Origin of the sequence: Herbaspirillum sp. 1130 (assembly GCF_017833835.1) — a bacterium.
GTDB lineage: Bacteria > Pseudomonadota > Gammaproteobacteria > Burkholderiales > Burkholderiaceae_D > Herbaspirillum > Herbaspirillum huttiense.
Window position 1 is genome coordinate 1 of record NZ_JAFICQ010000001.1, and the last position, 56,922, is coordinate 56,922.

49 protein-coding genes, 1 tRNA gene and 5 pseudogenes (1 of these 55 only partly in view) are annotated in these 56,922 nt (G+C 58.2%); 32 read left to right on the top strand and 23 right to left on the bottom strand.

The window, feature by feature from the left end; genetic code table 11:
• Positions 1–139: 139 nt before the first annotated feature.
• Positions 140–463, top strand: a pseudogene (locus JOD78_RS27860) (helix-turn-helix domain-containing protein); the annotation flags it as partial.
• Between the two features lie 283 nt (positions 464–746).
• Here the strand turns inward: JOD78_RS27860 and JOD78_RS00010 are convergent.
• The 3 genes and pseudogenes from JOD78_RS00010 to JOD78_RS00020 form a co-directional block, all read right to left on the bottom strand.
• Positions 747–1,961 carry a hypothetical protein gene (locus JOD78_RS00010; RefSeq protein WP_209569162.1) on the bottom strand — a complete coding sequence of 405 codons (1,215 nt, stop codon included), beginning with the start codon at positions 1,959–1,961 and terminating at the stop codon, positions 747–749.
• Between the two features lie 106 nt (positions 1,962–2,067).
• On the bottom strand, positions 2,068–2,322 hold the full coding sequence (locus JOD78_RS00015) for a hypothetical protein (RefSeq protein ID WP_209569161.1): 255 nt from the start codon (positions 2,320–2,322) through the stop codon (positions 2,068–2,070).
• 637 nt (positions 2,323–2,959) lie between these two features.
• A pseudogene (locus JOD78_RS00020) lies at positions 2,960–3,145 on the bottom strand (arsenical-resistance protein); the annotation flags it as partial.
• 179 nt (positions 3,146–3,324) lie between these two features.
• Between JOD78_RS00020 and JOD78_RS00025 the strand changes: the two are divergent.
• The 6 genes and pseudogenes from JOD78_RS00025 (at position 3,325) to JOD78_RS00050 (ending at position 10,559) form a co-directional block, all read left to right on the top strand.
• Positions 3,325–4,485, top strand: coding sequence for a hypothetical protein (locus JOD78_RS00025; protein WP_209569159.1), 1,161 nt, complete (start codon positions 3,325–3,327; stop codon positions 4,483–4,485).
• A 9-nt stretch (positions 4,486–4,494) separates the two neighbouring features.
• Positions 4,495–6,741: a ThiF family adenylyltransferase gene (locus JOD78_RS00030; protein WP_209569157.1), complete on the top strand. Its 2,247-nt coding sequence runs from the start codon at positions 4,495–4,497 to the stop codon at positions 6,739–6,741.
• 293 nt (positions 6,742–7,034) lie between these two features.
• On the top strand, positions 7,035–8,099 hold the full coding sequence (locus tag JOD78_RS00035) for a hypothetical protein (protein ID WP_209569155.1): 1,065 nt from the start codon (positions 7,035–7,037) through the stop codon (positions 8,097–8,099).
• Positions 8,099–8,881 (top strand): hypothetical protein, encoded by a 783-nt coding sequence (locus JOD78_RS00040; RefSeq protein WP_245201939.1) that lies wholly within the window; start codon positions 8,099–8,101, stop codon positions 8,879–8,881. The genes JOD78_RS00035 and JOD78_RS00040 overlap by 1 nt, the downstream gene beginning before the upstream one ends.
• A gap of 85 nt (positions 8,882–8,966) precedes the next feature.
• A pseudogene (locus JOD78_RS00045) lies at positions 8,967–9,272 on the top strand (ArsB/NhaD family transporter); the annotation flags it as partial.
• Between the two features lie 153 nt (positions 9,273–9,425).
• Positions 9,426–10,559 (top strand): GNAT family N-acetyltransferase, encoded by a 1,134-nt coding sequence (locus JOD78_RS00050; protein ID WP_209569153.1) that lies wholly within the window; start codon positions 9,426–9,428, stop codon positions 10,557–10,559.
• Here JOD78_RS00050 and JOD78_RS00055 read toward each other — a convergent pair.
• From JOD78_RS00055 to JOD78_RS00075, 5 genes and pseudogenes are all read right to left on the bottom strand, one after another.
• Positions 10,549–11,949: a hypothetical protein gene (locus JOD78_RS00055; RefSeq protein WP_209569150.1), complete on the bottom strand. Its 1,401-nt coding sequence runs from the start codon at positions 11,947–11,949 to the stop codon at positions 10,549–10,551. The genes JOD78_RS00050 and JOD78_RS00055 overlap by 11 nt on opposite strands.
• Positions 11,946–12,605, bottom strand: a complete 660-nt coding sequence (locus JOD78_RS00060) for a hypothetical protein (RefSeq protein WP_209569149.1) — start codon at positions 12,603–12,605, stop codon at positions 11,946–11,948. The genes JOD78_RS00055 and JOD78_RS00060 overlap by 4 nt, the downstream gene beginning before the upstream one ends.
• Positions 12,598–14,949, bottom strand: a complete 2,352-nt coding sequence (locus tag JOD78_RS00065; RefSeq protein ID WP_209569147.1) for a hypothetical protein — start codon at positions 14,947–14,949, stop codon at positions 12,598–12,600. The genes JOD78_RS00060 and JOD78_RS00065 overlap by 8 nt, the downstream gene beginning before the upstream one ends.
• Positions 14,946–16,925 carry a site-specific integrase gene (locus JOD78_RS00070; RefSeq protein ID WP_209569145.1) on the bottom strand — a complete coding sequence of 660 codons (1,980 nt, stop codon included), beginning with the start codon at positions 16,923–16,925 and terminating at the stop codon, positions 14,946–14,948. Before JOD78_RS00070 ends, JOD78_RS00065 begins: the two co-directional genes overlap by 4 nt.
• A gap of 56 nt (positions 16,926–16,981) precedes the next feature.
• Positions 16,982–17,242, bottom strand: a pseudogene (locus JOD78_RS00075) (peptidogalycan biosysnthesis protein); the annotation flags it as partial.
• A 120-nt stretch (positions 17,243–17,362) separates the two neighbouring features.
• Between JOD78_RS00075 and JOD78_RS00080 the strand changes: the two are divergent.
• The 4 genes from JOD78_RS00080 to JOD78_RS00095 all read left to right on the top strand — a co-directional run bounded on the left by JOD78_RS00080 (position 17,363) and on the right by JOD78_RS00095 (position 22,216).
• Positions 17,363–19,420 carry an NAD(+) synthase gene (locus tag JOD78_RS00080; protein ID WP_209569143.1) on the top strand — a complete coding sequence of 686 codons (2,058 nt, stop codon included), beginning with the start codon at positions 17,363–17,365 and terminating at the stop codon, positions 19,418–19,420.
• Between the two features lie 180 nt (positions 19,421–19,600).
• Positions 19,601–19,939: a P-II family nitrogen regulator gene (locus tag JOD78_RS00085; RefSeq protein ID WP_006463535.1), complete on the top strand. Its 339-nt coding sequence runs from the start codon at positions 19,601–19,603 to the stop codon at positions 19,937–19,939.
• Between the two features lie 263 nt (positions 19,940–20,202).
• A complete protein-coding gene (adh, locus tag JOD78_RS00090) occupies positions 20,203–21,723 on the top strand; it encodes an aldehyde dehydrogenase (RefSeq protein WP_121039464.1) in 1,521 nt (506 codons plus the stop codon).
• A 112-nt stretch (positions 21,724–21,835) separates the two neighbouring features.
• Positions 21,836–22,216 (top strand): DUF779 domain-containing protein, encoded by a 381-nt coding sequence (locus tag JOD78_RS00095; protein ID WP_209569141.1) that lies wholly within the window; start codon positions 21,836–21,838, stop codon positions 22,214–22,216.
• On the opposite strand, the gene JOD78_RS00100 is transcribed toward JOD78_RS00095, so the two are convergent.
• The gene (locus JOD78_RS00100) at positions 22,197–24,221 is read right to left on the bottom strand and encodes a sigma-54-dependent Fis family transcriptional regulator (protein ID WP_209569139.1); all 2,025 of its coding nucleotides are present in this window, start codon (positions 24,219–24,221) and stop codon (positions 22,197–22,199) included. The two genes, JOD78_RS00095 and JOD78_RS00100, sit on opposite strands and share 20 nt — an antisense overlap.
• A gap of 187 nt (positions 24,222–24,408) precedes the next feature.
• Between JOD78_RS00100 and JOD78_RS00105 the strand changes: the two genes are divergently transcribed.
• Positions 24,409–25,671, top strand: coding sequence for a PA0069 family radical SAM protein (locus JOD78_RS00105; RefSeq protein WP_209569137.1), 1,263 nt, complete (start codon positions 24,409–24,411; stop codon positions 25,669–25,671).
• A gap of 58 nt (positions 25,672–25,729) precedes the next feature.
• Complete coding sequence (locus JOD78_RS00110; RefSeq protein WP_209569135.1) at positions 25,730–27,055, top strand: leucine-rich repeat-containing protein kinase family protein; 1,326 nt, start codon at positions 25,730–25,732, stop codon at positions 27,053–27,055.
• A gap of 8 nt (positions 27,056–27,063) precedes the next feature.
• Here the strand turns inward: JOD78_RS00110 and JOD78_RS00115 are convergent.
• The 3 genes and pseudogenes from JOD78_RS00115 to trxB all read right to left on the bottom strand — a co-directional run bounded on the left by JOD78_RS00115 (position 27,064) and on the right by trxB (position 29,224).
• Positions 27,064–27,717: pseudogene (locus JOD78_RS00115) on the bottom strand (Smr/MutS family protein).
• A 67-nt stretch (positions 27,718–27,784) separates the two neighbouring features.
• A complete protein-coding gene (locus tag JOD78_RS00120) occupies positions 27,785–28,126 on the bottom strand; it encodes an I78 family peptidase inhibitor (protein ID WP_209569133.1) in 342 nt (113 codons plus the stop codon).
• Positions 28,127–28,270: 144 nt separating this feature from the next.
• Positions 28,271–29,224 (bottom strand): thioredoxin-disulfide reductase, encoded by a 954-nt coding sequence (gene trxB / locus JOD78_RS00125; RefSeq protein WP_034331799.1) that lies wholly within the window; start codon positions 29,222–29,224, stop codon positions 28,271–28,273.
• 395 nt (positions 29,225–29,619) lie between these two features.
• Between trxB and JOD78_RS00130 the strand changes: the two genes are divergently transcribed.
• Positions 29,620–31,962 carry a DNA translocase FtsK gene (locus JOD78_RS00130; protein WP_134135187.1) on the top strand — a complete coding sequence of 781 codons (2,343 nt, stop codon included), beginning with the start codon at positions 29,620–29,622 and terminating at the stop codon, positions 31,960–31,962.
• A 125-nt stretch (positions 31,963–32,087) separates the two neighbouring features.
• Positions 32,088–32,801: an outer membrane lipoprotein chaperone LolA gene (gene lolA, locus JOD78_RS00135; RefSeq protein ID WP_209569131.1), complete on the top strand. Its 714-nt coding sequence runs from the start codon at positions 32,088–32,090 to the stop codon at positions 32,799–32,801.
• Positions 32,802–32,876: 75 nt separating this feature from the next.
• Here lolA and fdxA read toward each other — a convergent pair whose 3' ends face one another.
• Positions 32,877–33,215, bottom strand: coding sequence for a ferredoxin FdxA (gene fdxA / locus JOD78_RS00140; protein WP_088753639.1), 339 nt, complete (start codon positions 33,213–33,215; stop codon positions 32,877–32,879).
• Between the two features lie 270 nt (positions 33,216–33,485).
• Here fdxA and JOD78_RS00145 point away from each other — a divergent pair, with 270 nt between their 5' ends.
• The gene (locus JOD78_RS00145) at positions 33,486–34,790 is read left to right on the top strand and encodes a replication-associated recombination protein A (RefSeq protein ID WP_134135189.1); all 1,305 of its coding nucleotides are present in this window, start codon (positions 33,486–33,488) and stop codon (positions 34,788–34,790) included.
• 49 nt (positions 34,791–34,839) lie between these two features.
• Here the strand turns inward: JOD78_RS00145 and JOD78_RS00150 are convergent, their stop codons facing one another.
• From JOD78_RS00150 to JOD78_RS00165, 4 genes are all read right to left on the bottom strand, one after another.
• On the bottom strand, positions 34,840–35,169 hold the full coding sequence (locus tag JOD78_RS00150; protein WP_034331785.1) for an H-NS histone family protein: 330 nt from the start codon (positions 35,167–35,169) through the stop codon (positions 34,840–34,842).
• 85 nt (positions 35,170–35,254) lie between these two features.
• Complete coding sequence (locus JOD78_RS00155) at positions 35,255–35,944, bottom strand: hypothetical protein (protein WP_209569129.1); 690 nt, start codon at positions 35,942–35,944, stop codon at positions 35,255–35,257.
• The gene (locus JOD78_RS00160; RefSeq protein WP_204725355.1) at positions 35,908–37,236 is read right to left on the bottom strand and encodes a DUF6402 family protein; all 1,329 of its coding nucleotides are present in this window, start codon (positions 37,234–37,236) and stop codon (positions 35,908–35,910) included. Before JOD78_RS00160 ends, JOD78_RS00155 begins: the two co-directional genes overlap by 37 nt.
• A gap of 165 nt (positions 37,237–37,401) precedes the next feature.
• On the bottom strand, positions 37,402–38,043 hold the full coding sequence (locus JOD78_RS00165) for an alanyl-tRNA editing protein (protein WP_204725356.1): 642 nt from the start codon (positions 38,041–38,043) through the stop codon (positions 37,402–37,404).
• A gap of 97 nt (positions 38,044–38,140) precedes the next feature.
• Here JOD78_RS00165 and JOD78_RS00170 point away from each other — a divergent pair, with 97 nt between their 5' ends.
• Positions 38,141–39,088, top strand: a complete 948-nt coding sequence (locus JOD78_RS00170) for a LysR family transcriptional regulator (protein WP_121039502.1) — start codon at positions 38,141–38,143, stop codon at positions 39,086–39,088.
• A gap of 5 nt (positions 39,089–39,093) precedes the next feature.
• On the opposite strand, the gene JOD78_RS00175 is transcribed toward JOD78_RS00170, so the two are convergent.
• The gene (locus tag JOD78_RS00175) at positions 39,094–39,717 is read right to left on the bottom strand and encodes an anaphase-promoting protein (protein WP_134135195.1); all 624 of its coding nucleotides are present in this window, start codon (positions 39,715–39,717) and stop codon (positions 39,094–39,096) included.
• A gap of 174 nt (positions 39,718–39,891) precedes the next feature.
• Between JOD78_RS00175 and serS the strand changes: the two genes are divergently transcribed.
• On the top strand, positions 39,892–41,193 hold the full coding sequence (serS, locus tag JOD78_RS00180; protein WP_209569127.1) for a serine--tRNA ligase: 1,302 nt from the start codon (positions 39,892–39,894) through the stop codon (positions 41,191–41,193).
• Between the two features lie 101 nt (positions 41,194–41,294).
• Here serS and JOD78_RS00185 read toward each other — a convergent pair whose 3' ends face one another.
• Positions 41,295–43,175, bottom strand: coding sequence for a GGDEF domain-containing protein (locus tag JOD78_RS00185; protein ID WP_134222087.1), 1,881 nt, complete (start codon positions 43,173–43,175; stop codon positions 41,295–41,297).
• A 275-nt stretch (positions 43,176–43,450) separates the two neighbouring features.
• Between JOD78_RS00185 and JOD78_RS00190 the strand changes: the two genes are divergently transcribed.
• Both JOD78_RS00190 and JOD78_RS00195 read left to right on the top strand, forming a co-directional pair.
• Positions 43,451–43,540: transfer RNA gene (locus JOD78_RS00190), tRNA-Ser, on the top strand.
• Positions 43,541–43,862: 322 nt separating this feature from the next.
• Entirely contained in the window at positions 43,863–45,608 is a 1,746-nt protein-coding gene (locus JOD78_RS00195) for a GGDEF domain-containing protein (RefSeq protein ID WP_121039508.1), read from the top strand.
• Here JOD78_RS00195 and JOD78_RS00200 read toward each other — a convergent pair whose 3' ends face one another.
• Entirely contained in the window at positions 45,609–46,631 is a 1,023-nt protein-coding gene (locus JOD78_RS00200; protein ID WP_121039511.1) for a LacI family DNA-binding transcriptional regulator, read from the bottom strand.
• 101 nt (positions 46,632–46,732) lie between these two features.
• Positions 46,733–47,158 carry a MarR family transcriptional regulator gene (locus JOD78_RS00205; RefSeq protein ID WP_209569125.1) on the bottom strand — a complete coding sequence of 142 codons (426 nt, stop codon included), beginning with the start codon at positions 47,156–47,158 and terminating at the stop codon, positions 46,733–46,735.
• A gap of 138 nt (positions 47,159–47,296) precedes the next feature.
• Here JOD78_RS00205 and JOD78_RS00210 point away from each other — a divergent pair, with 138 nt between their 5' ends.
• The 3 genes from JOD78_RS00210 to JOD78_RS00215 all read left to right on the top strand — a co-directional run bounded on the left by JOD78_RS00210 (position 47,297) and on the right by JOD78_RS00215 (position 49,311).
• Complete coding sequence (locus JOD78_RS00210; protein WP_199725017.1) at positions 47,297–48,511, top strand: HPP family protein; 1,215 nt, start codon at positions 47,297–47,299, stop codon at positions 48,509–48,511.
• 72 nt (positions 48,512–48,583) lie between these two features.
• A complete protein-coding gene (locus JOD78_RS28170) occupies positions 48,584–48,712 on the top strand; it encodes a hypothetical protein (protein ID WP_256497641.1) in 129 nt (42 codons plus the stop codon).
• A 380-nt stretch (positions 48,713–49,092) separates the two neighbouring features.
• On the top strand, positions 49,093–49,311 hold the full coding sequence (locus tag JOD78_RS00215; protein WP_034331679.1) for a DUF1289 domain-containing protein: 219 nt from the start codon (positions 49,093–49,095) through the stop codon (positions 49,309–49,311).
• On the opposite strand, the gene JOD78_RS00220 is transcribed toward JOD78_RS00215, so the two are convergent.
• Positions 49,305–49,943: a Maf-like protein gene (locus tag JOD78_RS00220; protein WP_121040349.1), complete on the bottom strand. Its 639-nt coding sequence runs from the start codon at positions 49,941–49,943 to the stop codon at positions 49,305–49,307. The two genes, JOD78_RS00215 and JOD78_RS00220, sit on opposite strands and share 7 nt — an antisense overlap.
• A gap of 157 nt (positions 49,944–50,100) precedes the next feature.
• Between JOD78_RS00220 and JOD78_RS00225 the strand changes: the two genes are divergently transcribed.
• Both JOD78_RS00225 and rpmF read left to right on the top strand, forming a co-directional pair.
• Positions 50,101–50,631, top strand: a complete 531-nt coding sequence (locus tag JOD78_RS00225; RefSeq protein WP_121039520.1) for a YceD family protein — start codon at positions 50,101–50,103, stop codon at positions 50,629–50,631.
• 113 nt (positions 50,632–50,744) lie between these two features.
• Positions 50,745–50,927 (top strand): 50S ribosomal protein L32, encoded by a 183-nt coding sequence (rpmF, locus tag JOD78_RS00230; protein ID WP_006463510.1) that lies wholly within the window; start codon positions 50,745–50,747, stop codon positions 50,925–50,927.
• Positions 50,928–50,933: 6 nt separating this feature from the next.
• Here the strand turns inward: rpmF and JOD78_RS00235 are convergent, their stop codons facing one another.
• The gene (locus JOD78_RS00235) at positions 50,934–51,176 is read right to left on the bottom strand and encodes a hypothetical protein (protein WP_157845740.1); all 243 of its coding nucleotides are present in this window, start codon (positions 51,174–51,176) and stop codon (positions 50,934–50,936) included.
• Between JOD78_RS00235 and plsX the strand changes: the two genes are divergently transcribed.
• From plsX to JOD78_RS00270, 7 genes are all read left to right on the top strand, one after another.
• A complete protein-coding gene (plsX, locus tag JOD78_RS00240; protein ID WP_034331681.1) occupies positions 51,148–52,245 on the top strand; it encodes a phosphate acyltransferase PlsX in 1,098 nt (365 codons plus the stop codon). The two genes, JOD78_RS00235 and plsX, sit on opposite strands and share 29 nt — an antisense overlap.
• A gap of 17 nt (positions 52,246–52,262) precedes the next feature.
• Positions 52,263–53,249, top strand: coding sequence for a beta-ketoacyl-ACP synthase III (locus JOD78_RS00245; protein WP_121039523.1), 987 nt, complete (start codon positions 52,263–52,265; stop codon positions 53,247–53,249).
• A gap of 87 nt (positions 53,250–53,336) precedes the next feature.
• Positions 53,337–54,269, top strand: a complete 933-nt coding sequence (gene fabD / locus JOD78_RS00250; RefSeq protein ID WP_121039526.1) for an ACP S-malonyltransferase — start codon at positions 53,337–53,339, stop codon at positions 54,267–54,269.
• Positions 54,266–55,021 (top strand): 3-oxoacyl-ACP reductase FabG, encoded by a 756-nt coding sequence (gene fabG / locus JOD78_RS00255; protein WP_121039529.1) that lies wholly within the window; start codon positions 54,266–54,268, stop codon positions 55,019–55,021. The genes fabD and fabG overlap by 4 nt, the downstream gene beginning before the upstream one ends.
• Before the next feature lie 163 nt (positions 55,022–55,184).
• Positions 55,185–55,424, top strand: a complete 240-nt coding sequence (gene acpP / locus JOD78_RS00260; protein WP_006463505.1) for an acyl carrier protein — start codon at positions 55,185–55,187, stop codon at positions 55,422–55,424.
• Between the two features lie 33 nt (positions 55,425–55,457).
• Positions 55,458–56,699 (top strand): beta-ketoacyl-ACP synthase II, encoded by a 1,242-nt coding sequence (gene fabF / locus JOD78_RS00265; protein WP_039786392.1) that lies wholly within the window; start codon positions 55,458–55,460, stop codon positions 56,697–56,699.
• 88 nt (positions 56,700–56,787) lie between these two features.
• On the top strand, positions 56,788–56,922 hold the 5' end (the start) of the coding sequence (locus tag JOD78_RS00270) for a protein YgfX (RefSeq protein WP_134135360.1). 363 nt of this gene lie beyond the right edge of the window; only the first 135 of its 498 coding nucleotides appear in the window; it begins with the start codon at positions 56,788–56,790; the stop codon falls past the right edge of the window.

Sequence of the window (56,922 nt, forward strand, 5' to 3'; positions counted from 1 at the left end):
GGCTATCAATCACCTAACCAGTTCGAAGCACAACTTGCTCGGAAAGCGGCTTAGTTTCTCGACCAACCTTGGTCCAGCCCGAGGGGTTCACTCCAGTTTAGACCACAATCCTGCTCAAGACAGCGAGCGGGAGAACGGAGTGATAAACGTGGCCCTACTTGGAATTATTCGGCGCTGGTACATCAGAGACCGCGTTTCGATCAGGGAAATAGCCCGTAGGCTAGACATTTCCCGAAACACTGTTTGTCGCTATATTCGGTCCGAGGCGATCGAACCGTCCTATCCCACCAGGCAATCACAGAGCTCGCTCGATGAATTCGCGCCTAGACTTTCCGCCTGGCTGAGCGCTGAGGCAGTCAAATCACGGAAGCAAAGAAGAACCCTGAAACAGATGTTCCTGGACCTGAAAGAGCTGGGATATGAGGGGTCGTATGACCGCGTAGCTGCCTTCGGAAGGCAGTGGAAAGTGGGTCAGATGGCGAGGGTCAATTCAGCGAGCAAATCAACAACCCAACCTCAGTGTGATATGCCATCTACTTCGATAGTAGGTCGAGTCGGCGTGGCTTTCAAATCGCATATGGGCAGCACTTAGGCTCACTGGTATTGCAAACGAACCATGCAACTCGGGATTTGGAACTTTATCCTTTTGGTAACTGTGGTGTGTAATGGTCCAACTGCGCTAATTCTTGGCTGTGAGATCTGGCGTGCCGATGAGGTCATGTTGGTGAGTGGGAATAGCAGGGGGATTAGAATCGACCGCCTCTGCCAGGTGATGGTGAATCGCGTTCTGGGCCATTTTTGTTCTGCGTTGGCCGAGTCAACGCATACCTGTAGTGGCCGCTAATTCGATTAACTAGGACTTGTGCATCCCAGGGATTACGTGAGGCATCCAAGTGCTTGGTTGCGGCGACCAGATACAGAGGGCGATTTTCGGCGACTGACTGGAGGAAGCGAACGATAGCTCCTGCATCTGAGAAACTTCCCGTTCTTGACGACGCTTTAAGAGCGCTGTGCGCCATGACGAGCTCTGGGAGTCGCGCGCCTTTTTCGCCCAGGTTCACTTTCAGGTCTCCGATAGGATTATATGTGGTTAGGGAGAAAGACGGGATGAAGGAAAGTTTGGGTGTGTAGTTGATATAGGCTCCGAACGAACCAAGGTTCGGTTGGTGCACGCGCCTGAGTCTATTGAGCTGTAGTTCCGCCGTGTTCTCATAACTGCAGTCTATCGTGTAAGGACTTGCGCCATCTGGAGCTTTCTTTGCTTGAATCCAGAAGATGCGGGCGCCGCCGCCTTGAATGAGATTGTCTCCCGCCACGACAAGCAGAATATCTGCACCGACGTCTTCCTCTTTCAATCCCGGTCGAGCTTGTTCGTAGATTTTGCTATAGGCCATCTGCAAAGATGGCGTGCCGTTATCTAGCATCGAAGACAGGTTTTTGGCGTGTTCTGTTAGCGCCTCCAGGAAATCACCTGAAATGCCATTTTCGATTTTAATTCGCGTGGAGGCGTTGGCTGTTCGAGAAGCATGAGCCAGGCACCAATATAGCTCCCACAGACCTTTGGATTTGAATTGTGAGCGTGATCGCAAATCGTACATTCGCGCGTTTCGATCGGAGAGCGCTAATCTCGCATAGCCCAGCGTATTTTGGTGAAAATTTGTGGGGGTGCTAATAGGGAGTTCGAGCAGGCGAGTATCGCACCAAGCTTCTCGTTGCGCACTTCGGTCAAACTCCTGTTGCTGTACTTCGAGTTTGGTTTTTATTTGAGCGCGCTGGAGATCCAAGGTTTTGGCGGAAGAAGTAGCATGCTCCTTCTCTCGTAAGGCATGCGCCAATTGAGTTTCAAGCTTTTTCTTGTCTTTGATTGCTTGTATCAAGTAACCGCGTAATGTAATGACGACATCGATGATGGTGGAGATAATTGCAACTGCCGCAATAGCGACGAGTGCGAGCTTGAACATAGTATTGTTGACGCGCGAAATTATTTTCCTGGTCCGAGCATTGGGGACGTCCCGATGCTACTGATCGCAACGCTGGTGTGTAGGTCTGCCCTGGGGCAGGGCAGGTCTACTGATATTTCTTTGCCTCGTCCTTCATTCTCTGTTGATACGTGCGGTACCTTCTGTCGGCGTCGTTGTCTGGAGAGGGCATAGCTTTCTCCACTTCCTTGGAGCGCCGGGCGTCGTCGCTTCCGTCTTTGTATTTCTCCGCTTCTGCTTTCATCTTCTTTTGATAGTCCGTATAGCGGTCGCTGGCCAGCGCCGGGGAAGCTACGCAGATGTGCAGTACCGCGGTCCAAAGCCATGTGAGTCTTATTTTCATATTTATTGGAGAAAGATCGTGATCGAGGTAGGCCAGATGTACCGAAAATTGGCGGTGCGAGGCCGGCCAAGAGATCCAGTTGAGCCATTCTCTGGCTTATCGACGGCCGTGGTTGAAATTTGCGCAAGCTTCCAAAACAAGGGCTCCTGGTATTTTATTGCATTTGGGAAATTTGGTGCATTGCGGCCGTCTTTTCGATTGGACCAGAACTGCATCGATTAAATCTCGCTCGTTAAGGCGAGCCTGAATGCAGCGGTTCATAGCGCGGAGAGAGCTGGGGGCGGGGGAGGGGGCGTATGTCCAAGTGGTGGCCTTCGGCCTGCAATGGAAGTTACGTAAATGGAGGGGGAGCCAATCCATGGTTAATTCAACAGACGCAATGCATCAAGATGGGAAATGGCATGTACTAATATTCCTCTCGACCCGTAATATTTTGGAATTGCAAAATTAAGGGCTTGGCAATCCAATCGGGAACACTATTCCAGATCTAAACATCAATTCTGCGGTAAAGCCTTGAAGGTAAGTTATTGATTTTAATAAGCGCATTTTCCAGTTCCAATTGCTCCATACACCTCAACAATTATGGGCAACATCCAGAGATATTTTCATTTGGGGATAAATATAGAAGGTAGTCTCTCTAGTGAGCGTGGTGGGGCGGTGCCGATTCGTACCAGTGTTTCGAATCGTTGACGATCTTCACCACCAGAAGCATGACCGGTACTTCGATCAATACACCGACAACGGTTGCCAGCGCGGCGCCAGACTGGAAGCCGAACAGGCTGATTGCTCCAGCCACAGCCAGTTCGAAGAAGTTGGAAGCGCCGGTTGGCAAAGCTTGAAGCGCTTCAGGTAGCGATCGACTTGAAAATGTCAATTTATTAATAAAAATTAAAGCTCAACTACTATATTTAGTATATTGACTCAACATTTTACTCCGTATATAGTTTTAGCACTCTCGGCGGCAGAGTGCTAAAAAGGCTGCCATCTATCCTAGGAGGAGTTATGGCAGACTTGCATAAGGTACTGTTTTACCCGGTGGGTAATGGCGACACCAGTCAGATCATCTTGTCAGGTGGTCGTCGCGTTCTCTTCGATTTTTGCCATCGCGGCAAAGCAGAAGATGCTGACACCCCAGAGATCGACCTCAAAGCACGGCTAAAAAACGAATTAAAAGAGGCTGGCTACGATTACTTTGACGTCGTTGCGTTTACTCACGCAGATCTCGACCATATTCAAGGCAGTACAGAGTTCTTCGAGCTTCAGCATGCGAAGAAATATCACGGCGAAGGCCGCATCAAGATTCGGGAACTGTGGGTGCCTGCAGCCATGTTGCTGGAAGAGGCAGACAACGAACATCAGCAAGAAGAGTTTGTATTGCTGCGCCAAGAAGCACGTCACCGGTTGCTTGAAGGTAAAGGCATTCTTGTTTTTTCTAAACCCCAGGCGTTGGCTAATTGGCTGGAGCCACGCTTGAAAGAGCGCGGCGAAGCTGCTTCGGCTCGCGATCATCTTTTTATTGACGCTGGCACGCTTGTTCCAGGCTTTTCACTTGCGAACGACGGTGTCGAGTTTTTCTGCCATTCCCCTTTCATTAAACACTACGACGACGGCGACATCATTCGTAACCGTGCATCTCTCGTCTTTAATGTTCGCTTTAGAGCTGACGGGGCTCATTACGATTACTTGGAAGTCGGCGATGCTACTTGGGAAGAAATAGAGGACATCGTACGTACCACGAAGTACCACAAAAACGATGACCGCCTTGCCTGGAATCTCTACAACATTCCACACCACTGCAGTTATCTGGCGCTCAACGAAGAGGGGCAAAAAGGCGACAAAGAGACAGAACCAAAACCATTGGTCAAAGAGCTGTTGCTAATGGGGAAGCCCGACGCCTATATCGTCAGCTGTAGCAAACCCGTTACAGACGTGAACGACTCTTACGAACAAACCCAGCCACCGCACATTCAAGCACGTAATGCTTATGCACGCTATCTGAAAACGGTGGGTGGACGTAAGTTTCTGGTGACGATGGAAGAACCAAATGCCAACAAGCCCGAACCCATTGTCTTCGAGATCGCAAGAGGCGGCGTGACGTGGAAACGTTCAACGTCAATTGGGGCTGCGGCCATTATCACATCGACGCCGCCTCGAGCTGGCTAAATCTCGATAATGACGGACGCATATCACCAACTGGCAAACGTTGTAGAAGTGCGGGACGCCAGCGAACTTAAGATTCTACGCGCCAAGACGTTGCTTAATGCGATTGAGCGTCACCGTGACTATTCGCTCATAGGGATCCTCCGACACGGCGATGTAGCTGGTCCTTCGGTCGAGTGTCTCGTTGTCGACGTTGAATGTGATGATGTACCACCAGAGAACTCTGCCGGTATTCAGTATCGTGAGCGCTTAGCGTTATGCGTTCCTAGTGATGACGAAGAACTGGTGGAGGTCCTTGCGTTACGTAAAAGCTTTCCGATTCTGATGCACCTAAACCAGGGTGGAGCAAATTCGATAGCAAACCTGTGTCTGTATTTTGAAGCTTCTTCGGCGGTTAGAAGAACATGGACGCCACAAGCATTTCTACGTCGAATCCAGTGGTGGTTAGAAAAAAGTGCAAGAGGCGAGCTGCACCCCGCCGACCAGCCAGTGGAGCATCTGTTTTTCGCCAGTAAATATGAACTGGTATTGCCCTGGAATCTTGCCGAGCTACGAAAAGATGCTACCCGTCGCTTTGTCGTCCTTCGGCAGAAGGAACGTGTCGACGGCGGTTTCACTTGTCTACTGCTATCCGTTGTGCCGGGTATGCCGCAAGATAAAACCGTCAAACACATCGAGCTCCTGTTACCGCCAATCGTTCATGGTTCGGTGGAGCGTAACCCCAGTACCCTTGGGGAATTAGCCGACCTTTTGTCAAAGCGCAACACTGACCTGATAGGTCCTCTGAGTACGGCGTTGAAGGAAGGTATAGGTTCAGGTGGTGTAATGCCTACGAAGAACGATAACGGCACAGTGATTCTGCTGTACATACCGGTGCGTCGAACCGCTACAAGCGAGCCTGACACCGTAATACGCCGAGCGTTCTTCATCCCCATCAGTACACTGGATCTGGGTGTCGCTTGTGGCGCATTGATGGTGTACGAAGGACGATACTTCCAAGATAGTTTGAATCCGCAACCATCCGCTGCGTGGCGCGAACAGCAAGTTATGACGATGGACGTGCGAAGCCAGAATGACGCTGCTGCTGCACGTAGACAATCAGGAATCACCGACGCTGGTCCGCCCGGACTCTTAATCGGTGCGGGGTCCTTGGGCAGCGCATTGCTGAACTTATGGGGGCGTAGTGGCTGGGGCACGTGGACTGTGATCGATAAGGATCATATTAAGCCGCATAACCTCTCAAGGCATGCCGCTTATTCAGCAAATATTGGCGAAGCGAAGGCCGAGGTAGTGGCTGAACTACACGCGGGTGTAATGGATGGAGCAAGCATTGTCACGCCTATAGTGGCCGATGCGTGCGATTTGAATCAAGACAGCGTTATACAAGCTCTAGGTCACGCAGCAGTAGTCATCGATGCATCTACTACGCTTGAATATCCAAGACTCGTCAGTGGCAACGACACGCTGCCGCGACATTTCTCGGTCTTTATCACGCCAAATGGCAACGCCGCTGTTCTACTCGCTGAAGATGCAAAGCGCGCACATTGCCTTCGCACGCTCGAAGCACAGTATTACCGAGCACTCATTCAACAAGAATGGGGAAAAATACATCTGCAAGGGCATACCGGTACATTTTGGAGTGGTGCCAGCTGCCGTGATATTTCCTTGGTGTTACCTTATTCGCGCATTCTGGGGCACGCCTCCACGCTAGCGGAACAAATACAACAAGCAACAGCATCGGACAATGCACGGATTCGCATCTGGCAGCGAAATCCCGAACTTGGTAACGTCGACGTACATGACATCGACGTCATGGTTGAGCAGCAATTTGATCTGGGCGAACTGAACCTTTACATCGACGCCGGTGCGATACAACGGTTGCGTGACCTCCGTCAGCAAGCATTTCCTCACGAAACCGGTGGCGCACTCCTTGGGTACTATGACTTCAATATTCAGGCCGTAGTAGTGGTGGCCGGGTTGCCCGCACCTCCTGACAGCAAAGCCAGTCCGTCTTCTTTCGAACGTGGCACCGAGGGATTGTTCGAGGCGATTGCTGAAGCATCGAAGCGTACTGGCGGTATGGTTCGGTACATAGGAGAATGGCATAGTCATCCTCCGGGACAGTCCGCCTCACCTAGTCGTGATGATGTGATCCAACTCGTACATTTAGCTCTTGGCATGGCTGACGACGGATTGCCGGCCGTTCAACTCATTGTGGGCGAAACAGATGTTCAAGTGCTGCAAGGGGCAGCCGGCTAGTTGCGGGCAAGAAGGTCTGGCTGAACCACGATTGCGCATAGCGGCAAAAGCGTGAAATGCGATGACAGCTTGCCATACAGAGACAGCTCTTTACATATCCCATGTATATGGGATAGCGGCCTGACTTGGCTTCACCAATACTTTGCCGGCTTCTATAAGCGCGGCATCACATGAACAACAATGGTCATAGCAGCCTGATACGAAGTCTGCGTGTGCTTTATTGACACTTTACAGTTGCGAATGCGGTGCCCCCAGCAACTAAAGATTATTCGCAATCCAGGGAGATAACAACAATGAAATACGAAGTCGACTTCTTGCCTATCGGCGAAGGTTCCGGGGACGCAATCGTTATCCACTACGGTGACGATGTCGGTGGCTATTACCTCCACGTAGTCGATGGAGGCCGGGCTGGAACTGCGGAAACCATCATTAACCACATCAACAAGTACTACCAAGGTGAATACATCAGCCACATGGTGCTCTCGCATGCTGACGACGATCACGCTACCGGGCTTATTGGTGTGATGGAGAAGATCGAGGTTAAGAATCTGTGGATGAACAGGCCATGGCTATATGCAGAACAGATTCTTCCACACTTTCACGGCAACTACACGCTCCAAGGCCTGATCGATACCATCAAGAAGGAGCATCCCTATCTAGTAGAACTTGAACGGCTCGCCAATCAAAAAGGGATTCCGATCCATGAGGTGTTTCAAGGAGCGAAGATTGGTGAGTTCACCGTTCTCGCTCCAGATAAAAACCGGTACATCGATTCAATTCCCGATTTTTCGAAGACGCCGGATAGGTATAGGATAGAAGCTACGAAATCGGAAGGACTCGGTCTACTCCGGCTCATCGCCGAGGCTGCTAAGAAGTACTTGGAAGAAAAGTGGGATGTTGAAACGCTCTCAGAAAATACTGAGACGTCGGCGTCCAATGAAAGCTGCGTCGTGCAGTATGGTGTACTGAATGGTAGGGGCGTTTTGCTTACTGCGGATGTGGGTCCTATTGGGTTGCTAGAAGCAGGCAACTACGCTGCAGGGCTTAGATTGAAGAGGCCCAAGTTCGTGCAAGTGCCACATCATGGAAGCAGGCACAACGTGACTCCCGCTGTGCTCGATATGTGGTTAGGGGAGAAGCAACCGCAAGGCACTGAAGTCGGTGTGGCTTTCTGCTCAGTCGGTTCGAACAAGAATGACTATCCCCGCGGGCAAGTTAAGAACGCGTTCATGCGTAGAGGCTTTAAGGTTTACTCTACCCGTACAAAATGGATATCGGACTACGGTGGCGGCGGTGGGCATCCAGGTACAGTTCCGGCAGTTCCGGAACAGTTTGCTGACAAGGTGGAAGGAATCTGATGGACATATTGAAGTTTTTCGATACCTATTCGATACGCGCAAGGCTTTTTCCAGCCATCATTGCAGCAGCACCGGCGTTCGCTGCGTTGGCGCTGCTCATTTCGTGGAAATCGTTGGGTCTGTCGAATCTCATAGCGACGTTAGGCATACTCGTGCTGTTGTTCGCCATATCGGACCTATCACGTGCACGTGGGCGCGCGATAGAGAAAAAGCTTTACGCCGAACATGGAGGTATGCCGTCAATTACTATGTTCCGCCGAAACGACGAAACCATCGATGCAGGTTCAAAAGACCGATATCGCGCTTTTCTCGCAAACCAGCTGGCCGTTAATGTCCCGAGTCCGGCCGACGAAATGGCAAATCAAGCCGCCGCTGACGCTTTCTATATTCAGTGCGGCAACTGGCTGCGTCAAAACACTCGCGATACAAAGAAGTTTTCACTTCTGTTTGCAGAAAACATCACGTATGGCTTTCGTCGAAATCTTCTTGGGGTAAAAGCGTTGGCACTATGTTTGAACGTGATCGTCGTTTCGGTCTGCACGTTCGCCCTATGGCGCCTGTCCTGGAATACTGACACTTCACAAGGAAGCCGAATTATAGTGGTCTTAGTTGTGGCGGTGGCTCATGCCGCTTACATGCTTTTGGCGGTCAATCGTTCCGCCGTGTGGGATGCCTCTAGAGCGTACGGTCGGGAGCTGATTCTTAGCTGCGAATCATTTTTAGCGCAATCGAAGAGTCCGGCGAGGAAAACACCGACGCGCAAGAGCGCGTCAAAAAACTGAGGTCTGGCTCGCAGCTTTGTGGTCGCCAGTGTAGTAGCGCCATCCGTAGGGCGAAGAAGCCGCCTTCAAAGGCGGCGGAGCAAGGATGCTTGTGGCGTTTTTCATCTTCCTGGTTACCTTGGTACTCGTCATCTGGCAGCCCATGGGCCTGGGCATCGGTTGGAGCGCCAGTGGGGGCGCGGCGGTGGCGTTGGCCTTGGGTGTGCTCCATGGGGCCGATATTCCAACAATGTGGCACATCGTCTGGAATGCCACTGCGCCCTTCATTGCCGTCATCATCAGCCTGCTGCTGGACGGAGCCGGCTTCTTTGAATGGGCGGCGTTTCATGTGGCCCGCTGGGGAGAAGGTAACGGCCCCCAGTTGTTCATATTGCTGGTGCTATTGGGAGCGTTGTGTAGGCCGTGTCTAAGGCCAATTTTCCCACATTGAAGAAAGATTTGGTTATGCATCCCAGCTGAATGCCATTGTCCGCCGATGGGCTGGAGAGCTCGCCTGAGCGAAGCTGAAGCGTGATAACATCTTTGGATGATTCTATATTCAAGCATGAATGAGCCTTCTCGTTACGACTTAAAGGTCGCTGATTCGCTTGGCAATGTTCCAAGCGAAGCCTGGCAGCGATTGACGCAAGGCAATCCATTCGTAGGCTATGGTTTCTTGGATGGACTCCAGCGAACTGGATGCGCACATCCTTCCACTGGATGGTATCCTAAGTTTCTCCTCCTGTATCGCGACGGCTTTCTCGTCGGCGGGGCACCATGCTATTTCAAAAATCACTCTCGAGGAGAATTCGTCTTCGATCACGGTTGGGCTGATGCTTTCCAGCGCCATAGCCTTGAGTATTATCCGAAGCTTATCGTTGCTTCGCCATTCACGCCTGTTCAAGGACCGCGGCTGTTGGCGGCCGACGGCGAGGCGAGGGCGATGCTGGCTCAGGGCATCATTGCGTTAGCCAGATCAGGGGCTGCGTCCTCTGCGCACGTGCTGTTCGTCGAAGAAAAAGATAAGCAGGCTCTGCTGGAAGCAGGATTTGTGGTGCGTGAGGCCTTCCAGTTTCATTGGACCAATGCCGGTTACCGGACGATGGATGATTTCTTCGCCAATTTGAACCAAGAGAAGCGAAAGAAGATTCGTCAGGATAGTCGGTACGTGGCCGAGGCGAATATCCAATTCAAGTGGCTGGAGGGAGATTCGCTGACTAGGCAGGATATTGAGTTCTTCTATGATTGCTACTGCAATACATACAAGGAGCATTGGTCGTCTCCGTATCTAAGTCTAGATTTTTTCCTAGAGATGCATAAGACGCGTTCGCTGCATTTTGTGTTGGTGTTGGCGGAGAGGGACGGGACGCGAGTCGCATGTGCGCTCAATGTCCGGGGAGGTAACGCTCTTTACGGTCGCTATTGGGGAACGACGGAGTTCTGCAAGGGGTTGCACTTCGAAACTTGCTATGTGCAGGCAATCGCCTACTGCATCAGGAACGGCATTCCGGCGTTCGAAGGTGGAGCCCAAGGCGAGCACAAGATGGCTCGTGGGCTCTTACCAACAAAGACATATTCAGCGCACTGGATTGCAAATAAAAGTTTCGCTGCGGCTATCGAAAACTTTCTTGATCAAGAGACCGAGGCGATAGACAGATTTGTCGACCAACTTGAGGATAGCTCCCCCTTCAGGAAGTAGTGCTCTGGTCTTTCTTCTTTCGTGGGGCCTTAGGTGCTTGCCTCAATTGTGCTTGTTCGGCCACAACCGCTAATGCGGCATTTTTTTCACGCTCGTCCTTAAGTGCAGCAAGTGCGCTAGCAAGCTCAGCGTGAAGTTCATGGTTTTCGACTCTTACCTTTGCGAGCTGCTTATTTAGGCGTTCACTTAAGGAGCCTTTGGCAATTCGGGTTGTGGCGCGCAGATATGATTGCTGAGCCTCCTTGGTGGAGTGCCCAGCTTTTTCCATTACAGCCGCTGCAACATCTTCGAGCGAGACTGGCAGCTTTGCGGACTGGCGATATTCAATTTCGGCGACAAATATATCGTCTAAAAATTTTCGCCGAATTGCATGAGAGCCCGCGCCTTTTGGCGCACCGGTGGCCTTGAATGCTTTCGAAAAGATATCGACCCATGATCGGGTCAGCAAAGGGCTACCTTTCGTCAAACTCAAAAAAACTGCGTGCTTGGCAACCGATTCGTCCACACCGGTGATCCGAAGAATTGCCTTTCGACCCGAAACATCATCATCGCAATATGCACGAATAGCGTGGGCAAGCTCCCAAGGTATTGGGAAGGGAAAGTCTAGACCGCCTTTTTGCACTGGCGGGACAATGATGTACTCGTCAGCATTTTCTCGTTCGACGAGCGCTTTCGCCGAGAACTGGTCAACCATAAGCGAGTTGGAGCTACTGATTCTGAAGCCGACCGTTTCCATAAGCGTTAGCATCAATGAGTTTCTAGTCGACGAAATCATGCTCTTGATCGCCCAAAATTGCTTGTCTATTGCTAGGATTTCGTCATCTGTAGCCCAATGTTGAAGCGCTCGTGTCTTCCCAGCTGCCTTGCGCTTGTAACGAAGCGGGTATTTGTTTTTGGGTTTATTGTCGTAATCGGTTCCTCCATTCTCCAGGCGAGGGCGAGTGCTCGCCACTGAGGCGATGTTGGCATTGCCAATAGTGTGAACGGGAAGTAGGCCGTTGGTCTGCCCCCAGTTGAGGCATTCGTAAATAATGACGAGCTGTCGATTGACGGTCTGGTACCAACTTGCCGACTGATTTCTATTTCTAGGATTATTTTTGACTACTTCAAGCTGGGCATCTCGGAATTTTTCGAGCAATTCATCGTTAATTTCAGCTAGTGACAACTTCATCTTACGCAGAAATTGAAACAGAGCGCTCAAGGTGTAAACAGTTGGCTCTATCTCGGATTTCGAGGAGGATTTTGTCTTCCTCTCTCTAAAATGGAGTTCGGCTAGGTGGTCAATATAGTCGTTGATTACCGGAATAGTGTAGCCACTCTGATCACGAATCGTGGCGGTGTCATAGCCCTGGTATTTTCCCCAGTGAATAGTAAAGAGTGGCGAGCTCATTCCTTGTCCGTGTTTACGCTTTTTAGTGGCGTTACTTTTGCCAAGATCTTTTTGAGCGCGATATTCTCTTCCAATAAAGCAGAATGGTCTTTGCGCAACTGTTCTTCATTGCTCTCGTATTGCCGCTTTGCTTTATTCATCTGCTTGTTAAGCTGAACCACGGATATCCGTACTTCCCTTATTTCATCCTCTTGGGCAGCATTGATCTGCTCTAGACGCTTTAGTTTTTCCAGCAGTTTGGCAATCCTATTCGTTTTGTTCGTTTCCGCTAATTGAAACTCCGCTCTTTCCTTCAAATTTTCAATCGTCGCTAAACAGGAGTCGCGCTTAGCTATATGAATTTTACTATTTTGTGTAGAGCGACTCAGCCCGGTTAATTCAGAGAGACTGCAAGATCTATCGGCAAATAGAAATTTCTTACTAGCTAGTAGTGGGCTGTACTTTCCTGTCGCTGCCGTCCATTCTGCTAATTCTTTTATTCCAGTGGGGAAATACGCCAAAACTAACTCTCCCGCAGCGTCTCTTTTTACCTCTCCGTCGTCTGTTGTGAGCCAAGGAATACCATCCCTGAGCCAGGCTCTAAGAATGGTTTCACGGATTGACATCTGATTAGCAGCCTCATCCCGAAGGGGATTCGCTCTTGTTTTTTCAATCATCTACTCCCAGCTCCATATTGAAATGCTGTAAGTACGATTCCATCAGATTTCGGTTTTCTTCCGAGATTGCGCAATCCTTCTCGTAGAGTTGTAGATACTCGTCCGCTTCGCGCTCAAGGCCTAATGCCACAGCAGATGGAGTTGTTGGTAAAGCCGCCTCTGCACGCATATTCTCAGCCTCTTCCAGAATATTCCGTTGATAGTTTTCAGTTGTCCAAGACTGAGGACAGCCCGAACAGACAGACGGTGAAGAATTCTGTCTCTGCAGAGCTCCGTTCTTTGCGCATTTAGCTGACGCCGAGGCATGTTTAGCGGTGCCGGCAGTACATGCCACATGCGGCATCGGAGAAACAGCATATCCTTGTTTTGTCAGACGTTCAGCCAATACATCAGATTTTTCCTTCACTGACAGCACGGAAAAATTTGCAACAGAAGATAAACGTTGAGCCAATTTGATGACTCTCTTTGGGAATATCCCTCCAGTGCGATTTCCCCTGAAAAGTTTCTGAATTAGCTCAGAGAGGTAGGTTGCTCCTTCCTCTTGAATGGATTTCAAGAGATCTCGAGAATCCGCATCCAAATTGCGAGAGTGAATCTCGATGACTGACTCGCCCGCTGCTCTCGCATGTTTGTCTGAGGCGTAATGGAGTAATTGTGGATAGCCTTGATGCCCTAGCTGCCGAGCCGCAGCTGGCAACTCAGGCATATCGTAGCGGCGCAGACTAAGCTGCACATACATTCGTCGGAACGGCGAAGCCGAACCTTTCCATTTGGCCAGGTCTACCCCCGCGCGAACGAACAGATGTTTTGTGGACCCCGAATGGTCTATTAATGTCTTCTCGTCCGAGAGAAGGCCTGAGCTAGTAAGGTAGCGACGAGTGAATAACTTCATCTCACGAAGCACTCTTCTGTCGCTTGTTACGGGAATCTCTTCGTCTTTCTTTCTAAATACCCAGTAAAAATCCTCAAGTAAGGCTACCGCATCAGCGACCAGTCCATTGGCAGGGAAATTTCTCCACGCCTTTTCTCCTTTGGACACCCAGAATTCAGATGTAAAGCTTTTTGTGACAGCGTCGATCGGTTGGACGCAACCATAGTAAGTTCCATATGAAATTCGATAACCACCATAGATCTCCTTGGCTCTGCGCGCGTGATTGACTCCAATGACGTTGCCGCAGGCAGTCATTGTCATCTCGACATATGTGATGTAGTCATCAGCCTTTAGGCCATTTCCATCGCCCGGCAGTTCGCCGCGGTTAATTAGAGTCTGAATACGATCTCTAATGGTAAAGCGTATCTTTGCGTCCCTATACTGAGTAGCGAATGACTCAAACTCGCCTTTATCGATCAATAGTCGCACCTCTGTAAGGGCACTGGCTACCTTAGGGCCGTAATCAAAAAGCCATGCTAGTTGCTCTTTAATTAGCTTGATAGAGTCACTTGGGTCGATATTGGGAGTCTGTTTTGCGTTCTCATTCTTTTTGCGATCATTGGTTGCTTTGTGGGCACTCGGGAAAGGGATGAACTGAAATCCATCAATTTCTCCTCTCAGATTCTCGAGAATGTTAATCGCTAAAGCAGCGACTCTAACTGCTCCAAAAGTGGGTTTTACTTCGTATTTTTTTTGTGCAATCTCTCGAGTATTTCCTACTAGTGCAGATAGTTCTTCTATAAACCAGCGGGGAACGGCACGATGGTCAAAAGGATGGCCCACCGCAGCTTCCAGCTTTGCTCTAGAAATTGTGAATGTTGGAGCGTTACTATTATTTGTAAATTCATGTGCGAGCACAGGATTTTCCTTTAGTCGCGACATCAAATTTTGGAGTTTCTCATCCAATTTGGTGACTCCAGCCCAAGTGGATTGAGCGACCTCGTCAAGGAGCTGCTCCAAGTCCGAAATTTCGGCTTCTCGCAGCCAATAAATCCCTCTACTTACTAACCAAGAGAAAACGTTTTGAATGATGCGTACATTTCCAGGAGCGTTAACGGATAGAGCTCCTTCATTATGCTTGAGGCACATGAGGTTTATAGCGCGCTTCATCGCTTCAACCAGATTTGGGAAATGTGTAAGGGGAACGATGCCATCGTAGATTCCCCCTGATCTTCTGTCGCAGCTAAGAGTCATCTTGTCGATGTCAAATGTTTGGAAATATTTTCCGAGCTCGGTGGATGCGCTAGTGTCAATGGTCACTTGGTTTGAGTCCCAAGGGGAAATGTAGCGAACATGGCGATTTACCTCTCGCGGAAAGTCATTGGCGAGAGTCTGAGGATGGGGCTCGACATTCGCTAAGATTTTTGGTTCCTGGCGAACTTCAACCGGTAGAATTTTTCCCTTTGGACTCATTTGAGTTGCCTTTCATATTCTTTAATCAGTCGCGCGTGGGGGCTTGCTAAGATTACTTTTCTTAAGGCACTGCTGAATACTAGCCGCGGGAAATGCACCTTATAAAAGCGCACCGGATTTTCTTCCACGAGTTTGCGAAAGTGTTTCTGATAGAAATGGAACTGATAGGCGCAGTGTTGAAGTTCGGCGACCCCGACTTTGAACTCCGTCATAGCTCCTCGTATCCATTCATCCGCGACCGAACTGGCGCTGGATGATGGCGAGGCAGGGAAAAGGAGTGGTTGAATATCTTTACCCGACAAGCCTCGTTCAGCTAGCTTGTCACCGCGGCCGCATACGAATAGTTCCGTTGCTTCCATTTTTCTCATGCAGCGTCGAGTATTTGCCTCGAGTAATATCGGGAAGAGGGAGCTATCCAAGTAAATCTTTGTGGTTTCGGGATCCGCGTGACCCAATAAAGCCTGCGTGGTGAAGATGTCTCCACCTTGGGACAAGTAATCAATATGTGCACCGAGCTTTCGTAGTGCTCCCAATTGAAATGGCTCGTAAGGGAATTTCTTAAAAAAGGCCGCCATCGCAGGGATAACGGGAAATCTTTTGATAGTCATCGGCCCAGTGTTGTGTCTATCAATCGTAACAAAAAGCCGGCTATCTGAAATTCCGAGCCATTGCGATATCGCAGATTCATTAGAGAGAAGAAGTTTGATTGCGGTAATGGCTGTTTTTTCAGTGATCTCACTATCAGGGTGGACGGAGTTTTCATCGCCCTTCTTTGCATCTTCAATCTCGCTCGTTTGTAGAGAATTTACTTTCCCTTTGACGCCCACGATGAAATATTTATTGCCGCGAACGACGATGTCCTTTGACGTCAGGCTAAGTGCGGTCTCAGGATTCCACGAGGTTTCAGCAATGATTGCGAATAGGCATGCAAGCACTACTACTGTCGGGAGGTAGTGTGTGGATACAAGGATTTCGAACATACACGACATGCTGTCTGCTGACGCATTCGTGCGAAGCAACGGAATGCCTGTGACATCAATGAACTTATGTTTTACAAACGCAAAACCATTTACTCGACTAAAGGTCGCGAAAGTTCTCAGTTGCTCATCGGGAGTAAGTGCTCGTAACTTGTGTCTGAACCTTAAGAAAGTGGAAGCTTTCGGCTTTCGACGCACCATTTTTTGTAGTGCTGGATCTTCAAGGTCGGGCATGCCCAAGTCTGCAGCGGCATTAATTGCTTCTTTTGTGCGTTCGTAGTCCTCAAAAATCCTATCGCATAGTGCAAACAAGTCATCCCTTGTACTAACCAGACTCTTCAGGAATTTGTCATTTCGTTCCTCAAATGAGTTGAAGTCCTCCAGGAATGGCTTATCTAGAAGAGCCATCTTGGTTTTTTCGACCAGCTTCATCGACCGCCTGGAGGTGTCAGGTTTGTCATTCGGAAAGCGGCTTTTAAAACTGGTCACGCCCATGGGCGAGCCATCGGCGTAGGTTGCCTGTGTATCTTTGAGAATTCCTCGGGTCTGGGCAGAAAGGGTAGATTTGTATTCAACCTCTCGAGTAGAAATGTGATCCTCGATAAGCATCATGAGCCTCGGGAGCTCCCAGCGTTTGCAGTTGCCTACGGACGTGCGGATGATTTCCCTGACTTCTGCGTGTTGCTTATGCAAATATAGGAATGTCCTAAGCCTAACAGCCTGGTCGTATCTAGTCGGGCAGGGCAGGCCCCTGAATATATGAAGCAAAAGGGAGTCTTCCTGAAGGTCAAATTCATCGAGCTCAAAATGAACTGCACCCAGACGTTCCTGACTATAAGTGGTTTTAATTGTCATTAAGACAACACTCGTACGTGTGCAAATGTTATTCTTAAATTGTTTGAGTAAATTTTGACGCTGGTTTGCCCCTTCTGCTCTTTTAGGTCTAGCCTTAGATAGCCTTAAAACCGCCTCTATTTGCATTTTTTGGTCAGCTGTCATGGTGTTTAAGGATCATTGATATTAACTCGTACATTTATTGATAGCATACATAAAACGATGTATTCGCCATACGAGTGAAACTTGCGGTACAGGGGCAGGGCGGCCACCAGTTGCTCTTGTTGGCCCTCACCCTGCCACAGCGTCAGGTAATGCGGCTCCCAGCCGGACTCGGGACTGGCGCTGCCGCTCTCATGCAGCGCATGCAGGAAGGCGTACGAAAGGAAGGGATTGCCCTCGGCCTGGGCGGCGACCAGCGCGTCCCAGCGGGCCGGGCCGATCTCGGCCAGAGAAGAAACGATTCGCGTGCGATAATCCATGGACTGCGAGTGACCTGCGAAAGTTGGCGCGGCCCTCGGCCCCGCTGGAACAGGCATTCTACGCAAAATGAACAGAACGCGTCGCCGCCATGGCGAAGTGCACGGAGTCCAACACACGCTATGCCTAGCCCCTTCTTCAATCTCTACAACCACGGTTTCGCACGCATCGCCGTAGCGGTGCCGGACTGCAAGGTGGCCGATCCCGCCTTCAACGCCGAGCGCACCATCGCCTTGGCCGAACAGGCCGCCGCCCGTGGCGCGGCCCTGGTTTCCTTCCCCGAACTGGGCCTGTCGGCCTACAGCTGCGAAGACCTGTTCCAGCAACGTGCCTTGCTGGAGGCTTCCCTGCAGGCATTGCAATCGGTGCTGCAAGCTTCCCTGCGCATCGCCCCGGCACTCATCGTCGGCCTGCCGCTGAAGGTCGATCACCAGCTCTACAACTGCGCGGTGGTCGTGCATGCCGGCCGCATCCTGGGCGTGGTGCCCAAGAGCTACCTGCCCAACTACAGCGAATTCTACGAAGCGCGCCAGTTCAGCAGCGCCGATTGCGCCGTCACCCGCCGCACCCGCCTGCTGGGCCAGGACGTGGACTTCGGCAGCCATCTGCTGTTCGAGATCGGCAATATCCCCGACTTCCGTTTCCATATCGAGATCTGCGAAGACGTCTGGGTACCGATCCCGCCGTCCTCCTTCGCCGCGCTGGCCGGTGCCACCGTGCTGGTGAACCTGTCGGCCTCCAACATCGTGGTCGGCAAGTCGGGTTACCGCCATCAGCTGGTGTCGCAGCAATCGGCGCGCTGCCTGGCGGCCTATCTGTATTCGTCGGCGGGCAATGGCGAGTCCACCACCGACCTGGCCTGGGATGGCCAGGCCCTGATCTGCGAGAACGGTGAACTGCTGGCCGAGTCCGAGCGCTTCGCCGAAGGCGGTCACGTGATCTATGCCGACATCGACCTGGAACGCCTCTCGCGCGAGCGCTTCCACCAGACCACGTTTGGCCAGTCGGTGCGCCGCCATGCGGAAGAAGTGCGCCGCTTTGAAGTGGTGCGCTTCGACGTGCAGGTGCCGCTGGACCAGGATTTGCCGCTGCAGCGCCGGGTCGCGCGCTTCCCCTATGTGCCGGCCAACGCCGAACAGCGCGAACTGCGCTGCCGCGAGGTCTACAACATCCAGGTGCAGGCCCTGGTGCAGCGCCTGTCTTCCTCGAATATCAAGAAGGTCGTCATCGGTGTCTCCGGCGGCCTCGATTCGACCCATGCGCTGCTGGTCTGCGCCAAGGCCATGGACAAGCTGGGCCTGCCGCGCGCCAACATCCTGGCCTATACCATGCCGGGCTTCGCCACCAGCAGCCGCACGCTGGTGCAGGCGCATCAGCTGATGGCGCAAGTGGGGTGTTCGGCGCAGGAGATCGATATCCGCCCCAGCTGCGAACAGATGCTGAAGGACCTGGATCACCCGTATTCACGCGGCGAGCCGGTCTATGACATCACCTTCGAGAACGTGCAGGCCGGCGAGCGCACCAATCACCTGTTCCGCCTGGCCAATCATCACGGTGCCATCGTCATCGGGACCGGCGACCTGTCCGAACTGGCGCTGGGCTGGTGCACCTATGGCGTGGGCGACCACATGTCGCACTACAACGTCAACGCCAGCGTACCCAAGACCCTCATCACCCACCTGGTGCGCTGGGTGGCGGAATCCGGTTCGCTGGAACTGAAGCAGCCGGAAGTGCTGATCCACATCCTCGAAACCGAAATCAGTCCGGAACTGGTGCCGGGCGCCTCCGACGGCGAACCGGGCCAGCGCACGCAGGATTTCATCGGCCCTTACGAGCTGCAGGATTTCAATCTCTACTACATCTTGCGCTATGGCTTCACGCCGGCGAAGGTGGCCTTCCTGGCGCACAGTGCGTGGCAGGACCGCAGCATCGGCCACTGGCCGGATGGCCTGCACGGGGCGCGCAACCAGTACACCTTGCCGCAGATCAAGAAAAACCTGGGCATTTTCGTCTATCGGTTCTTCAAGACCAGCCAGTTCAAGCGCTCCTGCGTGCCCAATGCCCCCAAGGTCGGTTCGGGCGGCTCGCTCTCGCCGCGTGGCGACTGGCGCGCACCCAGCGATGGCGAGGCCACCGTCTGGCTGCAGGATCTGGAGCGCATTCCCGATCTGGAGACCTGAAAAACGGCTTTTTATGGCCCGGCTGGCTCAAGAAGGTTGAAAGCCGGGCACGCCTGATTGACAATGTGCAAGTGGGCAGGACGCCACGGTCTTGCCAGTAAAATAAGAACAAAGGTTGTATCCGCTATTCAATAGATCGTTGAGATCGTTTCTTTACGACATACCAAGAGAGGAATTGCCATGAAACAAGTGACCGCCATCATCAAACCGTTCAAGCTGGACGAGGTGCGTGAATCCCTCGCCGAAGTCGGCGTCACGGGCCTGACGGTCACCGAAGTGAAGGGCTTCGGACGGCAGAAGGGCCACACCGAACTCTATCGCGGTGCCGAATACGTGGTCGACTTCCTGCCCAAGGTCAAGATCGAGGTCGTGGTGGACGACAAGGTGGTCGAGCAGGCCGTGGACGCCATCATCAAGGCCGCCCGCACCGGCAAGATCGGCGACGGCAAGATCTTCGTGCAGGAAGTGGAGCAGGTGATCCGTATCCGTACCGGCGAAACCGGCCCGGATGCCGTCTGATCCACAGATCTCCGCGCATCGCGAAAGACCGGCCGCTGGCCGGTTTTTTTACGTCCTCAGAAAAGCGCTCAGGGTGTGGCAGGCTGTTGCTGCACGCTGTCCCAGGCTGCGCCAGATTGACACAGCGTGACACTGGCGCTGGCGCAAGAGCCGCTTGCAGAGCGGGTTTGCAGGCTGGCATGCGATTTGCCATCTTGAGGGGTGAACGTCCGCTGCGGCCATGATCGCGGCGGGATTTCAACCATAACCCGAACGGAGACGACATGAACCTGGCAGACATCAGCAAACTCGGCGTACGCGATCCCTTCAAGCAACGTTACGACAACTTCATCGGTGGCAAATTCGTGCCGCCGGTCAAGGGCGAATACTTCGAGAACATCAGCCCGGTGATCGGCCGCGCCTTCTGTGAAGTGGCGCGTTCCAGCGCCGAAGACGTGGAACTGGCGCTGGACGCCGCCCACGCCGCCAAGAAGAGCTGGGGCAAGACTTCCCCCGCCGAGCGCGCCAACGTGCTGCTCAAGATCGCCGACCGCATGGAAGCCAACCTGGAATTGCTGGCCACCGCCGAAACCCTGGACAACGGCAAGCCCATCCGCGAAACCATGGCCGCCGACATCCCGTTGGCCATCGACCACTTCCGCTATTTCGCCGCCGCCGTGCGCACTCAGGAAGGCAGCATCTGCACCATCGACAGCGACACCTACGCCTATCACTTCCATGAACCGCTGGGCGTGGTCGGCCAGATCATCCCGTGGAACTTCCCCATCCTGATGGCGGTGTGGAAGCTCGCTCCGGCGCTGGCCGCCGGCAACTGCGTGGTCCTGAAACCGGCCGAGCAGACGCCGGCTTCCATCATGGTCCTGATCGAACTGATCGCCGACCTGATCCCGCCGGGCGTGGTCAACATCGTGCAGGGCTTCGGTGTGGAAGCCGGCAAGCCGCTGGCCTCCAACAAGCGCATCGCCAAGATCGCCTTCACCGGCGAGACCACTACCGGCCGCCTGATCATGCAGTACGCCTCGCAGAACCTGATCCCGGTGACCCTGGAGCTGGGCGGCAAGTCGCCCAACATCTTCTTCGCCGACGTGCTGGACAAGGACGACGAATTCTTCGACAAGGCCCTGGAAGGCTTCGCCATGTTTGCGCTGAACCAGGGCGAGGTCTGCACCTGCCCCTCGCGCGTGCTGGTGCAGGAATCGATCTATGAGCGCTTCATCGAACGTGCCTTGAAGCGCGTGGCCGCCATCAAACAGGGCAACCCGCTGGACAAGAGCACCATGATCGGCGCGCAGGCCTCGCAGGAGCAGTTGGAAAAAATCCTCTCCTACATCGACATCGGCAAGCAGGAAGGCGCCAAGGTGCTGGCCGGCGGCGGACGTGAAGAACTGGGCGGCGACCTGGCCACCGGTTACTACGTCAAGCCGACCGTCTTCCAGGGCAACAACAAGATGCGCATCTTCCAGGAAGAAATCTTCGGCCCCGTGGTGTCGGTGACCACCTTCAAGGATGAGGAAGAAGCCCTGGCCATCGCCAATGACACCTTGTACGGCCTGGGTGCTGGCCTGTGGACCCGCGATGGCACCCGTGCCTTCCGCATGGGCCGCGAAATCCAGGCCGGCCGCGTGTGGACCAACTGCTATCACCTGTATCCGGCGCATGCGGCCTTCGGTGGCTACAAGCAATCCGGCATCGGCCGCGAGAACCACAAGATGATGCTGGACCACTACCAGCAGACCAAGAACCTGCTGGTCAGCTACAGCCCCAAGGCGCTGGGCTTCTTCTGATCACGTAATTTCGTTTGACTCCTTGCAGCAAGGCAGCTTCGGCACCGGTCCGCAACTCGCGCGGCCGGTGCCGCTTTTATTGGCAGATCCAGACTCAACAGGAGAGCGGCGAATGAATGCATTGCCCAGGGTGACGGCCACCGAGGCCACGGTGGAGTTGCTGCGCCAGTTGAAGGCGCGGCATGGCGAGCTGATCTTTTTTCAATCCGGTGGCTGCTGCGATGGCAGTGCGCCGATGTGCTATCCCGCCGGCGACTTCACGCTGGGCGATACCGACGTGCATCTCGGGGAGATCGATGGCGTGCCGTTCTACATCGGCGCCGACCAGTTCGAATACTGGAAACACACGCAACTCATCATCGACGTAGTCAGCGGCAACGGCGGCATGTTCTCGCTGGAGAACGGCAGCGGCAAGCGCTTCCTGACGCGCTCGCGGCTCTTTACCGATGAGGAATACGACGCGCTTGCCCCGCTCAGTGCCCGCGCGACTTGAAGCGGCGATAGAGCGTATTGCGCGACACCCCCAGCGCCTTGGCGGCGGCGCTGACGTTGCCGTCATGGGTGCGCAGGGCGCGCTCGATGGCGGCCCATTCGCTGTCGTGCATGGAGAGCGGTTTTTCGTCCGTTTCTTCATGCGCTGCCGGGGCCGGCATGCCGCAAGCCGCCTGCAGCGGCGCTGCCTCGTCCAGAAAGTCATCTGGCAGGTGTTCCACCCCTATCCAGGCCTCGCCATCGGCCATGGCCAGGGCGGTGCGGATCAGGTTGGACAGTTGCCGCAGGTTGCCCGGCCAGCGGCTGGATTGCAGCAATGCCAGGGCCTTGGCATCGAAGCGCGGCGCGTGACGGCCGCCTTCCTGCTCCACGATGCGGTCGATCAGGGCGCCCAGGTCGCTGCGCTCGCGCAAGGCGGGCAGTTTTACCTGCAAGCCGTTGATGCGGTAGTACAGGTCTTCACGGAAGGCATGGCGCGCCGCCATCTCGCGCAAGGGCTGGTTGGTGGCGCATACCAGAGCGAAGTCCACCGGAATCACGCGCTGGCTGCCCAGCGGCGTCACAGCGCGTTCCTGCAGCACGCGCAGCAGGCGGCCCTGCAGGGCCAGCGGCATGTCGCCGATTTCATCGAGGAAGAGAGTGCCGCCCTGGGCTTGCGCGATCTTGCCCAGTGCGCCTTTGCGGCGGGCGCCGGTGAAGGCGCCGTCTTCATAACCGAAGAGTTCGGCCTCGATCAGGTTCTCGGGAATGGCCGAGCAATTCACGGCCACGAAGGGCGCGGCGCCGCCCCGGGTTTGCGTGGTGTGGAAGCGCGCGCTTTCGCGGTGGATGGCCTGGGCCAGCCACTCCTTGCCGGTGCCGGTTTCGCCGGTGATGAGGACCGGGATGTCGCGGTCGATCACCTTGCGCAACTTGGCGATGATGGCGCTCATGCGGGCGTCCCCGGTATCGAGGGCTTGCAGTCCGCCGCGCGGCTGGCCCGGATGGGGGCGCACAGGTGGGGCCGGGCGAGCAGATGGGCTGGCGGGCAGTACTTCCGGTGCCTCGATCACGGCTTCCCGCGCATTCTGGAAATGCTGGTCGCGCAGCCGCAGTTCGGCGCGGCCATGGATGCGGATGCCGTTGTGCAGGCACAGCTCCAGCAAGCCCGAGGCGGCCTTGCGATGGTGTTCGAACAGCAGCGACAGCGGCACCCCGAAGAGCGACGCAAAGGTATGCGACTGCAGCGCCGCGAGTGTCAGCCCCAGCTGGAACTGCGCACTGCGGTTGGCCGCCAGGAAACGCCCGCCGGGCGTGAAGCTGACGATGCCTTCGACCAGCGTACCCACGAATTCGGAGCGACTGTGGAAGTGCAGGGTGATGCAATCGGGGAAGCTGCCGGCCAGCAGGTGGTTTTCAATCATCTGCGCCGACATCCGCACCAGGGCCATGGTGTGCTTGTGGAAGCTGCCGCATTCGCCCGAGACATCCAGCACTCCCAGCACTTGGCCGCGATGGTCGAAGATGGGGGCGGCCGAACAGGTCAGGAAGCGGTTGGCATCCAGGTAGTGCTGCTGGGCGTGCACGGTGGTGGGCTTCTGCTCGAAGAGCGCCGTACCGATGGCATTGGTGCCGCGCAATTGTTCGGACCAGCGTCCACCGGGCCCGAGGGACACACGGTCGGCCTTGGCCAGGAAATCGCTGTCGCCCAGCGTATGCAGGATGGTGCCTTCGGCGTCCGAGAGGATGACCATGCTGTGGGTATTGCGGATCTGGTCGTAGAGGGTTTCCATGACCGGGCGGGCATGGCCGGAGAGGGCCTGGTTGGCTTCCAGCGTCTGGGCCAGGTCGGCGCGCGAGAGTGAATCCAGGTCGGGCCGCTGGCCGCGCGTGATGCCGTAGGACGAGCTGCGCTGGTGCGAGCGTTCGATGGCCTGCAGATCCGGCACGCCATCGGCGCTGGCCTGCACCAGGGGCGAAGCGCCCAGCAATGCACCGGCACCGGGCCGGTTTGCCTGGTATTGCATCCTTGTCTCCTTGGGACCTCTGGCGGTCCTTGTTCCCCCTTGTGTCGGCTTTCTTCTCTGATGGGAAGCTGAGGGTGAACAAGCATAACCGATTAATGTGGCAGCCGGACAAATTGAAACAGCATTTGCAGCGCGTGCGAAGTGAAGGCAAAATACTGTATATAAATACAGTATTGATGAGCTTTACGTGGCTTCCTTCCCTAAATTTCCGCAGGGCATTGCCCGGCCTTTTCCAGAGCAGCCGACCAGGTCGGCCGCCTCCGGCGAGGACGACGCGACCCTGACGCCAGAAACCTTCATCCATCGCGATCAGACCGCCCAGAAGGGCCGGGGCGCGGTCACCAACCTGCGCGGCCGCTATGAATCGGTGGCGCGGGAAGAGTTCGATGATGGCTGGCAGTCCGTCCGTTTAGCCGAGGCCCGGCCGCAGGCGGCTGAGAGCCCGGAGGAGGATGAGCCACCCCGCCTGAAGACCATCGTCACCGAGGAAGACGCCCGATCCATCATCACCCGCAACAGCTCGCCGGATTTGCCGTTTTCGCTTTCGCTCAATCCCTACCGGGGCTGCGAGCACGGCTGCATTTACTGCTTCGCGCGGCCTTCTCACAGCTATTTGGGCCTGTCCCCGGGGCTGGATTTCGAAAGCCGGCTGGTGGCCAAGCGCAATGCCCCCGAGGTGCTGCTGCGCGAACTGGCCAAGCCGTCCTATGAACCCGACACCATCACGGTGGGCATCAATACCGACGCCTACCAGCCCATCGAGCGCGAACGCCGGCTGACCCGGCGCATCCTGCAGATCCTGCACGATTGCGAGAACCCGGTGGCGCTCATCACCAAGTCCTCGCTGGTTGAGCGCGATATCGACTTGCTGGCCCCCATGGCGGCCAAGGGGCAGGCCATCGTTGCAGTGACGATCACCACGCTGGATGCGGCCATCGCGCGCACGCTGGAACCACGCGCGGCCAGCCCGGCGCGGCGATTGCGGGTGATCCGCACGCTGGCCGAGGCGGGCATTCCGGTGAGCGTGTCGATTGCGCCGGTGATTCCCTTCGTCACCGAACCGGACCTGGAACGCGTCATGGAAGCGGCCGTGGAGGCCGGGGCGCGCCAGGCGGGCTACATCGTGCTGCGGCTGCCCTGGGAAGTCAGCCCGCTGTTTCGCCAATGGCTGCAGGCGCATTTCCCCGACCGTGCGGCACGGGTGATGAACCGCATCCAGGACATGCGTGGCGGCAAGGATTACGACGCCGATTTCGCCACCCGCATGCGCGGCACCGGCGTCTGGGCCGATTTGCTGCACCAGCGCTTCGAGAAGGCCAGCCGGCGCCTGGGCATCGATCATCGCAATCGGGCTTTTGCCACCCTGGATGCCAGCCGCTTCAAGCGGCCCATGGTGGTGCCGGCGGGGCAGGGGCGCCCGGCGGGCGATGCCCAGCTGGATTTGTTCTGAGGCAGACGGCCGGCGGCTGGTAAGATCCGCGTTTTAGTCCGTTTCTTCACTTCTTTGCATGCACACTCTGGAACAACTGCGCAGCGGCGCGCTGGAAGGCATTACCCGCCTGTCTCTCTCGTGCGGCCTGCGCGAATTCCCGCCAGAAATCTTCACCCTGGCTGAAACCCTTGAGATTCTGGACCTCAGCGGCAACGAACTGACCGCCTTGCCCGACGACCTGCCGCGTTTGCACCGGCTGCGCATCGTCTTCTGTTCCGACAATCCCTTCACCGAATTGCCCGCCGTACTGGGCCGCTGCCCGTCGCTGGAGATGATCGGTTTCAAGGCCAACCGGATCGAGCATGTACCTGCCGAATCGCTGCCACCCACGCTGCGCTGGCTGGTGCTGACCGACAACTGCATCGAACAGCTGCCATCGAGCATCGGGCAGTGCCTGCGCCTGCAGAAGCTGATGCTGGCTGGCAACCGCCTGCGCGCGCTGCCGCCGGAACTGGCGGCCTGCCGCAACCTGGAACTGCTGCGCCTGTCGGCCAATGCGCTGGAGGCGTTTCCGCATTGGCTGCTGACGCTGCCGCGCCTGAGCTGGCTGGCCATGGCGGGCAATCCCTGGTGTGAAGCGGTGGAAGAATCTGCGGATTGCAATGCGCAAGTCGCGGCCATCGACTGGGATGATCTGGCCTTGGGCGAAAAGCTGGGGGAAGGCGCCTCCGGTGTGATCCACGCTGCCCGCTGGACCGTGGAAGACAGGTCGCAGCCTGTGGCGGTGAAGCTCTTCAAGGGCGCGGTCACCAGCGATGGCCTGCCCGAGCGCGAGATGGCGGCCTGCATCATGGCCGGTAGCCATCGCGGTCTCATTCCCGTGCTGGGGCGCTTGCAAGGTCATCCGCAAGCGGTGCAAGGACTGGTGATGCCGCTGATCGATCCCGATTTCAAGGTACTGGCCGGTCCGCCCAGCCTGCAATCCTGTACGCGCGATGTGTATGCGCAAGGCTTCACGCTCGCCTGGCGTCAAGTGATCGCCATCGCACGCGATATCGCCTCGGCAGCCGCCCACATGCATGCGCAGGGCATCGTGCATGGCGACCTCTACGGTCACAACATCCTGCATCGGGATGGCGAAGCCCTGCTCGGCGATTTCGGCGCGGCCTGGTTCTACGATGTCCAACAGCCGCATGCCTGGGGCGTGCAGGCCATGGAAGTGCGGGCCTATGGCTGTCTGCTGGAAGAGTTGCTGGCGCATGCCCAGCCGGAAGATGAATCCGGCAAGAAGCAGCGTGCGGCCCTGGCCGGGGTGCGCCAGGCCTGCCTGAGCGCCGATGCTGCCGCCCGGCCGCATTTCGAGGCCATCGTGGCCATGCTGGACAATCTGACTGCGGACTGAAGCGGCGTTCAGACCCGTTCGCTCGAACGCAGCAGCACCACCAGCGCGCCCGCACCGCCATCGGCTGCGCGCGCCTGGCAGAAGGCCATCACTTCATCCTTCTGCGCCAGCCAGTTGCGGACCTTGTGCTTGAGCACGGGCTCCTTGTTCACCGAACCGAGTCCCTTGCCGTGGATCACCCGCACGCAGCGCAGGCCGCGGCGGCGTGACTGGCGCAAGAATTCACCCAAGGCCTCACGCGCCTGGTCGCGGCGATAGCCGTGCAGGTCCAGCTGGGCCTGGATCACCCAGTTGCCGCGCCGCAGCTTGCTCAAGACATCCATGCCCACGCCGGGGCGGGCGAAACTGAGGTTTTCGTCGCTGTCCATGAGCGTGTCGACGGTGAACTCGTCGGAGAGCGACTCCAGCAGCGCGGCCTGTTCATCGGCCAGGTGCTGGCGGGGAATGGGGAGGGGAGGTTCCGGCAGGTAATGGGCCTTGTCGACCACTTCCGGGCGCAAGGGCGCCACCTGGCCTATGCTGTTGCGGAAGATGTTGGCTTCCTCGCGGGCTGCCGCTTCCTGGCGCTGGCGCTCGGCCAAGGCCAGTGCGCGCGCTTTTTACTGTTCCTGCAGATCGCGGCGCAATCCCTGGAGCGCCGAGAAATCCTTCATTGTCGCCATGACAGCCACCCAACCCTGTAGCGGTTTGTTCCCTAAGTGACTACTTTAGCAGAAGCAGGCGAGCTCTTCAGCCGCAGGCCACCTTGATGATCACCAGGCCCGGATCGACGTGCAGATTGAGGCGGCGCGGGTTGAAGTCCATGGTGGCGGCGTCGTCCGGCTTGAGCACGCGGATGTCGGTGGCACCGGATTCGGCCAGTGCCTGGCGCTCCACGTAGCCGCTGTAGTTTTCGCCGATCAGGTGATCGGCACGCGAGGCATCGCATTGGCCGGCCGTGGCGTCGGCCACCGGGGTTTCGCGGGAAGCACTGCAGGCGACCAGCACGGCACCCAGGCTCATGGTGGCCAGCACGGCCTTGAGCACCGGCGAGCGGCGACCGTCGCGGGAAGGGGATGAGTAATAGGGCACGATGCTTTCCTCGGTCTTGATGATTCTGATATGGGATTGCTCGAGTGAAACAAAAAAGCCGGGACGACAACTCGTCACCGGCTTTTGGAGTGCCCGTTGCGTTGCGAGTTCTCGCAGCGCAGCATTTTACATCTCTTTACCTGCTTATTCGAGGCCTTCCAGATAGCGTTGTGCATCCAGTGCTGCCATGCAACCCGTACCGGCGCTGGTGATGGCCTGGCGGTAGATGTGATCCTGCACGTCGCCGGCGGCGAAGACGCCGTCGATGCTGGTGGCGGTGGCAAAGCCTTCGGTGCCGGTGCGGGTCTTGAGGTAGCCGTTCTGCATCTCCAGCTGGCCGTCGAAGATGCTGGTGTTGGGCTTGTGGCCGATGGCGATGAACAGGCCGTGCACCGGGATCTCGGTGATGGCGCCGTCCTGGGTCGACTTGATCTTGATGCCGGTCACGCCGCTGTCGTCGCCGACCACTTCATCCAGGGTGGAATGCCACTGGATGGCGATCTTGCCTTCGGTGACCTTGTGCAGCAGGCGGTCGATCAGGATGGGCTCGGCGCGGAACTTGTCGCGGCGGTGCACGATGGTGACCTTGCTGGCGATGTTGGAGAGGTACAGCGCTTCTTCCACGGCGGTGTTGCCGCCGCCGACCACGGCCACTTCCTTGCCGCGGTAGAAGAAACCGTCACAGGTGGCGCAAGCCGACACGCCACGGCCCATGAAGGCCTGTTCCGAGGGCAGGCCCAGGTATTGGGCCGAGGCGCCGGTGGCGATGATCAGGGCATCGGCCGTGTACTCGCCGCTGTCGCCGATCAGGCGGAACGGGCGCTCGGAGAGCTTGGTGGTGTGGATGTGATCGAAGATGATCTCGGTATTGAAACGCTCGGCGTGCTGCAGCAGGCGCTGCATCAGTTCCGGGCCTTGCACGCCCAGCGGGTCGCCGGGCCAGTTCTCGACGTCGGTGGTGGTCATCAGCTGGCCGCCTTGCTCCACGCCGGTGATCAGCACCGGGTTCAGGTTGGCGCGCGCGGCATAGACGGCGGCGCTATAGCCGGCGGGGCCGGAGCCGAGAATCAGGACCTTGGCATGTTTGGGCGTGCTCATAAGCTACTCATCAAATGTTGTGGGATCGCTTCTGCAAATGAGGCGACTCCCGGGGATTTCAATTCCCGGCCGGTCAGGCAGTTCAGCCAGACCGGCCGGCACAAGCGGGGCGGTTGCCAGCGCACAAGTTTGCGGTTTGCCGCGCTGCAAAACGGGTAAGATTATAGTCCATGCCCTCAACGGGGCTCATGGAATTACGCTATGCCGGTGATAGCCGCCGGCGTGGCAGACAGTAGCAGCAACGCTGTCGAAAATATGAACAAAATGACAGCACCCCCAGAACGATAGCGGTCAATCAAGGTCAGTGCAGCGGGTTTCCCGCCGCCCAGCGCAAAACCGCGAAGCGCCAAGTCAATGCCGTTACAATGACGGCTAGTTTTTTTTGTACGGAAGTTATGTCCAAGACGAGTCAAGCCCACATCCGCACCAACAAGACGCCGGCACCTCCCATGCCCAACCGTCTGGTACGGCTGTTATCGGAGGCGCGCTGGCTGGCGCTGGCGGCCTTGCTGGCCTATCTGGCGCTGATCCTGCTGAGCTATGCCAAGACCGACCCCGGCTGGTCGGTGGCCAGCTCGGTGCCGCGCGTGGGCAACTGGGGCGGCCGCGTCGGTGCCTGGATGGCCGACTTGCTGCTCTACATATTCGGGCTATCCGCCTGGTGGTGGTGCGTCTTGCTGGGGCGCTCGGTGTGGACCGGCTACCGGCGCCTGTCGAATCGCTTCCTGGTGGCCCAGCCGGTGGAGCCGGAGCATCACCAGGAGCCGCTGATCCGTGCAGTCGGCTTCGTCTTCATGCTGACCGGCAGCATGGGCATCGAATTCACCCGCATGCAGCGCTTTGCGCCCAAGTTGCCGCATTCGTCCGGTGGCGTGCTGGGCGAGATGATCGGTTCGGCCATGCAGCCGACCTTCGGCTTCACGGGCTCCACCTTGTTGCTGCTGCTGCTGTTCGGGCTGGGCTTCTCTCTGCTGTTCCAGGTCTCCTGGCTGGCGGCGGTGGAGCGCATCGGCGGCATGATCGAGGATGGCCTGTTCTGGGTGCGCGACTTCTTCGCCGCCCGGGCCGATCGCCGTGCCGGCCAGGAAGCCGCCGTCAAGCGCGAGGAAACCGTGGTGCAGGAACGCGCCAAGATCGTCGAGGCGCCGCCGATCCGCATCGAGCCCCAAATCGTCGAAGTGCAGAAATCCGACCGCGTCCAGAAGGAGAAGCAGACCAGCCTCTTCGATGACCTCAACAGCGAATTGCCGCCGTTGTCGCTGCTGGATGAAGCACCGCCGGCGCAACAGACGGTCTCGGTGGAAACCCTGGAATTCACCAGCCGCCTGATCGAAAAGAAGCTGGCCGACTTCGGTGTCGAGGTCAAGGTGGTGGCGGCCTATCCCGGCCCGGTGATCACCCGCTATGAAATCGAACCGGCCACGGGCGTCAAGGGCAGCCAGATCGTCAACCTGGCGCGCGACCTGGCGCGCTCGCTGTCGCTGACGTCGATTCGCGTGGTGGAAGTCATCCAGGGCAAGAATTTCATGGGCTTGGAGCTGCCCAATCCCAAGCGCCAGATCGTGCGCCTGACCGAGATCCTCGGCTCCAAGGTCTACAACGACAGCCATTCCAGCCTGACCGTGGCGCTGGGCAAGGACATTGCCGGCAACCCGGTGGTGGCCGACCTGGCCAAGATGCCGCACTTGCTGGTGGCCGGTACCACCGGTTCGGGCAAGTCGGTGGGGATCAACGCCACCATTCTTTCGCTGCTGTACAAATCTTCGCCGCGCCAGGTGCGCCTGATCCTGATCGATCCCAAGATGCTGGAACTGTCGATCTACGAAGGCATTCCGCACCTGCTGGCGCCGGTGGTGACCGACATGCGCCAGGCCGGCCATGCCCTGAACTGGGCGGTGGAAGAGATGGAGCGCCGCTACAAGAAGATGTCCAAGCTGGGCGTGCGCAACCTGGCCGGTTACAACCAGAAGATCATCGATGCCGAGAAGCGCGGCGAGAAGATCCCCAATCCTTTCAGCCTCACCCCGGATGCGCCGGAACCGCTGGAGCAGCTGGAAACCATCGTCATCATCATCGACGAGCTGGCCGACCTGATGATGGTGGTGGGCAAGAAGGTGGAAGAACTGATCGCCCGCATCGCCCAGAAGGCGCGCGCGGCCGGCATCCACCTGATCCTGGCCACGCAGCGCCCGTCGGTGGACGTCATCACCGGCCTGATCAAGGCCAACGTGCCTACGCGCATTGCCTTCCAGGTCTCGTCCAAGATCGACTCCCGCACCATCCTTGACCAGATGGGCGCCGAAGCCCTGCTGGGCATGGGTGACATGCTCTACAACGCCCCGGGTACGGCCTTGCCGGTGCGGGTGCACGGCGCCTTCGTCTCGGATGATGAAGTGCATCGCGTGGTGGAGCACCTGAAAGCCCAGGGGGAACCGAATTACATCGAGGGCATCCTAGAGGGAGGCGTGCTGGAGGACGCTGACGGTGGCGGTGGCAGCGGTGCTGCGGCCGGTGCCGGTGGCGGCGAAGGCGACGAGATGTACGACCAGGCCGTGGCCGTGGTCCTGAAACATCGCCGGGCCTCGATCTCGCTGGTGCAGCGTCACCTGCGCATCGGCTACAACCGCGCGGCGCGCTTGCTGGAGCAGATGGAGCAAAGCGGCCTGGTCTCCACCATGCAATCCAATGGCAACCGTGAAATCCTGGTGCCGGCAGGTGCCGGCGACGCGGCTGAATAAGCCGGGTTCCGATCCAGTTGCGCGCCAGATTGCATCCCGTCATCAACAGCACGCCCTGAAGGCCGGCCACTGTCGCGCCGGCCGCCACCTTGCAGGTGGCATCCGTCAAGAAGGAATCGAATAACATGGACAATTCCAGAAACGCTTTCCGCTCGCGCACTGCGCAAGCCCGCACGTTCAACCTGCGCCGCCTGGTCATGGCGGCCGGTCTGTCGGCACTGGCGGTGGCCGGTGCCATCGCCATCACCGCGCTGACCCCCGGCCGTGCTTCGGCTGCCGCGCTGGACCAGTTCAAGCAGTTCGTCAGCAGCACGCAATCGGCCAAAGGTGCCTTCACCCAGCGCATGGTGCGGGTCGAGAACGGCAGCTCCAAGGTGATCAATACGTCCAGCGGCAGCTTCGTGTTTTCGCGTCCGGGCAAATTCATCTGGACCTACCAGAAGCCCTATGAGCAGGTGATCCAGGCTGATGGAGAAAAACTCTTCATCTACGACAAGGACCTCAACCAGGTCACGACCAAGAAACTGGGCAATGCGCTGGGTTCTTCGCCGGCTGCCATCCTTTTTGGCAGCAATGATCTTGAAAAAAACTTCACCCTGAAGGAAGCCGGCACCAAGGATGGCCTGGAATGGCTGCAAGCCGTGCCCAAGAGCAAGGACACGACCTTCGACAACATCGGCATCGGCCTGAAGAACGGCACGCCGGTGGCCATGGAACTGCATGATTCCTTTGGCCAGGTGTCGGTGCTGAGCTTTGATAGCTTCGAGAAGAATCCGCCGCTCAAGGGCAACAGCTTCAACTTCACGGTGCCTAAGGGTGCGGACGTGTTCGAGAACTGATCGGCTTCCCCTTTACGTCAAACAGCCCCGCAGGCTTGCGCTTGCGGGGCTGTTTTCATGTGAGGGGCATGCGCGTCAGGGTTCGGGCATCTTCAGCAGGGGCAGCTTGCCTGTAACGTCCTTCCACTGCGCGTGATCGGGCAGGGGCGGCTGGGCCTTGGTGATGGGTTTCCAGCCGGGCAGCTTGGCGAGGCGGGCGTTGAGGTCCTCGAAGTGCGACAGGGCGGCGGGCAGGTCGGTGGCGTTGTAGATGGCGCCGACCGGGCATTCCGGCACGCACATGGAGCAGTCGATGCAGCCGTCCGGATCGATGGCCAAAAAATTAGGGCCTTCCACGAAGCAGTCCATGGGGCAGACGCTGACGCAATCGGTGTACTTGCACTGGATACAGGAATCGGTGACGACGAAGGGCATGGAAAGCAGGGGAAAGGGCAGGTAAAAGGGCGATGTGAAGTAAAACGCGCAGGCCGCATTTTAACCGCTGCGCCCGATGGCTGCAGGCGCAGCCCGTCATCGCGCCATTGCCCTCGCAGCGGCCTGCTGCGTTAGACTACGGCCTTTGGTGAACGCGCCTTGCAATCCGGCGCTGCGCCCGCATCCTGATGACTATGAACTTTATTTCCCTGGCCGCCCTGTGGCCGTCTTCTTTGCCTGTTGATTCCCGCTGCCTGCAGGAGGCTGCCCATGGCTGACCTGTTTGCGCAAGAGCCGGCCGCGCCGCTGGCGGAGGCCCTGCGGCCGAAGACGCTGGACGAGGTGATCGGGCAGTCGCACCTGCTGGGCGAAGGCAAGCCGCTGCGCCTGGCCTTCCAGTCCGGCAAGCCGCATTCGATGATCTTCTGGGGCCCGCCGGGCGTGGGCAAGACCACGCTGGCGCGGCTCACGGCCACCGCCTTCGACTGCGAATTCATCGCGCTGTCGGCAGTGTTCTCGGGCGTGAAGGATATCCGCGCGGCCATGGAGCAGGCCGAGCAGAATCTGGCGCTGGGCAAGCACACCATCCTGTTCGTCGATGAAATCCATCGCTTCAACAAGTCGCAGCAGGATGCGCTGCTGCCCTATGCAGAAAGCGGGCTGGTGACCTTCATCGGCGCCACTACCGAGAATCCTTCCTTCGAGGTCAATTCGGCGCTGCTGTCGCGTGCGCAGGTCTACGTGCTGAAGTCGCTCACCGATGAGGAGCTCAAGCAGCTGCTCAAGCGTGCGCAGGACAAGGCGCTGGGCGACCTGCAGTTCGACGACCAGGCCACGGAGACCATCATCGGATACGCCGATGGCGATGCGCGGCGTTTCCTGAACCTGCTGGAGCAGACCCAGACTGCTGCGCACACGACCGGCACCCAGGTGGTCACGGCGGAATTCCTGCAGAACGCGTTGACGCTCAACAGCCGCCGTTTCGACAAGGGCGGTGACAATTTCTACGATCAGATTTCAGCGCTGCACAAGTCGGTGCGCGGTTCGCATCCGGATGCTGCGTTGTACTGGTTGACGCGCATGCTCGACGGCGGTGCCGATCCGCGCTACCTGTCGCGGCGCATCGTGCGCATGGCGTGGGAAGACATCGGCCTGGCCGACCCGCGCGCCATGCAGATCGCCAACGATGCTGCGCTGACCTATGAGCGGCTGGGCAGCCCCGAGGGTGAACTGGCGCTGGGGCAGGCGGTGATCTACCTGGCGGTGGCGGCCAAGAGCAATGCCGGCTATAACGCCTACAACGCCGCGCGCGCTTTCGTGAAGCAGGACAAGAGCCGCGAAGTGCCGGTGCATCTGCGCAATGCGCCGACCAAGCTGATGAAGGAATTGGGGTATGGGCATGAATATCGGTATGCCCATGATGAGCCCAATGCTTATGCGGCGGGGGAGACTTATCTGCCGGACGGTATTGCCGAGCCGGGGTGGTATCAGCCTGTGCCGCGGGGGTTGGAAATCAAGATTGGTGAGAAGCTGACCCTGCTGAAGAAGTGGGATGAAGAGGCGGGGCAGAATTAAGAAAAAAAGCACCTGATCAGGTGCTTTTTCAACAAAGCGCGGCCGCTTTTCATCGATGAGATTTTCCCTTCACGCGATATTTCTCGATATCGCCGCCCGCATCCATGATCTCCTTGACCCAGCCCGGCTTGCGGCCACGGGCAGCGCCTGACCAGGTGAGATCGCCATTTCGGTACATCACCACCGCCGTTTTGGCGGCAGCTTTCTTGACGGTTTTCTTTCTGGCAGGCGCCAATCCAAGCTGTTCCGCTGTCAGGCCGTATTCAGCGATTTGCTGCTTGATGCCGGCGATAACGCTTTCCAGTTCTTTTGCCTTCTGCTTTTCAGCTTGGTCTTGCAGCTTCTTGATTTGCGCTTGGAGATCTGCGTAACTTGTCATTTTTTTCCTTTAATGAAGGAGTGGATCGGGTTGAAATTCACTACGCATCATTGATAGCTCTTTTTTGAGCCAAGTTGCTTAACTTTTAAAATAAATATTTGGCTTTCAATCTATCAATGAGGGATGGCGGCATCGCAATTACGTGGTCCTCCTGCTCTTCATCGTCCTGATAGGTGATGTGGTCATTTCCGATTGCCAGTGGCTCATGTCCGGGTTTGCCATCCCATACGATGACATAACGCCTTTTTACTAGTAGCTCTCCCTGTTCATTTGTAATCGTCAGTTCAACCAGGTCCGGTGCATCATCAGAAAGAATTCCTCCGTGACTTGTCCCGCTTCCACAAATCTTGATCGCGTACCTTTGATTCTGAAATTCCTTGATGCCGCCATTTAATTCATTGGTGTAGTCATACCTGCTGCAATCGAATTTTCTGCTGTTTGCAGCAAGGTAGTTAGTAATTAAAAATATAAAAACAAGAGAAAATGCCAGCCAGAAAATGATGGCCGGTATCATTTTTGGAAATTCTTTTCTTAAGTCATTTCCTTTTGCATTGAGGCCAAAAGCTTTGTTTCCAAAGAAAATCAGAATCAAAAATATGATACCAAGGGCGGTATATTCTTTGAAATACAAAAGAAGGAATAATATTTTTCCTGCTAGTTGGAATTTGCCAATTTGCGAAAGTGCCAATAATCCCGAAGTCACGATAAAAATAAAAATCAGGATGATGGCGATATTCTTTATTGACCAGATAAAGTATTTTCGTATGGACGGCATATTGTTCCAAGACGGAGCGTGATGGGTTTGTTGAGTGCGTAAAGCTCAGGCTGGCTGTAGATCATGAAATCCTGACCACGCTCCTTCTTTTTTCTCCATTCGTTAAACGAACTATTGTAGACGGGCCAGTACACATCCTTCTTCAGAAGCTTTTTCCAGAAACTGGTTCTTGTATCAATTGGATATTTAATTTCATCGCCAAAAGAAAGGTAATCCCAGTCAATATGCAGGCGCTCTTCATTATCAGCCTTGATAGTCGTCTTCCATTGAGAGTTGACAAGGCCGAGGAACTCATTGGCATTCATTAAATAGCTGGTGATCATTCCAGCCTCGTTCCAGTGCCCAAGATATTGGCTTTTGGAGGGGTCTTCATCATTGAATGAGTAATTGTCTTTTAAATAGATGTAAACATGCGTCAGGATTGCCTCTGCGTCCATGCAATATTCATAGGGAGTTTTTTTGTAATTGAAATAGCGTTCTCCTTGGATTTCAAATCTTCCCACTGCGGCATATAAAGCGAAATTTCCTAACGCCGCCGTCACTTCTGTTGGAGTTAGCCAGCTGGATCCATGGAAGGTATTGACCTTTTTTCTCTGGAATTGCCAATCGAGGTGAAATTGCCTTATGTCCGAATTGATAATTCGGGTTGTAAAGCTGGAAGTCGGCCGCGCGCTCCTAGTGCTCCGAAATTCTTCGCTCACTTGTCTGAGAATTTTATTCTTCAGTAGCGCTACAGCCTTGTCCGAATAAATGTCGTCGACAAGCAGATCTCTAAGCTTCGTCTGAACACCTTCGTTTCTGAGAGCCCATTGGAGGGTAACTATTTTGTCGTCCCATGGCTGCTCTGAATCCGGCTTGTTATTGAAGATATGGCTAGGGCCTGCGAACCATTTCCTTGCAAGGTGTGCGGCAACAGGCCAGCCCATTTTGTCCATCGCTTCAGGAACGTCTTGCAGGTCAAATTCGGGAATTTTCTCGTGTGTTTCAGCGTCCAGAATCTGCGCCCCCGGCTCTCGTGGTTGAGTTTGAGGAGATTCCTGCTGTTTCCGCTTTTGAGCTTGCTCTGCAAGTTTCAGCTGTCTTGCCGCTTCCAGCTTTTGTTGGCGCGCCTGCTCGCGCGAGGGCTTTGGTGGCTTGATCTTCTCTGGTGGTGCTGCCCCCGGGGCGGGGCGATCAAAGGAAATCTGTTGCGGGGTGTTGATAGCGACTGCGCCAGCATGCTTCTTCCACTGCGCGCCGCCGAACAAGGTTTTTTCAATCGTGTAGTAAGGAAGCCGTCTTGCCTTTGCCATCGTCACCCCTGAGCATGGTCAAAAAGCTCAGACGGTACGTGCGTGGACTTGCGTTAGAAATCGTCCATAGGTGCGGCATTGGACTCGACGGAGAGAAATGCCCGATTTATTTTCAGTCATTCCAAAACGAATTTGACTCCATATTCGGTCGAGTCAGATTTGCACTCAGCCGATGACGTCATACCGGACCAACGCCTCCCCCTTCTTGATCCGCACCGATTCAATCCGAACCTGTCCGATCTCCCCCAGCGCCGCCACGTGCGTCCCGCCACAAGGATAGGCGGGCAATTCGCCAAAGCCGATCTGACGCAAGCCATTTTCCATGGCCATCACACAGGGCAGATCCTGCGCCAGCAATTCATTGCAGCGGCGCTCCAGTTCTGCTGGCACCAGTTCCTGCGCCGTGCCATCAGCTGCAGCACCCACGCCCACCACGCGCGCTTCTCCCGGCCAGTGATGGGCTTTGGTCGGCTTCCATCCCAGTTCCGCCATCACTTGCCCGATCACATGGCCTGCCGAATGCAAGCGGGCATGCAACCGGCGCGGCTCGGCGTCGACGGCCGCCACGGCCGGGCCCGCTGCAACAGGGGCTGCGGTGTAATGAACGATGCCTTCACTTTCGCTGACCACGCGCAGCACTTCCACGTCGCCGATGCGGCCGGTATCGCTGGGTTGGCCGCCGCCCTGAGGATGAAAGGGCGTGGCCGACAGGCGCACGGCGTAGCGGCCATCGTCCTGCGGGGTGCAGTTCAGCACGTGGATGTCGGCGCGCAAGGCGCGGTCGGTCAGGTAGAGGCGTTCAGTCATGGCGAGGCTTTCAATGTGGCTTGCTGCGAGTGTCGTGCATTGTAGCGGCCGCACGAAGTTGCGATAATCCGGCATCGACGCAAAGGATCTTTGCATCATGAGCACAAATCAAAGCATTGCCCTCCTGAACGAAATGGCCGTCTTCGCCAAGGTGGTGGAGACCGGCAGTTTCTCCGAAGCCGCACGCCAGCTGGGCGCCACGCCCTCGGCCACCAGCCGCGCCATCGCCCGCCTGGAAAAGGCGCTGGGTACGCAACTCCTCCAGCGGACCACCCGCAAGCTGCGCCTGAGCGCGAGTGGCGAGGAAATCCACGCCCGCTGCCGCGATATGCTCAATGCCGCGCAAGCCGTGCTGGCCGTCTCCGCTGCCTTCGATGCCGAGCCGCAAGGGCAGGTGAGGGTGAGCGTGCCCAAGGCGGTCGGCCATGCGCTGGTGCATCCGCATATGCCGGATTTCCTGGCCGCCCATCCCAAGGTGGACGTGCTGTTGCGGCTGGAGGACCGCTACATGGACCTCATCGACGATCAGGTCGACCTGGCCATCCGTATCACCGACCAGCCGCCGCCAGGCCTGATGGGCCGGCGCCTGATGCGCATCGACCATCTGCTGTGCGCCACGCCGCACTACCTGCAGCAGCACGGGGCACCTGCGCACCCGCAGGCCTTGAAGGAGCACAGCTGCATTTACTTGGGTGAATCACCGGCGGACGCACGCTGGCGCTTTCGCCGGCAGGGCAAGACCGTCAATGTCGAAGTGCGGGGAAGGTATGCGGCCAACCATACCGGGGTGCGACTCGATGCCACGCTGCGGCATCTGGGCATTGCCAGCCTGCCGTATTTCATCGCCAGGCCGGCATTGGAGGAGGGGAGGCTGGTGCAGGTGCTGCCCCAGTGGAGTTTCAAAACGCGTTATTGCGGTGAGCTGTGGGCACTGTATCCGGCTACGCGCCATCTACCGCCGCGCCTGAGCGCCTTTGTGCAGTTTCTTGCGCAGCGGCTGGCGCAGGAGCCGGCCCTGGCACCGGGCGCCAAGCCGGTGCGCTGAAGGGATCAGGCCGCAGGGCGGTGCCAGATGTGGAAGCTGCCTTCCATGGCAGACATGGCGGCGATCACGGTTTCATAGTTCTTGTCATCGTCGTAGCCGGGCAGGCGCGTCTTCATGGCTTCCATCAAGGCTTCCAGACCATCGGCGTCATTCGGGACCAGCACGCCCTTGATGCCCTCGGCGTCCTTGCCGGCCAGGATCCATTGCGGTTGCGGCAGGGCATCGTCGCTGATACGGATGGTGACGTCATCGATTGCACTCCAGGCGATGCCTTCGCGCTTGGCCCCGCGCACCATGGTGCGGATTTCTTCATCATCGAATTCCACGCTGATCTTGCGTGCCTGCTGGGCCGCCACCCGCGTGGGCGACAGCTCGGCAGCGCCCGGTGCCTGCACTTTCCAGTCAGTCTTGCGGACCTTGGGCGGCACCAGGCGGTTCTTGATCTGCTGGCCGAAGGCGAAGGTGGCACCGAAGGAAAGCCCGGCGATCAGCCCGTAGAACAGGCTGGCCTCGTTGGACATGTAGTGGATGCCGGCCCACAAGCCCACGGCCAGGGCGGCGACCAGGCCCAGCAGGGAAAACAGGACGGGGACTTCGCGCGGCGGGCGGGATTCGGGCTGGACGGACATGGGCAAACGGGTCTCATGAGGGATGCAATGGGCCGCATGGTAACCCGCATGGGCGGTGGCGGCTACCGCTGCGGCCGGATTTTATTGCGGGCACGGCGCACGGGAGGCCCGTGGCGGGCGCGCGACTTGGTACAATCGCGGTTTCGAGCATCAACCCTATCGTAATTTCTTCCCATGATCGACATTCAACTCCTCCGTAAAGACATCGAGAACGTCGCAGCCCGCCTGGCGGCCCGCAAGTTCGTCCTGGACGTGGCCGGCTTCAATGCCCTGGAAGCCGAGCGCAAGCAGATCCAGACCCGTACCGAAGAACTGCAGGGCAAGCGCAATTCGCTGTCCAAGCAGATCGGCATGCTCAAGGGCAAAGGTGAAGACGCTTCCGCCGTGATGGCCGAAGTCAACGGCATCGGCGACGAGTTGAAGGCCTCCGCCACCCGCCTGGAAGAAGTGCAGCAGCAGATGACCCTGTTCCTGCAGGCCGTGCCCAACCTGCCGCACGAATCCGTGCCGGCCGGCAATGACGAAAGCGGCAACGTCGAGCTGCGCAAGGTCGGCACGCCCCGCAGCTTCGACTTCGAGATCAAGGATCACGTCGACGTCGGCGCGCCGCTGGGCCTGGACTTCGATACCGCCACCAAGCTGACCGGTTCGCGCTTCGCCGTACTCAAGGGCGGCATCGCCCGCCTGCATCGCGCGCTGGCGCAGTTCATGCTCAACACCCACACCATGGAGCATGGCTACACCGAGTGCTACACCCCCTACATCGTCAACGCCGACAGCCTGCGCGGCACCGGCCAGTTGCCCAAGTTCGAGGCGGACCTGTTCGCGGCCAAGAAGGGCGGCCAAGAAGGTGAAGCCGAAAACGCCGCACTCTATCTGATCCCGACGGCTGAAGTGCCGCTGACCAACTTCGTGCGCGATGAAATCGTCGCCGGCGACGCGCTGCCGATGAAGTTCACGGCGCACTCGCCTTGCTTCCGCTCGGAAGCCGGTTCCTATGGCCGCGACACGCGCGGCATGATCCGCCAGCACCAGTTCGACAAGGTGGAAATGGTGCAGATCGTCCATCCCGAGAAGTCCTACGAAGCCCTGGACGAGATGCTGGGCCATGCCGAGACCATCCTCAAGAAGCTCGGCCTGCCGTATCGCGTCATCACCCTGTGCACCGGCGACATGGGCTTTGGTGCGGCCAAGACCTATGACATCGAAGTCTGGCTGCCGGCGCAGAACACCTATCGCGAGATCTCCTCGGTCTCCAACTGTGAAGCCTTCCAGGCGCGCCGCATGCAGGCCCGCTTCCGCAATGCCCAGGGCAAGCCCGAACTGCTGCATACCCTGAACGGTTCGGGCCTGGCCGTGGGGCGCACCCTGGTAGCCGTGCTGGAAAACTACCAGCAGGCCGATGGCAGCGTGGAAATCCCCGAGGTGCTGCAGCCCTACATGGGCGGCGTGACCAAGCTGGTGCCGGGCGTCTGATTCAGTTTTCCAGAGCGCCAAATGAAGACGGCTGCCTCGCAAGAGGCAGCCGTTTTTTTATCGTCGCACCGGGCGAGAAAACGTTTTCGTGAGGAGCCTTGCTAAGCGTCCTTGAGCGCCCAGGAGAAGGTCGTCGGGATGCGGCGCTCGATGAAGAGGCTGTTGCCCTGGATCTTCTTGGCTTCCTTCTTGGCGCGGGTGGCGGCCGAGGCGATCTGGTGCGGTGAGGAGTATTGCGAGGGTTCGATCTTCACCGAGCCCAGCGACAGCGAGACCAGCGGGTGGAACACCCGGTTGCCCTGGCGATCCTCGGTGTAATAGCCTTTGCGCTGCACGTCTTCGTCGTAGTAGAAGGCGCGGGTTTCGGCTTCGAAGGTATCGAGGATGGTGCGGCAGCGCTTTTCCCAGTCCTCGCTCTGGAACAGGATGAGGAAATCGTCCCCGCCGATGTGGCCGATGAAGTCCAGGTTGGGGTCGCAGGCCTGCTGCAGCACGCGGCCGGTGGCCTGGATCATGTCATCGCCCTTGCGATAGCCGTAGACATCGTTGAAGGGCTTGAACTGATCGAGGTCGCAGTAGCAGATGCAGAATTCCACCCCGCTTTGCAGCAGGTATTCGATGTGATCGTTGATGGGCACGTTGCCCGGCAACTGCGTCAGCGGATTGGCATGGCGGGCAGCGTCGATCTGCATCTGCGTGATCTCGCGCAGCAGGTCGTGGCCGGTACCCAGCCCCACGTACTGGCCGCGGTCGGTGATGATGAAGCCGTTGGAGAGGTGGTGCGACTCGGCATGCACCAGCAGGTTGGAGAGGTCCTGCAGACTGGTGTCCTGCTCGGTCAGGATGGGATTGGGGTCCATGAAGAAGGCGCAGGACTTCTTGCCATACAGTTCGCGGCCGTACAGGCGGGCAAAGCGCTCCACCATGCTGTAGCGGTTGATGAGCCCGATCGGCAAGCCATTGCTGACCACCGGCAGGGCCTGCAGCTGCGGATCGTTGACGAACATGTCGTAGGCCGCATCATTGGTCACTTCCGGGCTGACGTACTGGGTCTCGCGCAGCAGCTTGGCGACGGTGGCGCTGCGCTTGCCGGGGCCATACTTGTTGGCGGCCAGCGGGACCTTGTCGCGCCGCAGGGTTTTGGTGACATCGTCCGAGATCGAGACCGGCGGCTCCGGTAGCGGACGCGAGATGTGATAGCCCTGGCCGCAGGCAATGCCGAGGTCGCGGATAGTCAGCAGTTCGGCCTGGGATTCGATGCCTTCGGCGATGACGATGGAGCCGGACTTTTCGGCAATCTCCTGGATCGAGCGCACGAACTGCAGCTTCATCGGATCATGGTTGATGCCTTGCACGAAGTGCATGTCGACCTTGACGTATTCCGGCTGCAGCTCCGACCACAGGCGCAGGCTGGAGAAACCTTCACCCAGATCGTCGATGGCGATCTGGAAGCCCATGTCGCGGTAATGCATGGCCGCATTGCGCAGCAGGGCATAGTCGTAGGTCGGCTCGTTCTCGGTCAGTTCGATGATGATGCGCTGCGGATTGACGCCCAGCTTTTCCAGATAGCGCAGGGTCTCGCCCTGGATCGCCTCCGGCTGCATCAGTGCCCCCGGCGACACGTTCAGGAACAGATTGCCCGGCAAGCCCAGTTGCGCGAAGCGGGTCATCACGATGTGGCGGCACAGATATTCCATCTGTACCGACAGGTTGTGCGCGCGTGCCACCTTGAACAGCGCCAGCGGCGAATGCAGCGGGGTATTGGAGGGGCCGCGGATCAAACCTTCATATCCCAGGATCTCGCCGTTACGCATGCGCACGATGGGCTGGAACAGCGCCGACAACTTGCGTTGAGCAATGATCTCATGCAGCAATGACAACATCGGATCGTCGGCGCCGCGCAGGGCCGCACCGGAGGCGCGGGCGATCAGATCGACGACTTCGGCGCCGAGCGGAAAGATTGGATTGGAGAGGGGAGCCATCTGGCTGAATCCGGATTCGAGAGAGTCAAAGAACGGCAATGCATCGCAAAATAGTTTACGGATCCTAGAAGTGATTTATGACAAGATGATGATAAGCAATTCAGCTTGATGGTTTTATGTATGAACTTTGCTTCTGCTAGTCTGTCCGGCGGGAGATGCAATGACGAGGAGATAAGTTTTTTGAATATTTTTTAAAAAATAGTTCCACTCTGAAAATAGTTCTGCTATAGTCGCTGTCTTCGCTGCACCACGCAGTGAAACGACCGAAGTTGACCGGAGAGGTGGCAGAGTGGTCGAATGTACCTGACTCGAAATCAGGCGTACGGTTTCCCGTACCGTGGGTTCGAATCCCACCCTCTCCGCCAGTTGGCTCAAGTGTTGTGAAGCTGTAGAGATAAGGCTCTGATTTTGTCAGGGCCTTATTTTTTTTGTCCGTCGGTTCCGCGCTGGAGGGAGTGCGGTCGGCGGCAAATCATTGACTGGTCACCGGATGTTTTTCGAGGGGGAGAACATCGGCGTTGCGCCAGAGCCGTCCCATGTACTGGGAGGGTTCCTGCCGGTTTCGTGGCATCGCCGCGATAGTCCGGACAAATTTCTTCCCGCTCGCGAAGTCGCCGCGCCACCCTTGGCTGCGGCTTGATATATTCGTCTCATGCATCTGCGTTTGCTTTCCATGGCGGGCTCATCATGTCCCTGAATCGTCTGTTCCGGCTGATCTCGGTCGCCTTGCTGGCGCTGTTCCTGGCGTTTGCGGTGGCCCTGGTCTGGACGGAGTGGAGCACCTACCGCAGCGGTGCCAACAGCGTGCCGGCCTTGCGCAAGCTGCGCCTGGCGCTGCTGGCGATGGAAAAGATTTCCGCCGAACGTGGTCCGGCCAACGCCGTCATGGGGGCCGGTGCCTCGCTGCCGCCGGAGCTGCAGGCCAGGCTGGCCAATGCCCGCGCCCAGAGCGATGCCGCCCTGAGCCAATTGCGCGCTGCGCTGGAGGCGGATGCCAGGCTGCGGCAGTCGTGGGCCATGGACAAGGTGCGGCTGGTCCAGCAAGGCCTGGGTCCGGCGCGAGCCAATGTTGACCGGGTGGCGCGCCTGGCGCCGCAGGATCGCAGCGACGTGCTGGTGGTCTCGGCCGTCAGCAGCATGGTCGATCTGATGCCGTTGATGGTGCGCGTGGTGAGTGATCTGAGCAATGAGGCTGACCGCGCCGATCCCTTGCTGCGTGATGGCCTCTCGGCCGTGCGCGCGGTTGCCAGCCTGCGAGAGTATGCCGGGCAGGTCGGGTCGCGTTTCGTCGCCCCACTGATTGCGCATCGTCAGCTGACCCAGGATGAAGTCATCGAAATCGGACGCCTCTATGGCCGCATCGAGTTGTTGCGCAACTTCATCGCCGGCCAGTTGGGCAGTTACAGTCGCGCCCCGGAATTCGCCGCGGCCCTGGAGCGGGTGGAGAAGGAATATTTCGACAGTGGCTTCCAGTTCCTCGATTTCCTGCTCCAGATTGGCCTGAAATCCGGTGACTTCGGGGTCACGCCCTCCGATCTCTTCAAGTTCTATGTGCCCTCGATGGCCTCCGTCACCGATCTGCGCGATCTGCTGCTCGATGATCTGCTGGAGCAGGCGGAGCGCCACAATACGCGGGCCCGCAACCTGTTGATTCTGGTGGTGAGCCTGACGCTGGTGGCTTGCCTGTTCTTCCAGATGCTGGTGGTGCTGATCGGGCGGCGTGTGGTGCGTCCGCTGGTGCAGGCGACCGATCTGGTGTCGGGTCTGGTGGACGGCAAGCTGGAGCAGGAAATCCCCGAGGCCCGCCATCAGGATGAGATCGGCGCGATGATGCGTGCGCTGCGCGTGCTCAAGCAGCGCATGCGCGAGCGCAACAGTCTGGCCAAGGAGCGCGAGGCGCTGATCACGCAATTGCAGACCTCATCCAATACCGATTTCCTGACCGGCGTATTGAACCGCCGCGCCTTCTACACCCATGCCGATCAGCAGCTGGGTGTGGCGCAACGCTATGGGCGGGCGGTGTCGGTGGTGCTGTTCGACATCGATCATTTCAAGCGCATCAACGACAGCTACGGTCACCAGGCCGGCGACGCCATCCTGATCGGCGTGAGCCAGTGTGTGGCGCAGCTGCTGCGCAAGGTGGATGTGCTGGCGCGCTATGGCGGCGAAGAATTCATCATCCTGCTGCCCGAATCCGATCTGGCGCAGGCCGCCGCCGTGGCTGACAAGCTGCGGGCGGCGCTGGAAGAGCGCGTGTTCGAGACCGAAGGGGATCGCCGTATCAATGTGACGGCCAGTTTCGGCGTGGCTACGCTGGCCGGAGGAGAGGCGCTGGACAAGCTGACCAAGCGCGCCGACATCGCGCTCTACCGCGCCAAGCGGCTGGGGCGCAATCGGGTCGAGCTGGCCGGGGATGAGCTGGAAGAGCCCTGATCAGGCGCTGTCGCGTTCCAGGATGGAATAGCCCAGATCGCACACCGCTTGCGCGACCGGCTGGCTGTCGAAGCGGGTGAGCAGCATCTCCGCTGCCGTGACGCCGATCTGGTGTGCGCTGATCTGCACCGTGGTAAGGGCGGGCAGGACTTCCGTGGCGATCTCCAGATTGGCGAATCCGGCCAGGGCGATGCGCTTTGGCACCGCGATGCCGCGCCGTGCGCATTCCAGGGCTGCTCCGGCGGCCATGACGTCATTGCTGAAGAAGGCGGCCTCGATGTCCGGCTGCAGCGCCAACAGGCGGCAGATCGTCTCGCGTCCGGCCTGCAGGAAGCTGCCTACCGGCACCACCAGATGCACCGGCTCCGGCGCGCCCTGCGCCAGCAGCGCCTCCCGCATCCCGGCAAAGCGCGCCAGGCCGCGCGGATCATCCCCGCCCACGAAGGCCATGCGGCGATAGCCCTTGCGCACCAGATACTCCCCCATGGCCTGCCCGGCCGCATGGTTGTCGAAGCCGACCAGCATGTCGATGGGCTGCGGGCTCATGTCCCAGGTTTCCACTACCGGAATGCCGGCCGCCTTGAGGCGCTGGCGCGTGCGCGCCGAATGTTGTACGCCGGTCAGCACCAGGCCATCCACCCGGCGGCCGATGAAGGCTTCCACCAGGCCGGTTTCCGCGTCTTCCGAATAATTGGTTTGCCCCAGCAGCAACTGGTAGCCCTGCAGGCTCAGTTGCTCGGACAGTCCGCGCACGGTCTCGGCAAAGATCGAATGGCTGATGGTCGGCACGATGGCCGCCACGATGCGCGTGCGCCGCGACGCCAGGCCGCCGGCCAGCATGTTGGGGATATAGCCCATGCTGCTGATGAAGGATTCGACCCGTTCGCGCGTGGCGGGGGACACCTTTTCCGGCGTATTGATGACCCGCGAGACCGTGATATGCGATACCCCCGCAGCACGCGCCACGTCTTCCTTGGTGATGGCGCGGGTAGGTGCTGCGGCAGGATCGGTTTTGCGGGTCATGGGAAAGGCTGGAGAGAAGTTGTCGCAAGCATAACAGCAGCTGGCCCCGGCCGGTCTTGCGGACATCCACAAGACCGTTGCTGCAAGATGGGTGGCCGCGTTCAGTCGCGGTCGTTGAAGGCCGAGATGTGCGATACCTGGAATACGCCCGACAGTGAGTGCAACTCATTGTGATGCAATTGCGCCAGGCGATGCAGGTATTGCTCGCCCAGTTCGGTCAGGCGCACCTGGACCAGGCGCTTGTCGCGGTCGTCCGGGGTGCGCGTGACCAGGCCGGCTTTCACGCAGCGCGTGACCAGGGCCACGACGCCGTGGTGCTGGGCCTGCAGGCGCTCGGCCAGTTCGCTGATGCTGGCCCATTCGCGGCCGGGATAGCCCTTGATGTGCAGCATGAGCAGGTATTGCAGGGGCGTCAGGCCTTCGCTCTGGGCGGCATCCTCCGAGAAGCGCAGGAAACGGCGCAGCTGGTAGCGAAATTCCGACAGGGCTTCGAAATCGTCTTTTTGCAGGCGGGGCGTGGCATTCATCGGAATGCACCTTCGCTGTGAAGTAAAAGGGAGGGGGGCAAACGGGACATATATATCATCTTGTGATGTAATTGTGGCTTTGGCGCGGGCGCTGTCACGCCGCGTGCCGTGTTGAAGACCCGTCGTCACGGAAGGGATATGCCCGATTCTATCTTGCTGTGGTTGAAAAGTTTTATTCCTGCCAAGACCAATGTCGATCGCTTCGAGCGCATGCGTGCTTGCGCTGGCAGTCTGTTCGGCATCCTGCTGGTCGGCCTGACCAGCTATGCGCTGCTGCCGCATGAGGCGCGCACCATCTGGCTGATCGCGCCCATGGGGGCGTCTGCCGTGTTGCTGTTTGCGGTGCCGTCCAGTCCGCTGGCCCAGCCCTGGTCCATCCTGGGCGGCAACCTCTGCGCGGCGCTCATCGGTGTGACCTGCGCGAAGCTGGTGCAGGAGCCGGCCCTGGCGGCGGCGCTGGCCATCGCGCTGGCCATTGGCGGCATGTTCCTGCTGCGCTGCATTCACCCGCCCAGCGGGGCGGTGGCCTTGACGGCGGTGCTGGGCGGCCCGGTGGTGCATGACATGGGCTATGCCTTCGTGCTTTCGCCGGTGCTGCTCAACTCGGCGCTGCTGCTGGCGGCCGCGCTGTTCTACAACAACGCCACCGGACGCCGCTACCCGCATGCCCAGCACAGCGCCGCACCGCATCCGCACCAGACCCGGGATGAATTGCCGATCACGCGGCTGGGGTTCTCGCATGAAGATCTGGACGCAGTCCTGAAGGATTTCAATCAGGTGCTCGACATCGGCCGCGACGATCTTGAAGAAATCTTCCTGCAAACCGAAATGCGGGCCTATCACCGCCGCTTCGGCCAGACTCTGTGCGCCGCGGTGATGTCGCGCGATGTGGTCGCGGTGGAATTCGCCACTGGCCTGGACGAGGCCTGGCATCTGTTGCGGCAGCACCGGTTGCGGGCCTTGCCGGTGCTCGATCGCGGGCGGCATGTCATCGGGATCGTCAGTCGTACGGATTTTCTGGAGCATGCCGGCGTGGAAGTGCATATGGGCCTGGCCGCGCAGTTGCGCCGCCTGCTGCACCGGGTGCCGTTCACGCATTCGGACAAGCCGGAAGTGGTCGGCCAGATCATGAGCCGCCCGGTCATTACCGCCCAGGTCGATACGCCGGTGCTGGAACTGGTGCCGCGCATGGCCGATGGCTTGCACCAGATTCCGGTGGTGCAGGCCGATGGCAAGCTGGCCGGCATGCTGACGCAGTCGGATATGATCGCGGCCCTCTATGAGAAAAACCTGGCGGCTACCCGCACGCTACCGGTAGCCGGCGCGGTGAGCAGCCTGCGTAGCGCCGCCTGATCGGCTTGACAGACGGGCAGGGCGGGCGGAAGGTGGCATTCTTTGCAAGGGAATTCATTCCGGGAGACTGTGATGAGAACGAATGCGCTGATTTTGCTGGGGATCGCTCTGTTATTGTCATTGCAAGCCTGTGACCGCAAGGGCGGCAATCCGCCCAAGCCGATGACGTCGGCGGTGCAGGGTGATTTGCGGATGGGGTGAACGCCGGATGGTGCGGCGGATGCTTGTTGTGGCGCGGTTCTGACGGCAGATATGAAGAATGTGAATATCTGCTATTGCCACAATAAAGCAGACTCGGCCGGGGTGCATCGCTATAGTTGCACCTGTCTCCTCCAATCTCCTTAAGAAATTGGATTCAAGCCCGCACCTCTTGGTCGCGGGCTTTTTTTTTGCCTGTCGGTTTGGTTCGGGGGTGATGAACTCTTCATATCCCTTCGATCAGCAGGGAGAGCTTGCCTTCGGTTCTTGGTAAGATGCGAAGTATCGCGTTGTTGGCCAAGTGAAGGTTTTTGTCCGTATTCCGTTGGGATCCGGGCGGGCCGCTTGCGCAATGCTTCATCTTCCTCATTCAGATTCACTCAATGTCTTCCAGCTCTTCTTCGCAGTCCGCCGTTCCGTCCGCACCCGAGCGCCCCGACACGCCTTGCGTGGCCGTGTGCTCCACCACCTTTGACGATGTCTGCCGCGGCTGCGGCCGAACCGTCGATGAAGTGGCGCAATGGGTCTTCATGGACAAGGATCAGCGCGAAGTGGTGTGGCAGCGCATCCTGGCCGAAGGCTATCCGCGCCGCAATTACTGAGCCGCGCGGCCGGCGCTGAAGAATGGAACGCCGGCCCGGCGCAGCATGCCGGTCAGGGCGATCAGCGGCAGGCCGGTGAGGGCAGTGGGATCGTCGCTGCGAATGCTCTCCAGGATGGCGATGCCCAGGCCCTCGTTCTTGGCGCTGCCGGCACAGTCATAGGGTTGCTCGATACGCAGGTAGGCATCGAGTTCGGCATCTTCCAGGTCGCGGAAGCGCACCACGGTCTGTACATTGCGGACCTGCGCAGCGGCGGCGGCATTGCTTTGGCGGCCATCCCACAGGCACAGCGCCGTATGGAAGATCACTTCGCGCCCGCGCATCAGCTGCAATTGCTTCAAGGCATTGGCGTGATTGCCGGGTTTGCCGATCTGCAGGCCGTCCAGCGTGGCGACCTGGTCCGAGCCGATCACCAGGGCAGGGCCGACCCGGGCGGCAATGGCGGCGGCCTTCTCGCGCGCCAGTCGCAAGGCCGTGGCTTCCGGGTTTTCGCCGGGTTGCGGGGTTTCGTCGATGTCCGGGGCCATGGTCTCGAAAGGCAGGCCGAGGCGACCCAGCAATTCCTTGCGATAGACGGAACTGGAGCCAAGAATCAGGCGGGGCAGGGTGGAATCGGTGCGGTGTTGTGTCATGGTGAAGGCGCGCCACGCGCTGTGCTGAAACAATAAAACCCGGATTTTGGCGGAAATTCGCCACAAAAGTGAGAGTGCTTCCTCCGATGAAGCCATTTTTCGCGAGAATTTCGCAAGCAAGGCGCTAAGGCTTTGACTGGTAAGGAAATTTTCTGTTATGATCGCAGGTTTTCCGGATTCTGCTTTGGCTATGAATGCATTTGTTATCGACGCGTTCGAATTCTGCAGGCTGAAACAGCAGGCGCAGGGTGAGATTCCGGTTGCTGAATTAGGTCGTCTGGCGCAAGAGACGGTTGACCGTTCCGGCACGATTCACTGGGCTCTGTCCGGCGATATCGACAAGCTGGGACATGCTCAACTCAGTCTGGCAGTGTCGGGTGCAGTTAATCTGATCTGTCAGCGTTGCCTGACGGCATTGAATTTCGAGATTGATTCGAAGTCGCTGCTGGTATTGGCAAAAGATGAGGCGCAAGCCGACACCATCGAAGAACTGCTGGATGATGACGAGATCGATGTCATCGTCGGTTCGGCAGCCTTCGACGTGAACTACCTGATTGAGGACGATGCGCTGCTGGCCCTGCCGGTGGCACCCAAGCATGACGTCTGTCCTGACGGTAGCGTGGCGGCCGAGGCCAAAGGTGCTGAACGGGCTTCCCCGTTTGAGGTACTGAAGAAGTTGAAGCAGTAACAAGTATTGTTGGGGAATGTCTGGCAAAGGCCGGGCAGCGGCACAGCGGGGTTGGAGAAACACCGATCCGATGTGTTAAAATTTTCAATCTTAAGTAAGGTTTAGGAGTAATCATGGCCGTTCAACAGAACAAAAAGACCCCGTCCAAGCGCGGTATGCATCGTGCACACGACTTTCTGACTGCACCCCCGCTGGCTGTGGAGCCGACGACTGGTGAAACCCACCTGCGTCACCACATCAGCCCCAACGGTTTCTACCGTGGTCGCAAGGTGCTGAAGACCAAGAACGACGAGTAATCTCATTCATTGAGCTTGCTGTTTTTGGAGAAAAGCGGCGCAATGAGCTTCTGTTTCAGGAGGTTCATTTTGCGCCGCTTTTTTATGTCCGCGACATCCGTCAGCGGACCTGCCTGCCTGCTTGCGTGAAGCTTCATCTGGCGCGCTGTCCGAGTGTGCCATTTTGAAGGCTTTGCAATCTGCCTCATAATGTGGGCTGGCAAGGCTTTGAATCAAATCGATGACCATCAAAATTTCAATCGACTGCATGGGTGGCGATCATGGCCCGTCAGTCACGCTCCCGGCCGCTGCCTCCTTCCTCAAGCGCCAACCTGATGCAGAGCTGATCCTGGTCGGCCAGGAAGCCGTGCTGCAGCCGCTGCTGAAGAAATACAAGCTGGCCGGCGAAGCCCGCATCCGCATCCACAATGCCTCCGAAGTGGTGACCATGGACGACCCGATCGAGGTCGCCCTGCGTCGCAAGAAGGATTCTTCGCTGCGCGTGGCCGTGACCCTGGTCAAGGAGGGGCAGGCCCACGCCGCCGTCTCGGCCGGCAATACCGGTGCCCTCATGGCGGTCTCGCGCTATGTGTTGAAGACCCTGCCGGGCGTGGATCGTCCGGCCATCTGCACCATCCTCCCCAATCAGAAGGATGGCCCCACCTACATGCTCGACCTCGGCGCCAACGTCGACTGCGAGCCACAGCATTTACATCAATTTGCACTCATGGGCTCGGCCCTGGTCGCGGTCATGGAAGGCAAGGCCAAGCCGACCGTGGGCCTCTTGAACGTGGGTGAGGAAGACATGAAGGGCAACGAGCTGGTCAAGGCGACTGCCGCCCTGCTGCGGGCCGATCATGAGAAGGGTATCCTCAACTTCTACGGCAACGTGGAGGGCAACGACATCTTCGAAGGCACGACCGACCTGGTGGTGTGCGACGGTTTCGTGGGCAACGTCACCCTGAAGGCTTCGGAAGGCCTGGGGCGCTTCGTCAAGCAGGTGCTCACCAGCGAATTCAAGAAGGGCATCATCAACAAGCTTGGTGCCCTGATCGCCTATGGTGCCATCAAGGCGCTGTCGCGCCGCCTCAATCCTTCCCGCTACAATGGGGCCAGCTTGCTGGGCCTGAAGGGCCTGGTCTTCAAGAGCCACGGCGGTGCCGATGTGTACGCTTTCGAATGGGCCATCCGCCGCGCGTATGATGCGGCCAAGTATGATGTGCTCGCCCGTATTGCCGCCAGCATGGCGGAGCTGATGCCCCAGGAGCAGGGGCGCACGGCCGAGGCCGCTGCCAAGGCTTTCGAGCCGGCGCCGGTCTCGCTGGATCAACCGAACTAACAGAGCAAGAAGACGGCATGACCACTTACAGCAAAATCGTTGGCACCGGCAGCTACCTGCCGGCCAAGCGCGTCACCAACCATGAGCTGGCCGCACAGCTGGCCGAGCAGGGCATCGAGACCTCGGACGAATGGATCGTCACACGCAGCGGCATCTCCGCGCGCCACTATGCCGAGCCGGGCCAGCTTTCCAGTGATCTCGCCCTGCAAGCGGCGCAGCGCGCCCTGGAAGCGGCGGGCATGCAGGCCAATGACATCGATCTGATCATCATGGCCACCTCCACTCCGGATCACCTGGGTGGTTTCCCGAGCACCGCCTGTGTGGTCCAGCGCAAGCTGGGCATCACCAATGGTGCGCCGGCCATGGATGTGCAGGCCGTCTGCAGCGGCTTTGTCTACGCCATGTCGGTGGCGGACAGCTTCATCAAATCCGGTGCCCACAAGAACGTTCTGGTCATTGGTGCCGAAGTGTTCTCGCGCATTCTGGATTTCAAGGATCGCACCACCTGTGTGCTCTTCGGCGATGGTGCCGGTGCCGTCGTCATGAGCGCCTCGCAGGAGCCGGGCGTGCTGGCGACCAAGCTGCACGCCGATGGCAGCCACGGTCACATCCTGTGCGTGCCGGGCAGCGTCAACAACGGCGCCGTCGCTGGCAGCGCCTACCTGTACATGGATGGCCCGGCGGTCTTCAAGCTGGCCGTTTCCTTGCTGGACAAGGTGGCGCGCGAAGCGCTGGAAGCGGCCAAGATGCAATCCACCGAGGTGGATTGGCTGGTGCCGCACCAGGCCAATATCCGCATCATGCAGGGCACGGCCAAGAAGATGGGGCTGCCGCTGGAAAAGATGGTCGTCACGGTGGCCGAGCACGGCAATACTTCCGCAGCCTCGATTCCCTTGGCGCTGGACCAGGCGGTGCGCGATGGCCGCATCCGGCCGGGTCATACCGTCATGATGGAAGGCGTCGGCGGTGGCTTCACCTGGGGCGCCGTGCTGGCGCGCATGTAAAGCGGGCAGGGGGCTGCTGCGGCAGTCCTTTCGTTCACTGATCTCTTCGATTTCCTGCATTTTCATCCAAATTATCTACTTCCAAGCATGACAACATTCGCTTTCGTCTTCCCGGGCCAGGGTTCGCAGGCCATCGGGATGCTCAATGGTTTCGCCGACAATGAAGTCGTCCGCCAGACCGTCGCAGAAGCTTCCGATGCCCTGCAGTTCGACCTGGGCAAGCTCATCGCTGAAGGTCCCAAGGAAGACCTGGACCTGACCACCAACACCCAGCCCGTCATGCTGACGGCTGCCGTGGCCTTCTATCGCGCCTGGCTGGCTGCAGGCGGCAAGGCGCCGGCGCTCGTCGCCGGCCACAGCCTGGGCGAATATTCGGCACTGGTCGCCGCCGGCGTGATCGCCTTCAAGGATGCGGTACCGCTGGTGCGCTTCCGCGCGCAAGCCATGCAGGAAGCGGTGCCGGTCGGGCAGGGTGGTATGGCCGCCATTCTCGGTCTGTCTGATGAAGACGTGCGTGCTGCCTGCGCCGAAGCGGCGCAAGGTGAAGTGGTCGAGGCCGTCAACTTCAATGCCCCCGCACAAGTCGTGATCGCCGGCCACAAGGCCGCTGTCGGCCGTGCCTGCGACATCGCCAAGGCCAAGGGTGCCAAGCGCGCGCTGCCGCTGCCGGTGTCGGCGCCGTTCCACTCCTCGCTGCTCAAGCCGGCTTCGGACCGCCTGCAAGCCTATCTGGCCAACGTCGCCTTCGCCGCGCCGCAGATTCCGCTGATCAACAACGTCGATGTGGCCGTGGTCAACGATCCGGCTGCCATCAAGGATGCCCTGGTGCGCCAGGCGGCTGCGCCGGTACGCTGGGTCGAGACGGTGCAGAAGATGGGCGCCGACGGCGTCACGCACCTGATCGAATGCGGTCCGGGCAAGGTGCTGACCGGCCTGACCAAGCGCATCAATGGTGACCTGGTGGGTGAAGCCATCGTCGACCAGGAATCCCTGAACAAAGTATTGGAGTTGCTGAAATGAGTGCATTGAATCTGCAAGGCCAGGTCGCCCTGGTGACCGGCGCTTCGCGCGGCATCGGCCGTGCCATCGCCACCGAACTGGCCCGACAGGGTGCCAAGGTGGTCGGTACGGCGACCTCGGAGTCGGGCGCTGCCGCCATCACCGAATACCTGGCGGCGCTGGGTCCGGAAGCCGGCCGTGGTGCGGTGCTCAATGTCAATGATGCCGAAGCCAGCGTGGCGCTGGTGGAGCAGGTGCAGAAGGAATTCGGCGCGCTCTCCATCCTGGTCAACAATGCCGGCATCACCCAGGACCAACTGGCCATGCGCATGAAGGACGAGGAGTGGGACAGCGTGATCGCCACCAACCTGACCGCCGTCGGCCGCCTTTCGCGCGCCGTGCTGCGTGGCATGATGAAGGCCCGTACCGGCCGCATCATCAACATCACCTCGGTGGTGGGCGAGGCCGGCAATCCCGGCCAGATGAACTATGCCGCTGCCAAGGCCGGCGTGGCCGGCATGAGCCGCGCGCTGGCGCGTGAGATCGGCAGCCGCAACATCACCGTCAATTGCGTGGCGCCCGGCTTCATCGATACCGACATGACCAAGGCGCTGAACGAGCAGCAGTCCGCCGCCATCCTGCAGCAGATTCCGCTGGGACGCCTGGGTGCGGCTGAGGAGATCGCCTATGCGGTGGCCTTCCTGGCCTCGCCGCAAGCGGCCTACATCACCGGCACGACGCTCAATGTCAATGGCGGCATGTACATGGGTTAAGTAAGTCTTGGGGGCTTGATTCAAGTCCTTTTGACGACTTTTGTTTGCAGTTAAGCTGGACTTGGCACAATCTTGCCAGGAATAGTTAAAAGTAAATTTTCCGCGCGCAAACCTGCTAAAATGCGCGCACTTTTGTAACCTATCATCCCTCTGGAGGAACACTATGTCCGATATCGAACAACGCGTGAAGAAGATCGTCGCTGAGCAACTGGGCGTCGCCGAAGCCGACATCAAGAACGAATCGTCGTTCGTGGACGACCTGGGCGCCGACTCGCTGGACACCGTCGAGCTGGTCATGGCACTGGAAGATGAGTTCGAAATGGAAATCCCCGACGAACAAGCTGAAAAGATCACCACCGTGCAACAGGCGATCGACTACGCAAAGTCGCAAGTCAAGGCCTGATAAGGGCTTTGGTCAAAGTTTCAGGAGAATTGCTTGAGCCGCACTCGTGAACGTCGTGTAGTCATTACCGGCCTGGGATGCATCTCGCCTGTCGGCAACAACGTCGCCGATACGTGGAGTGCCATCAAGGAAGGCAAGTCCGGCATCGCTACCGTCACCAAGTTCGACGCAACCCCCTTCACCACGCACTTCGCCGGTGAAGTCAAGGGCTTCAATATCGAGGATTACATCCCCGCCAAGGAAGCGCGTCATATGGATACCTTCATCCACTTCGGCATGGCCGCCGGTATCCAGGCCATCCAGGACAGTGGATTGACGGTGACCGATGAGAATGCCGAGCGCATTGGCGTCATGATCGGTTCGGGCATCGGCGGCTTGCCGCTGATCGAAGAAACCCACGCCGAACTGACCAACCGTGGTCCGCGCCGGATCAGCCCCTTCTTCATTCCGGCCTCGATCATCAACATGATCTCGGGCAACTTGTCCATCAAGTTCGGTCTGAAGGGCCCCAACCTGGCGATCGTCACCGCCTGCACCACCGGCCTGCATTGCATCGGCTCTGCCGCACGCATGATCATGTACGGCGATGCGGATGTGATGGTGGCCGGCGGCGCTGAATCCAGCGTTTCGCCGCTGGGTATCGGTGGCTTCGCTTCGGCGCGCGCACTGTCGACCCGCAATGACGATCCCGCGACTGCGTCCCGCCCCTGGGACAAGGATCGCGACGGCTTCGTGCTGGGCGAGGGTGCCGGCGTGATGGTGCTCGAAGAGTACGAACACGCCAAGGCCCGTGGCGCCAAGATCTATGCAGAACTGCTCGGCTTCGGCATGAGCGGCGATGCTTACCACATGACTGCGCCCAACCTGGATGGTCCGCGCCGCTGCGTGCTCAATGCACTGCGCGATGCCGGCGTCAATCCGGATGAAGTGCAGTACCTGAACGCGCACGGTACGTCGACCCCCTTGGGCGACAAGAACGAATCCGACGCGATCAAGGCCGCATTCGGCGACCATGCTTACAAGATGGTTGTCAATTCGACCAAATCCATGACCGGTCACCTTCTGGGTGGTGCCGGTGGCCTGGAAACGGTGTTGACCGTGCTGGCAGTGCACAATCAGGTGTCGCCGCCGACGATGAACATCTTCAACCAGGATCCGGAGTGCGATCTGGATTACTGCGCCAACCAGGCGCGGGACATGAAGATCGATATTGCCGTCAAGAACTCCTTCGGGTTCGGCGGCACCAACGGTACCCTGGTCATCGGCAAGATGTAAAATGCAAGACCCGGCTTCCTTACCGAAGCCGGGTTTGTCGTTTTTATGCTGCCCGTTGTTGCGGGTGCGCCTTGCTTCCGGGTATCTCATGTCGATCGCCGTTTCCGCAGATATCAAACCTTCCCGCTTGTTGCTGCTGGTGACGGCTTTCGCTTGCCTGTGCGTGGCCCTGACGGGCGTGGTGCTGGCGTTCGGGATGCCGGGTTCTATGTCTTGGGTGGCG

Coding starts and splice junctions, on each gene's coding strand:
- JOD78_RS00185 (WP_134222087.1), bottom strand. CDS start 43,175: ATGGCTCCCCTCTCCAATCCAATCTTTCCGCTCGGCGCCGAAGTCGTC.
- JOD78_RS00080 (WP_209569143.1), top strand. CDS start 17,363: ATGCCTAGCCCCTTCTTCAATCTCTACAACCACGGTTTCGCACGCATC.
- plsX (WP_034331681.1), top strand. CDS start 51,148: ATGACCATCAAAATTTCAATCGACTGCATGGGTGGCGATCATGGCCCG.
- JOD78_RS00055 (WP_209569150.1), bottom strand. CDS start 11,949: ATGAGCTCGCCACTCTTTACTATTCACTGGGGAAAATACCAGGGCTAT.
- JOD78_RS00070 (WP_209569145.1), bottom strand. CDS start 16,925: ATGACAGCTGACCAAAAAATGCAAATAGAGGCGGTTTTAAGGCTATCT.
- fabD (WP_121039526.1), top strand. CDS start 53,337: ATGACAACATTCGCTTTCGTCTTCCCGGGCCAGGGTTCGCAGGCCATC.
- JOD78_RS00035 (WP_209569155.1), top strand. CDS start 7,035: ATGAAATACGAAGTCGACTTCTTGCCTATCGGCGAAGGTTCCGGGGAC.
- JOD78_RS00100 (WP_209569139.1), bottom strand. CDS start 24,221: ATGCAATACCAGGCAAACCGGCCCGGTGCCGGTGCATTGCTGGGCGCT.
- fdxA (WP_088753639.1), bottom strand. CDS start 33,215: ATGCCCTTCGTCGTCACCGATTCCTGTATCCAGTGCAAGTACACCGAT.
- JOD78_RS00110 (WP_209569135.1), top strand. CDS start 25,730: ATGCACACTCTGGAACAACTGCGCAGCGGCGCGCTGGAAGGCATTACC.
- JOD78_RS00160 (WP_204725355.1), bottom strand. CDS start 37,236: ATGGCAAAGGCAAGACGGCTTCCTTACTACACGATTGAAAAAACCTTG.
- JOD78_RS00225 (WP_121039520.1), top strand. CDS start 50,101: ATGATCGCAGGTTTTCCGGATTCTGCTTTGGCTATGAATGCATTTGTT.
- JOD78_RS00155 (WP_209569129.1), bottom strand. CDS start 35,944: ATGCCGTCCATACGAAAATACTTTATCTGGTCAATAAAGAATATCGCC.
- JOD78_RS00195 (WP_121039508.1), top strand. CDS start 43,863: ATGTCCCTGAATCGTCTGTTCCGGCTGATCTCGGTCGCCTTGCTGGCG.
- JOD78_RS28170 (WP_256497641.1), top strand. CDS start 48,584: ATGAGAACGAATGCGCTGATTTTGCTGGGGATCGCTCTGTTATTGTCA.
- JOD78_RS00050 (WP_209569153.1), top strand. CDS start 9,426: ATGAATGAGCCTTCTCGTTACGACTTAAAGGTCGCTGATTCGCTTGGC.
- trxB (WP_034331799.1), bottom strand. CDS start 29,224: ATGAGCACGCCCAAACATGCCAAGGTCCTGATTCTCGGCTCCGGCCCC.
- JOD78_RS00215 (WP_034331679.1), top strand. CDS start 49,093: ATGTCTTCCAGCTCTTCTTCGCAGTCCGCCGTTCCGTCCGCACCCGAG.
- adh (WP_121039464.1), top strand. CDS start 20,203: ATGAACCTGGCAGACATCAGCAAACTCGGCGTACGCGATCCCTTCAAG.
- JOD78_RS00145 (WP_134135189.1), top strand. CDS start 33,486: ATGGCTGACCTGTTTGCGCAAGAGCCGGCCGCGCCGCTGGCGGAGGCC.
- JOD78_RS00085 (WP_006463535.1), top strand. CDS start 19,601: ATGAAACAAGTGACCGCCATCATCAAACCGTTCAAGCTGGACGAGGTG.
- acpP (WP_006463505.1), top strand. CDS start 55,185: ATGTCCGATATCGAACAACGCGTGAAGAAGATCGTCGCTGAGCAACTG.
- JOD78_RS00015 (WP_209569161.1), bottom strand. CDS start 2,322: ATGAAAATAAGACTCACATGGCTTTGGACCGCGGTACTGCACATCTGC.
- JOD78_RS00200 (WP_121039511.1), bottom strand. CDS start 46,631: ATGACCCGCAAAACCGATCCTGCCGCAGCACCTACCCGCGCCATCACC.
- JOD78_RS00205 (WP_209569125.1), bottom strand. CDS start 47,158: ATGAATGCCACGCCCCGCCTGCAAAAAGACGATTTCGAAGCCCTGTCG.
- JOD78_RS00170 (WP_121039502.1), top strand. CDS start 38,141: ATGAGCACAAATCAAAGCATTGCCCTCCTGAACGAAATGGCCGTCTTC.
- JOD78_RS00025 (WP_209569159.1), top strand. CDS start 3,325: ATGGCAGACTTGCATAAGGTACTGTTTTACCCGGTGGGTAATGGCGAC.
- JOD78_RS00040 (WP_245201939.1), top strand. CDS start 8,099: ATGGACATATTGAAGTTTTTCGATACCTATTCGATACGCGCAAGGCTT.
- JOD78_RS00220 (WP_121040349.1), bottom strand. CDS start 49,943: ATGACACAACACCGCACCGATTCCACCCTGCCCCGCCTGATTCTTGGC.
- serS (WP_209569127.1), top strand. CDS start 39,892: ATGATCGACATTCAACTCCTCCGTAAAGACATCGAGAACGTCGCAGCC.
- JOD78_RS00210 (WP_199725017.1), top strand. CDS start 47,297: ATGCCCGATTCTATCTTGCTGTGGTTGAAAAGTTTTATTCCTGCCAAG.
- fabG (WP_121039529.1), top strand. CDS start 54,266: ATGAGTGCATTGAATCTGCAAGGCCAGGTCGCCCTGGTGACCGGCGCT.
- lolA (WP_209569131.1), top strand. CDS start 32,088: ATGGACAATTCCAGAAACGCTTTCCGCTCGCGCACTGCGCAAGCCCGC.
- JOD78_RS00130 (WP_134135187.1), top strand. CDS start 29,620: ATGTCCAAGACGAGTCAAGCCCACATCCGCACCAACAAGACGCCGGCA.
- JOD78_RS00235 (WP_157845740.1), bottom strand. CDS start 51,176: ATGCAGTCGATTGAAATTTTGATGGTCATCGATTTGATTCAAAGCCTT.
- JOD78_RS00245 (WP_121039523.1), top strand. CDS start 52,263: ATGACCACTTACAGCAAAATCGTTGGCACCGGCAGCTACCTGCCGGCC.
- JOD78_RS00065 (WP_209569147.1), bottom strand. CDS start 14,949: ATGAGTCCAAAGGGAAAAATTCTACCGGTTGAAGTTCGCCAGGAACCA.
- JOD78_RS00095 (WP_209569141.1), top strand. CDS start 21,836: ATGAATGCATTGCCCAGGGTGACGGCCACCGAGGCCACGGTGGAGTTG.
- JOD78_RS00150 (WP_034331785.1), bottom strand. CDS start 35,169: ATGACAAGTTACGCAGATCTCCAAGCGCAAATCAAGAAGCTGCAAGAC.
- JOD78_RS00165 (WP_204725356.1), bottom strand. CDS start 38,043: ATGACTGAACGCCTCTACCTGACCGACCGCGCCTTGCGCGCCGACATC.
- rpmF (WP_006463510.1), top strand. CDS start 50,745: ATGGCCGTTCAACAGAACAAAAAGACCCCGTCCAAGCGCGGTATGCAT.
- JOD78_RS00060 (WP_209569149.1), bottom strand. CDS start 12,605: ATGATTGAAAAAACAAGAGCGAATCCCCTTCGGGATGAGGCTGCTAAT.
- JOD78_RS00010 (WP_209569162.1), bottom strand. CDS start 1,961: ATGTTCAAGCTCGCACTCGTCGCTATTGCGGCAGTTGCAATTATCTCC.
- JOD78_RS00030 (WP_209569157.1), top strand. CDS start 4,495: ATGACGGACGCATATCACCAACTGGCAAACGTTGTAGAAGTGCGGGAC.
- JOD78_RS00175 (WP_134135195.1), bottom strand. CDS start 39,717: ATGTCCGTCCAGCCCGAATCCCGCCCGCCGCGCGAAGTCCCCGTCCTG.